This window comes from Corallococcus sp. AB018, assembly GCF_003986945.1.
Taxonomy (GTDB): domain Bacteria; phylum Myxococcota; class Myxococcia; order Myxococcales; family Myxococcaceae; genus Corallococcus; species Corallococcus exiguus.
Window position 1 is genome coordinate 1 of record NZ_RAWR01000070.1, and the last position, 42,854, is coordinate 42,854.

The 42,854-nt window shown below is 69.7% G+C and carries 41 protein-coding genes and 1 pseudogene; 17 read left to right on the forward strand and 25 right to left on the reverse strand.

Going from position 1 to position 42,854, the window contains the following annotated elements:
* Together D7Y11_RS16455 and D7Y11_RS16460 are read left to right on the forward strand one after the other, a co-directional pair.
* A partial coding sequence (locus D7Y11_RS16455) for a DnaJ domain-containing protein (protein WP_233607306.1) occupies window positions 1-658 on the forward strand: 658 nt, incomplete at its 5' end.
* A gap of 21 nt (window positions 659-679) precedes the next feature.
* The gene (locus tag D7Y11_RS16460; protein WP_120577338.1) at window positions 680-1,444 is read left to right on the forward strand and encodes a CvpA family protein; all 765 of its coding nucleotides are present in this window, start codon (window positions 680-682) and stop codon (window positions 1,442-1,444) included.
* Here the strand turns inward: D7Y11_RS16460 and clpX are convergent.
* A complete protein-coding gene (gene clpX / locus D7Y11_RS16465) occupies window positions 1,434-2,510 on the reverse strand; it encodes an ATP-dependent Clp protease ATP-binding subunit ClpX (RefSeq protein ID WP_121780835.1) in 1,077 nt (358 codons plus the stop codon). The two genes, D7Y11_RS16460 and clpX, sit on opposite strands and share 11 nt — an antisense overlap.
* Before the next feature lie 237 nt (window positions 2,511-2,747).
* Between clpX and speA the strand changes: the two genes are divergently transcribed.
* On the forward strand, window positions 2,748-4,754 hold the full coding sequence (gene speA, locus D7Y11_RS16470) for a biosynthetic arginine decarboxylase (RefSeq protein WP_120577340.1): 2,007 nt from the start codon (window positions 2,748-2,750) through the stop codon (window positions 4,752-4,754).
* Between the two features lie 13 nt (window positions 4,755-4,767).
* Here the strand turns inward: speA and D7Y11_RS16475 are convergent, their stop codons facing one another.
* From D7Y11_RS16475 to D7Y11_RS16485, 3 genes are all read right to left on the reverse strand, one after another.
* Window positions 4,768-5,295: a hypothetical protein gene (locus D7Y11_RS16475; protein ID WP_121753316.1), complete on the reverse strand. Its 528-nt coding sequence runs from the start codon at window positions 5,293-5,295 to the stop codon at window positions 4,768-4,770.
* Window positions 5,296-5,410: 115 nt separating this feature from the next.
* Window positions 5,411-5,839, reverse strand: a complete 429-nt coding sequence (locus D7Y11_RS16480; protein WP_120594623.1) for an OsmC family protein — start codon at window positions 5,837-5,839, stop codon at window positions 5,411-5,413.
* A gap of 45 nt (window positions 5,840-5,884) precedes the next feature.
* The gene (locus D7Y11_RS16485) at window positions 5,885-7,111 is read right to left on the reverse strand and encodes a deoxyhypusine synthase family protein (RefSeq protein ID WP_120577343.1); all 1,227 of its coding nucleotides are present in this window, start codon (window positions 7,109-7,111) and stop codon (window positions 5,885-5,887) included.
* A gap of 194 nt (window positions 7,112-7,305) precedes the next feature.
* Here D7Y11_RS16485 and D7Y11_RS16490 point away from each other — a divergent pair, with 194 nt between their 5' ends.
* Window positions 7,306-8,136: a PHP domain-containing protein gene (locus D7Y11_RS16490; protein ID WP_126934167.1), complete on the forward strand. Its 831-nt coding sequence runs from the start codon at window positions 7,306-7,308 to the stop codon at window positions 8,134-8,136.
* On the opposite strand, the gene D7Y11_RS16495 is transcribed toward D7Y11_RS16490, so the two are convergent.
* Window positions 8,137-9,687 carry a methyl-accepting chemotaxis protein gene (locus D7Y11_RS16495; RefSeq protein WP_120577345.1) on the reverse strand — a complete coding sequence of 517 codons (1,551 nt, stop codon included), beginning with the start codon at window positions 9,685-9,687 and terminating at the stop codon, window positions 8,137-8,139. It lies immediately after the preceding gene.
* 258 nt (window positions 9,688-9,945) lie between these two features.
* On the opposite strand from D7Y11_RS16495, the gene D7Y11_RS16500 reads away from it, so the two are divergent.
* A complete protein-coding gene (locus tag D7Y11_RS16500; RefSeq protein WP_120577346.1) occupies window positions 9,946-10,314 on the forward strand; it encodes an NADH-quinone oxidoreductase subunit A in 369 nt (122 codons plus the stop codon).
* Between the two features lie 9 nt (window positions 10,315-10,323).
* A complete protein-coding gene (locus D7Y11_RS16505) occupies window positions 10,324-10,887 on the forward strand; it encodes an NADH-quinone oxidoreductase subunit B (protein WP_120566535.1) in 564 nt (187 codons plus the stop codon).
* An 85-nt stretch (window positions 10,888-10,972) separates the two neighbouring features.
* Here the strand turns inward: D7Y11_RS16505 and D7Y11_RS16510 are convergent, their stop codons facing one another.
* Window positions 10,973-11,449: a PaaI family thioesterase gene (locus D7Y11_RS16510; protein WP_120594628.1), complete on the reverse strand. Its 477-nt coding sequence runs from the start codon at window positions 11,447-11,449 to the stop codon at window positions 10,973-10,975.
* Window positions 11,331-13,514, reverse strand: a complete 2,184-nt coding sequence (locus D7Y11_RS16515) for a sulfatase-like hydrolase/transferase (RefSeq protein WP_126934168.1) — start codon at window positions 13,512-13,514, stop codon at window positions 11,331-11,333. The genes D7Y11_RS16510 and D7Y11_RS16515 overlap by 119 nt, the downstream gene beginning before the upstream one ends.
* Before the next feature lie 158 nt (window positions 13,515-13,672).
* Here D7Y11_RS16515 and D7Y11_RS16520 point away from each other — a divergent pair, with 158 nt between their 5' ends.
* The 8 genes from D7Y11_RS16520 (at window position 13,673) to D7Y11_RS16555 (ending at window position 22,650) form a co-directional block, all read left to right on the forward strand.
* Window positions 13,673-14,947, forward strand: coding sequence for an adenylate/guanylate cyclase domain-containing protein (locus D7Y11_RS16520; RefSeq protein ID WP_126934169.1), 1,275 nt, complete (start codon window positions 13,673-13,675; stop codon window positions 14,945-14,947).
* Between the two features lie 173 nt (window positions 14,948-15,120).
* Complete coding sequence (locus tag D7Y11_RS16525) at window positions 15,121-15,639, forward strand: NADH-quinone oxidoreductase subunit C (protein WP_120566563.1); 519 nt, start codon at window positions 15,121-15,123, stop codon at window positions 15,637-15,639.
* 13 nt (window positions 15,640-15,652) lie between these two features.
* The gene (gene nuoD, locus D7Y11_RS16530) at window positions 15,653-16,912 is read left to right on the forward strand and encodes an NADH dehydrogenase (quinone) subunit D (protein ID WP_120577350.1); all 1,260 of its coding nucleotides are present in this window, start codon (window positions 15,653-15,655) and stop codon (window positions 16,910-16,912) included.
* A complete protein-coding gene (locus D7Y11_RS16535; RefSeq protein ID WP_120577351.1) occupies window positions 16,909-18,801 on the forward strand; it encodes a 2Fe-2S iron-sulfur cluster-binding protein in 1,893 nt (630 codons plus the stop codon). The genes nuoD and D7Y11_RS16535 overlap by 4 nt, the downstream gene beginning before the upstream one ends.
* 2 nt (window positions 18,802-18,803) lie before the next feature.
* Window positions 18,804-20,249 (forward strand): complex I subunit 1 family protein, encoded by a 1,446-nt coding sequence (locus D7Y11_RS16540; RefSeq protein WP_121753321.1) that lies wholly within the window; start codon window positions 18,804-18,806, stop codon window positions 20,247-20,249.
* Window positions 20,250-20,276: 27 nt separating this feature from the next.
* The gene (locus D7Y11_RS16545; protein ID WP_120577353.1) at window positions 20,277-21,029 is read left to right on the forward strand and encodes an NADH-quinone oxidoreductase subunit I; all 753 of its coding nucleotides are present in this window, start codon (window positions 20,277-20,279) and stop codon (window positions 21,027-21,029) included.
* Between the two features lie 173 nt (window positions 21,030-21,202).
* A complete protein-coding gene (locus tag D7Y11_RS16550) occupies window positions 21,203-21,565 on the forward strand; it encodes a ferredoxin (protein WP_120577354.1) in 363 nt (120 codons plus the stop codon).
* Window positions 21,566-21,582: 17 nt separating this feature from the next.
* The gene (locus tag D7Y11_RS16555) at window positions 21,583-22,650 is read left to right on the forward strand and encodes a S9 family peptidase (protein WP_158624416.1); all 1,068 of its coding nucleotides are present in this window, start codon (window positions 21,583-21,585) and stop codon (window positions 22,648-22,650) included.
* 8 nt (window positions 22,651-22,658) lie between these two features.
* Here D7Y11_RS16555 and D7Y11_RS16560 read toward each other — a convergent pair whose 3' ends face one another.
* On the reverse strand, window positions 22,659-25,265 hold the full coding sequence (locus D7Y11_RS16560) for an adenylate/guanylate cyclase domain-containing protein (RefSeq protein ID WP_306770443.1): 2,607 nt from the start codon (window positions 25,263-25,265) through the stop codon (window positions 22,659-22,661).
* 99 nt (window positions 25,266-25,364) lie between these two features.
* On the opposite strand from D7Y11_RS16560, the gene D7Y11_RS16565 reads away from it, so the two are divergent.
* A complete protein-coding gene (locus tag D7Y11_RS16565) occupies window positions 25,365-26,228 on the forward strand; it encodes a hypothetical protein (RefSeq protein ID WP_120577356.1) in 864 nt (287 codons plus the stop codon).
* Between the two features lie 6 nt (window positions 26,229-26,234).
* Here the strand turns inward: D7Y11_RS16565 and D7Y11_RS16570 are convergent, their stop codons facing one another.
* The 8 genes from D7Y11_RS16570 to D7Y11_RS16605 form a co-directional block, all read right to left on the reverse strand.
* Window positions 26,235-27,158, reverse strand: a complete 924-nt coding sequence (locus tag D7Y11_RS16570) for a hypothetical protein (protein ID WP_169820856.1) — start codon at window positions 27,156-27,158, stop codon at window positions 26,235-26,237.
* 225 nt (window positions 27,159-27,383) lie between these two features.
* Complete coding sequence (locus tag D7Y11_RS16575) at window positions 27,384-27,692, reverse strand: YtxH domain-containing protein (RefSeq protein ID WP_126934170.1); 309 nt, start codon at window positions 27,690-27,692, stop codon at window positions 27,384-27,386.
* 53 nt (window positions 27,693-27,745) lie between these two features.
* Window positions 27,746-28,126, reverse strand: a complete 381-nt coding sequence (locus D7Y11_RS16580) for a hypothetical protein (RefSeq protein ID WP_120577358.1) — start codon at window positions 28,124-28,126, stop codon at window positions 27,746-27,748.
* Window positions 28,127-28,152: 26 nt separating this feature from the next.
* Window positions 28,153-28,347, reverse strand: coding sequence for a hypothetical protein (locus tag D7Y11_RS16585; RefSeq protein WP_120594639.1), 195 nt, complete (start codon window positions 28,345-28,347; stop codon window positions 28,153-28,155).
* Between the two features lie 72 nt (window positions 28,348-28,419).
* Window positions 28,420-28,629 carry a DUF3618 domain-containing protein gene (locus D7Y11_RS16590; protein WP_120577360.1) on the reverse strand — a complete coding sequence of 70 codons (210 nt, stop codon included), beginning with the start codon at window positions 28,627-28,629 and terminating at the stop codon, window positions 28,420-28,422.
* Window positions 28,619-29,092, reverse strand: coding sequence for a phage holin family protein (locus D7Y11_RS16595; protein WP_120577361.1), 474 nt, complete (start codon window positions 29,090-29,092; stop codon window positions 28,619-28,621). The genes D7Y11_RS16590 and D7Y11_RS16595 overlap by 11 nt, the downstream gene beginning before the upstream one ends.
* Window positions 29,093-29,261: 169 nt before the next feature.
* Window positions 29,262-30,026: an endonuclease/exonuclease/phosphatase family protein gene (locus D7Y11_RS16600; protein ID WP_120577362.1), complete on the reverse strand. Its 765-nt coding sequence runs from the start codon at window positions 30,024-30,026 to the stop codon at window positions 29,262-29,264.
* A gap of 25 nt (window positions 30,027-30,051) precedes the next feature.
* On the reverse strand, window positions 30,052-30,573 hold the full coding sequence (locus tag D7Y11_RS16605) for a hypothetical protein (RefSeq protein WP_126934171.1): 522 nt from the start codon (window positions 30,571-30,573) through the stop codon (window positions 30,052-30,054).
* A gap of 315 nt (window positions 30,574-30,888) precedes the next feature.
* Here D7Y11_RS16605 and D7Y11_RS16610 point away from each other — a divergent pair, with 315 nt between their 5' ends.
* Window positions 30,889-31,959, forward strand: coding sequence for a M23 family metallopeptidase (locus tag D7Y11_RS16610; protein WP_126934172.1), 1,071 nt, complete (start codon window positions 30,889-30,891; stop codon window positions 31,957-31,959).
* A gap of 19 nt (window positions 31,960-31,978) precedes the next feature.
* On the opposite strand, the gene D7Y11_RS16615 is transcribed toward D7Y11_RS16610, so the two are convergent.
* The 9 genes from D7Y11_RS16615 to D7Y11_RS16655 all read right to left on the reverse strand — a co-directional run bounded on the left by D7Y11_RS16615 (window position 31,979) and on the right by D7Y11_RS16655 (window position 42,589).
* Window positions 31,979-32,740 carry a TetR/AcrR family transcriptional regulator gene (locus tag D7Y11_RS16615; RefSeq protein WP_126934177.1) on the reverse strand — a complete coding sequence of 254 codons (762 nt, stop codon included), beginning with the start codon at window positions 32,738-32,740 and terminating at the stop codon, window positions 31,979-31,981.
* Window positions 32,741-32,893: 153 nt separating this feature from the next.
* Window positions 32,894-33,244 carry a helix-turn-helix domain-containing protein gene (locus D7Y11_RS16620; protein ID WP_014398120.1) on the reverse strand — a complete coding sequence of 117 codons (351 nt, stop codon included), beginning with the start codon at window positions 33,242-33,244 and terminating at the stop codon, window positions 32,894-32,896.
* A 67-nt stretch (window positions 33,245-33,311) separates the two neighbouring features.
* Entirely contained in the window at window positions 33,312-36,011 is a 2,700-nt protein-coding gene (locus tag D7Y11_RS16625) for an LPS-assembly protein LptD (protein ID WP_126934173.1), read from the reverse strand.
* 51 nt (window positions 36,012-36,062) lie between these two features.
* Window positions 36,063-37,550, reverse strand: coding sequence for an AMIN domain-containing protein (locus D7Y11_RS16630; protein ID WP_169822070.1), 1,488 nt, complete (start codon window positions 37,548-37,550; stop codon window positions 36,063-36,065).
* A 98-nt stretch (window positions 37,551-37,648) separates the two neighbouring features.
* Entirely contained in the window at window positions 37,649-38,920 is a 1,272-nt protein-coding gene (locus tag D7Y11_RS16635) for an alpha/beta fold hydrolase (protein WP_126934174.1), read from the reverse strand.
* 9 nt (window positions 38,921-38,929) lie between these two features.
* Complete coding sequence (locus D7Y11_RS16640) at window positions 38,930-40,243, reverse strand: folylpolyglutamate synthase/dihydrofolate synthase family protein (RefSeq protein ID WP_199753741.1); 1,314 nt, start codon at window positions 40,241-40,243, stop codon at window positions 38,930-38,932.
* A gap of 18 nt (window positions 40,244-40,261) precedes the next feature.
* Complete coding sequence (gene accD, locus D7Y11_RS16645) at window positions 40,262-41,113, reverse strand: acetyl-CoA carboxylase, carboxyltransferase subunit beta (protein WP_120580706.1); 852 nt, start codon at window positions 41,111-41,113, stop codon at window positions 40,262-40,264.
* Between the two features lie 68 nt (window positions 41,114-41,181).
* Window positions 41,182-41,937 carry an MBL fold metallo-hydrolase gene (locus tag D7Y11_RS16650; protein ID WP_120580707.1) on the reverse strand — a complete coding sequence of 252 codons (756 nt, stop codon included), beginning with the start codon at window positions 41,935-41,937 and terminating at the stop codon, window positions 41,182-41,184.
* Between the two features lies 1 nt (window position 41,938).
* A complete protein-coding gene (locus D7Y11_RS16655; RefSeq protein ID WP_120549954.1) occupies window positions 41,939-42,589 on the reverse strand; it encodes a Crp/Fnr family transcriptional regulator in 651 nt (216 codons plus the stop codon).
* Window positions 42,590-42,741: 152 nt separating this feature from the next.
* Between D7Y11_RS16655 and D7Y11_RS16660 the strand changes: the two are divergent.
* A pseudogene (locus D7Y11_RS16660) lies at window positions 42,742-42,854 on the forward strand (phosphoribosylformylglycinamidine cyclo-ligase); the annotation flags it as partial.

Sequence of the window (42,854 nt, forward strand, 5' to 3'; positions counted from 1 at the left end):
ACAGCCGCCGACGCCAGCGCCCGTGGCCCCGCCGCGTCCTCCCGCCGCCAGCACGCCTCCGCCGCCGCCCGCCGCCGCGGGGGGCCCGGCCCTCAGCCCGGAGCAGCTCGCGGACCTGGAGTCACGCTGCGCGAAGCTCGACCAGCTGGACTACTTCGAGCTGCTCGGCCTGGAGCGCACCGCCGTCCCCGGCGACATCAAGAAGGCCTTCTACAAAGAGAGCCGCGTCTACCACCCGGACCGCTTCTTCCACCTGGAGTCCAAGGCCCTCAAGGACCAGGTGAACGAGCTCTACAAGCGCGTCACCGAGGCCTATTACGTCCTGCGCGACGACACCAAGCGCAAGAAGTACCTCTCCGACATCGCCGGCCCGGACCGCGCGCAGAAACTGCGCTTCACCGACGCCTCCGAGTCTGAAACGAAGGCCGCCGCGAAGAAGGAGCAGGAAGAGCAGATCGGCACCCACCCCAAGGGCCGTCAGTTCTACACCCAGGCCCAGAAGGACCTGGAGTCCGGCAACCCTTCCGCCGCGGAGCGCAACCTCAAGATGGCGCTCACCTACGAGCCCGCCAACGCCCGCTACAAGGAAGCCCTCGCGGAAGCCCAGAAGCAGACCGCGGACAAGTCCAAGGGCGATTCCTCGTTCAAGATCCGCTAGCGGCCCCCAGGAGCCCACCCCATGGTCATCGACCTCATCCTCCTGGGCATGGTGCTGTTCTTCGGCATCCTCGGCGCCCTCTCCGGCGCCGCCCGACAGGTGGCCAACTCCGTGGGGCTCGCGGCGGGCTACTTCGTCTCGCGCAAGCTCGCGCCCCTCGCCGGCCCCAAGCTCGCCGTAGCGCTGGGCTCACCGCTGCTCATCGGGACGCTCTTCGGCACGGTGCTCCTCTTCGTCGTCACGTGGCTCACCGTGCGCTACGCCCTGGGCGCGCTGCTGCTGCGCTTCCTCTCCGGCAGGGACTCCGACGAGCGCGGCCTGGACCGCACGCTGGGCTTCGTGCTCGGCGGAGGAAAGATGGCGGCCCTGTTCTGGGTCTGCCTGAGCGCGCTGACGTTCATGGAGCAGCACGTCGTCATCGCCGGCAAGCGCTGGGGCGTGGCCCCCAAGGACTCCGTCGCGTTCGACATGTCCCGCCGCTTCAACCTCTTCGAGCTGACCCAGTTCGCCCCGCTGGAGGACCTGGTCCAGGTGGCCCAGGCCGCGCACGACCCCGCCAAGGCGAAGAAGCTCCAGGAGGATCCGGCCTACAAGGCGCTGCGCAAGGACCCGCGCTTCCAGCTCGCGCTGTCGCACCGGGACCTGCAGGACGCGCTGGAGCGCGGCGACACGCGGGCCCTGTTGCGCAACGACGTGGTGCTCCAGCTCATCCAGGATCCGCAGGCGGCGGCACGGCTGGGCGCCGCCGCCCGGGCCTCCGAGAAGCCACCGCCCGCTAAGCGTTGAGCTCCACGTCGTCCAGCGCCGCGAGCCGCGCCTTCACGAACTCCGCGTCCACCGTCACGTGGCGGTGCTTGCGCTCCGGCGCCTCGAACATGATGTCCGACATCACGTGCTCCAGGATGGAGCGCAGGCCGCGAGCTCCCAGCCCGCGCGACATGGAATAGCGCACCACCTCCCGCAGGCCACTCTCCGGGAACTCCAGCTCAATCTCATCCAGCGCCAGCAGCTCCTTGAACTCGCGGGTGATGGCATCCGGAGGCTCGGTGAGCACGCGCAGCAGGTCGGACTCGCCCAGCCGCTCCAGCTGCACCATCACCGGCATGCGGCCCAGGAACTCCGCCATCATCCCGAAGTCCACCAGCTGCTTGGTGGAGATGCGCTTCTCCTTGCGCTTCGCCCCGAGCGCATCCGCGCCAAAGCCCATGGCGCGGCCGCCCTCGTCGCCGAAGTCGTGCAGGTCGCTGAACGTGCCCGCGCAGATGAAGAGGATGTCGCGCGTGTCCACCTGCACGAAGTCACTTTTGTTCCACGCCTGCGTGACATTCATGGGCACGTGCACCTCGCGCCCCTCCAGCAGCTTCAGGAGCGACTGCTGCACGCCCTCGCCGCCGATGTCGCGGCTGCCCGCGCCGTTGCGGGCGCCTTGCGTGCGGCGGGCAATCTTGTCCACCTCGTCGATGAAGATGATGCCCCGCTGGGTGTCCTCCACGGAGTGGTTCGCCTTGAAGAGCAGGTCGGACACCATCACCTCCACGTCCTTCCCGTAGTAGCCCGCCTCCGTGTACTCGGTGGCGTCCACGGTGGTGAACGGAACCTGGAGGATCTCCGCCAGGTTGCGCGCGATGTGCGTCTTGCCGCTGCCCGTGGGTCCAATGAGCAGGATGTTGGACTTCTTGATGAGGGACTGCCGGCGCATCCGCCGCGCCTGGATGCGCTTGAGGTGGTTGTGCGCGGCGATGGCCACCGCTCGCTTCACGACGTCCTGGCCGATGACGTACCTATCCAGCCGCTCGAAGATCTCCCGCGGGGTCAGTGGCGCTGCCTCTTCCCTGCGTGCGGACGACTCCATGTACCCTCCCCTTCTCTCCACTCGACCTCCCTGCGCTGCCCAGGTGGAAGGGTAGGAATTGGATGCTGACCGGCCCACCGGGGCTAGAGCCCGGAATGGGGCCCCTGCCCGCCTGCTTGCCCTGGGAACAGGCGGCTATTGAATGGATGGGGCGTTTCCGATAGTCCGGCCCCCCTCCCGTGTTCATGGGAGTTTCCACACCCCCGCCGCGCGCTCCACCGGAGGCACGAAACAACGATGGCCGCTCCCTCCCCTCAGCACCGCTGGACCCTGGCCGATGCTCATGAGCTGTATGGCATCCGCAACTGGGGCTCGCCCTACTTCGGCATCAACGACAAGGGCCACGTGTGCGTCCACCCGGACGGGCCCGCCGCTCCGAGCATGGACCTCAAGGAGCTGGTGGACGAGGTCCGTCGCCGGGGCATCGGTCTGCCGCTGCTCCTGCGCTTCACGGACGTGCTGCGCCACCGCGTGGTGCACCTGAACAACGCGTTCAAGAAGGCCATCGCGGATCAGGGCTACAAGGGCCTGTACCGGGGCGTGTACCCCATCAAGGTGAACCAGCACCGCTACGTGGTGGAGACCATCATCGAGGCGGGCAAGGAGTACACCTACGGCCTGGAGGCCGGCAGCAAGCCGGAGCTGCTCGCCGTGATGGCGCTGCTGGACAGCGAAGACGCGCTCGTCATCTGCAACGGCTACAAGGACGAGGAGTACATCGAGACGGCGCTCTTCTACTCGCGCCTGGGCCGCAACGTCATCCTGGTGGTGGAGAAGCCCAGCGAGCTGCCCCTCATCGCGGAGGTGGCGCGCCGCACCGGCATCACCCCCCGGCTGGGCATGCGCGTGAAGCTGTCCACGCGCGGCGCCGGCAAGTGGGAGGCGTCCGGCGGTGACCGGTCCAAGTTCGGCCTGTCCTCGTCGGAGCTGATGAACTGCATCAGCTTCATGAAGGACGCGGGCCTGCTGTCCTCCTTCGAGCTGCTTCACTTCCACCTGGGAAGCCAGATCTCCAACATCCGCAACGTGAAGAACGCGCTGCGCGAGGTGGGCTGCTTCTACGTGGAGGTGGCCCGCCAGGGCGCGCCGCTGAAGTACCTGGACGTGGGCGGCGGCCTGGGCGTGGACTACGACGGCTCCCAGACGAACTTCGCCTCCTCCATGAACTACACGACGGAGGAGTACGCCAACGACGTCGTCTTCGGCGTGATGGAGGCCTGCGACCGCGCGGGCGTGCCGCACCCCACGCTCGTCTCCGAGTCCGGCCGCGCCGTCGTGGCGCACCACGCGGTGCTGGTGGTGGACGTGCTGGGCACCAGCGAGTTCGACCCGTCCCAGACGCCCGACAAGGTGGACGACAAGGCGCCCTCCGTGGTGCGCAACCTCTATTCGACGTTCCGCGAGGTCACGAACAAGAACGTCATCGAGGCCTTCCACGACGCGCAGGACGCCAAGGAGGAGAGCCTCCAGCTGTTCTCCCTGGGCCACCTGTCGCTGGAGCAGCGCGTGGCGGCGGAGAACCTCTACTGGGCCATCTGCCACAAGATTCTGCGCGTGGCGCGCGAGGCCGGGGAGATTCCGGAGGAGCTGGAGGCACTGGAGAAGCAGCTGTCGGACACGTACTTCTGCAACTTCTCCGTGTTCCAGTCGCTGCCGGACTCGTGGGCCATTGATCAGCTCTTCCCGATGATGCCCATCCACCGTCTGGCGGAGAAGCCGACCCGGCGCGCGACGCTGGCGGACATCACCTGCGACTCGGACGGGAAGATCGAGCACTTCATCGACAAGCGCGAGGTGAAGGACGCGCTGGAGCTGCACGCGCTCAACAGCGACGACTACTACCTGGGCATCTTCCTGGTGGGCGCGTACCAGGAGATCCTGGGCGACCTGCACAACCTCTTCGGAGACACGCACACGGTGCAGGTGTCGCTGGCTCCGGGCGGCGGCTACCTCATCGACCACGTCGTCGCCGGGGACACCGTGACGGAAGTGCTCAACTACGTGAGCTACAACAAGGACGACCTCGTCGCGAAGCTGCGCAAGTTCACGGAGCTGGCGCTGCGCCAGGGACGCATCACCCTGGACGAGTCCCGCAACCTGCTGCGCGTCTACGAGGACGGCCTGTCCGGCTACACGTACCTGGAGCGCGAGGTGGACGCGACGTTCACCTCCGCCAGCCAGCTGCGCCTGCTGCCCGGCCCCGAGAACGGGGCGCGCACGCCCGTGACGCCCTCGGGGACCTGAAGTCCCTGACGGCTCAAGCCTCCGTCGGGACCGGTGCCTGTTCGCCGGTCTCGACGGATGTGTCGCTGAACGCGGTCTCCGTCGCGCGAAGGCGCAGCGTCTGGAGCGTCTCCAGCTGCCCGTCGGCGCGCTCGGCGAGGAAGGCGAAGTCGAACCGCGCCAGACGCGGCTCCTTCGCGGCCACCTTCGCCAGGCTCCTCCACATGGACACGCGTCCGTGGGAGCCCACGCACAGGCCCTCCAGCTCCACCAACCGGCTCAACGGTGAGTAGCGCAGCCAGGAGCCGTTGAGCTTCAGGCGCGACAGCTTCTCCGTCAGCCACGCGCCGCCCACCTTCAGCGGATCCACGCGCGCCTCCACCGAGGACATCACCGACAGCAGCGTGGCGCGGTCCTGCTCCAGCAGCGGAATCAGCGTGGCCAGGTACTGGCCCACCGCATTGCTGCGGTTCTCGCGCTCGGTCCGCTTCGCGAGATCCAACCCCACGGTGGAGCCCAGCAGGTGGTCGTTGAGATAGATGCCCAGTCGCTTCAGATTCATGCCGAGTGCCCCTCCCCCGAGGCATCAGAGAACTTCTCGAGGGTGGGCACGGCGGCCACTTGCCGCACGCGGGGCTCGGAGGGCGGGCAGCCGACCGAGCCCCCTTACGACTGCTTCAGTCCGGATAGCCGAACGACGCCGTGACCTTCACGTCCGGGTGGAGGCTGCGCGCCACGGGACACTCGTGGGCGATCTTCTCCAGCATGGCGCGGTGCTCCGGCACGAGGCCGGCCGGCATCAGGATGGAAATCACCAGCTCGCCAATCTTGCGCGGCGGCGGGGTCATCCGCTTCTCCACCGTCGCGCGCACCTCGCCCAGGGTGATGCCCTCCTTGCCGGCCACCAGGTGCATGGTCGTCACGACACAGGACGCCAGCGCCGTGGCCACCAGGTCCGTGGGGGAGAAGCTGCCGCCGGTGCCGCCGTTGTCCTTCGGCGCCTCCGTGGGCAACGTCGCGCCGGACGGACCGTGCGTCACCTGCGTCTTCAGCTGGGGAGCACTCACCAGGGACATCACCACACCCGTCGCGGGCTGCTGACTCATCACCGTCTCCTTGGGACTTGAGGCCTGGGTTGGAAGAACTGCGCTCTAACGCACGAAGCTGTCGTGGGCCTTCGCATCCTTCTTGGAGGAGGGCGCGGCTTCCTCGACGCTCCAGTCCAGCGTCTTCATCAGCGACTTGCTGCGCTTCTTGACGTCCGCGTCCAGGAACTTCACCGCGTCGTCCATCTTGTCCATCAGGCGCATGGGCTTGCGCTTGTTCTTGGGCTCGCTGAACAGCGCGTGCGTGAGCCAGGGGAACACCGCCGTCACGTCGCAGTGCACGTACATGGAGCCCGTCTCCACCGCCTCCACGGACACCTTGCCCCAGGTGTGGCCCTCACCGGCCGGGCAGCTGGACAGCGCGCCGTTGTCCACCGGGTCCACGCAGAACTGCACGTCGATGTCGAAGCCCGACGTGGGGACGTTCAGGATCTGGTCGAGCAGCGGCTCGCCCTGGAGCGTGTAGTTCTTGGGCACGCCGCCGCCCAGGATCCAGATGGCCAGCTTCCCGCTGCCGTTGTGGCGGCAGTAGTGCTGCATGGCGGCCATGGAATAGACGTCGTCGTTGATGTCGAGCTCGAACTTGAACTCGTCGCCCAGCAGGCGCTTCAGCTTCACGACGTTGAGGAAGATGGAGCCGTCCTGCACCGCGCCCACCCAGATGGGCACACCGTGCTTGTAGCAGGTGGACAACAGCGACGGCTGCTTCACGCCCAGCTGCTTCTCGATGCCGTAAATGGCCTTGCCCAGGAGGTAGTGGAACTCCGGGGTGGTCATCTTCCGCTGGAACTGCGGCTGCCGGAGGATGGCGGAGAAGAGGCGGTCGGTGTCGAGCAGCGCCTCCTCCCAGAAGCCCAGGTCGTAGATGCGGATGATGCGCGCCAGGCGGTACTGGAGGTCACCCGCGTTGGGGTTCACCTCGCGGATGCCGTGACCGATGATGCGGTGGGCGTCGTGGTAGAGGTTGGCGCCCGTGGTGGTGATGGCGGAGATGATGCCCTTCTCCACCAGCGGGATGAGGCAGGACTGGTGCAGGCCCGCGGGTGTCATGGCACCCGACAGCGTGAGGAAGATGGACGCGTCCTGCTGCACGGACTGCTGCATCAGCTCGAACGCGGTGCGCTCCTGGCGGCCCACGTAGGCGCTGAACGCGTGCGCGAGCAGCTCCGCCGGCTTCTCCTTGCCGGTGATGGGGCGCGGATCCGCCTTGCGCGCGTTCGCGTAGGCGGCGCGAAGGGTGGACTTCTTCGGGGTCGGGGTCGTCTTGGCCATGGCGCGGCGATCTAGCACCGCCGGCCTGCCAAGGGGAGGCCCGGCTCCAGCCCCGCCCTCCCCTGGGGCCGCCACCGGACAGGAACAAACCCCTCGCCGTGCGGATTCACACAGGGCCCGCTCTTCCGGCCCCTTCCCATGGGGACATGGCGTAAGAGTGCCCGCCTCGCCGCCCTCCGGAGGGTTCCACCGCCGTGATCGACCTGCATTCGCACACCACCGCCAGTGACGGCCAGTACCCGCCCTCGGAGCTGGTGGCGAGAGCCGCCGCCGCGGGAGTCACCGTCCTGGCCGTGACGGACCACGACACGGTGGCGGGGCTCCATGAAGCCCGGCAGGCCGCCGCAACGCATGGTGTCGAGCTGGTGCCCGGCATCGAGCTGTCCGCCTTCGTCTACGGCAAGGAGGCCCACATCCTGGGCCACTTCCTGCGCCCGGAGGACCCGGACCTCGCGCGCTTCGCGGACCGGCTGCGAGACGAGCGCACCCACCGCATGGAGGCCATGGTGGCCCGCCTGCGGGAGCTGGGCTTTCCGGTGCGCATGGAGCAGGTGCGCAAGGTGGCCGGGGACGCGCAGCTGGGGCGGCCCCACCTGGCGCGGGTGCTGGTGGATCAGGGCTGGTGCATCGACGTGAAGGCCGCGTTCGACCGCTTCCTGGGCACGGGCCGCGCGGCGTGGGTGGAGCGCTTCAAGCTGGACGGCGCGGAGGCCATCCGGCTCATCCGCAACGCGGGCGGCACCGCGACGCTGGCCCACCCCAGCTCCTCCAAGATGGAGCGCTCGGAGATTCAAGCGCTGGCGAAGGCGGGCCTCTCCGGCCTGGAGATCCTCAGCGCGGACCACAACCCCTCGGTGCGGCAGAAGTACCTGGCGCTCGCGGCGGAGCTCGACCTGGTGCCCACCTTCGGCAGTGACTTCCACGGAGAGGCGGTGGCGCCCGACCACCGCCTGGGCGTCGCGGCCATGTCCCCGGAGCTGTTCCAGAAGCTGCGCGCACGCGCGCCTTCGTCCCGGCCCGTCTGACTACGGCCGGGGCTGGGCCTTGAAGCGGCTCGTCACCGCGGTGAGGCCTTCGGCCACGGCCTGGAGGTCCTGGGCGATGCGGGTGGTGCGGCCGGTGGCGTCCACGCCCTGCTTCACCAGGTCCGCCACGTTGCGCGCGCCCTGCACCGCCTGCTCGCTGGACTGACGCTGCTGGCGGGTGGCGATGGTGATCTGCCGCGCCGCCTCGCTGGTGCCGCGCGCCAGCTCCACGATGCGCAGGAAGACGGCGGAGGCCTGCTCGGCCACCTCCACGCCCCGGTCGCTCGTCGCCATGCCCACGCGGGCCTTGGACGCGGCCTCCTCGCCGGAGTCCTGCACCTTCTCCACGATGCGGGCGATGTCGCGCGCGGACACGGACACGTTCTCCGCCAGCTTGCGCATCTCCGCGGCCACCAGAGAGAAGCCCCGGCCCACGTCGCCCGCCTTGGTGCCCTCCAGCGCCGCGTTGAGCGCCAGCAGGTCGCTTCGCTCCGCCACCTGGTTGATGACCTGGGCGATCTTGGAGACCTGCTGCAAATCCTTGTTCAGCCCCACGATGGCGTCCGCCACGCCCTTGGACTCCGTGCGGATGTCGTTGATGCCGCCCACCACCTGCGCCACCACCGCCATGGCCTCCGCCACCGCGTCATGGGTGCGCCGCGCGCTGGACTCCACCACCTCCGTGGACGAGGAGATCTGCTCGGCGGTGCGGGAAAGCTCCTCGAACGTGGCGGCGATCTGCTGCGCGTACGCGGCCTGCTGGCTGATGACGTGCTCCTGATCCGCGGAGGCCCCCATCAACCCGCGAGACGCGCTGGACAGCTGTTCGGTGCGCGTGACGAGTTCCATCACCGTGGAGCGCAGCGTGCTCAGCATCTCGTTGAAGGAGGTGGCCATCTGCCGCACCTCGCCAGCGGCGGACACGTCCAGCTCGCCCCGGAAGACATCGCCCCGGGCCACTTCACGCGCCACCTGCGTGACGCGCGACACGGGGTCGGCGATGGCGCGGCTGATGATGACGGCCAGCCCCAGGCCCAGCACCGCGGCGCCCAGGTAGCCCATGAGCGAGTAGCCCTCCGTCGCCGCCAGCGCCGCCTTCACCTCGTGGGTGCCGAAGCCCGCGCGGTACACGAGGCCATTGCTCTCACAGCGCACCACGACCTGATCCGAATCCGTCAGCCGAGCCACCGTGCACGCCCCCGGCTTGAGCTCCTTCGGCTGAAGGGACCCTTCCGGCACCTGGCCGCGCACGGCGATCACGGTGCCGTCCGCGCGGGACAGCTCCTGGAACGTCAGCGTGAAGCCGCCGGATTCGACCTGGTTGAAGACCTCGTCGCGGCGCGCGCGGGCGTCCGGCGCCGTTTCAGGCAGCGCGAGCGAGGGGTGCCGCACCACCAGCGTCCCCAGCGTCACCGCCCTGCCGGCGAGCACTTCCAGGCCCGCCGCCTTCTGCCGCGCGGGGAAGTACACCCCGGTGAAGAACACCACCGCGAGGCACGGAAGCAGCACCGCGATCGCCACCTGCATCCGCAAGGTCAGCCGGCCCCACATGTCGACGACTCCCCAGGCGATGAAGGCAGAAAGGACAGCCCGCAGACGCTAGGCGTGGTTTCCCCACAGCGTCAAACGAGCCCCGGTCCAGGTCCGGGAGCCGCGGGGCGGACACGGGCGCCCGCTGATCCACCGCCCGTCCGGGAGCAGGCGTCCGGGCAGCGCGGTTTCGGCCGTCATCTCAAGGGGTTGGCGGGCCCGGCGCGGGGGTGTTTCCCTTTGACACGACGCCAGCGGTGTCGTTAGGGTCCGCGCCCGATGACAACACCCCTCGCCCCGTACCTGCCGATGGCGGTGGTGCTCCTGCTGGCCGGTGTCATGGGGATGATCATCCCCCAGGTCACCACCCGGCTGGGCCCCAAGCGCCCGAGCAGCACCAAGTCGGCCCCCTTCGAAGCAGGCTCCGAGTCGAGCGGTCCCGCTCGCCAGCGCTTCGCCGTGAAGTTCTACGTCATCGCACTGCTCTTCATCGTGTTCGACGTGGAAGCGGTGTTCCTGTACCCCTGGGCAGTGAACTTCCAGGCGCTCGGCTGGTTCGGCTACGTGGAGATGCTGGTTTTCGCGTCGACCCTGCTCGTGGGCCTTATCTACGTCTGGAAGAAGGGCGCTCTCGACTGGGAGAGCTGAGACATCACCATGGCTGACACCGACATCGCGCCGATCATGACCACCCGCCGGGACGAAGCCATGGGCTTCTTCCAGAAGCTGGTGTCCAAGGGCCTGGGCTGGGCCCGCAAGTACTCGCTGTTCACCTACCCGTACGCCACCGCGTGCTGCGGCATGGAGTACATGTCCGTGGCCGCCAGCCGCCACGACATCTCGCGCTTCGGCGCGGAGTTCCCGCGCTTCTCGCCGCGCCAGGCGGACCTGCTGATGGTGGTGGGCACCATCAACCTGAAGCAGGCCCCCATCCTCAAGCGCGTCTACGAGCAGATGACCGAGCCCAAGTGGGTCGTGTCCTTCGGCGTGTGCGCGTCCTCCGGCGGCTTCTACGACAACTACGCGGTGCTCCAGGGCATCGACCGCATCATCCCGGTGGACGTCTACATCCCCGGCTGCCCGCCGCGCCCGGAGCAGGTGCTGGACGGTCTGATGCTGCTGCAGGACAAGATCGGCAACCAGGTGCACCGGCTGCGCGACCCCGGCGAGCCCAACGAGACCGCGGCGCACCACGCCCGCATGCTCGCCGCCGGCAAGTAGTCACACCGCTTTCGCTTCACCCCACGGGCCCCGCGCCGCCTCTCACGAAGAGGCCGGTGACGGGGCCCGAGGCGTTTTTTGGGGCCTACCAGCGGTGGTACGCGGGGTGGCCTTCCTTCACGGCGACGAAGGTGCCCCGGCAGGTGGCCGTCACCTTGCCATTCTCCCCGGTGAGGGTGCCCTCCACGACGACGCGGTCACCCTCGATGGACACAGGCTTCGCGGACAGGTGCACGGGGCCCATGGGCGTGGGGCGCTTGAGCACGATGGCGTAGTCGGCGGTGACGGTGCACGGCGGAGTGGTCGCGCCCTGCGCCTTCATCAGGTGGTACGCCGCCGTCCAGTTGCAGTGGCAGTCCAGCAGCGCGCCGATGATGCCGCCGTTGAGCACGCCCGGGAACGCCTGGTGGTGCTCCTCAGGAGTCCAGTCCGCGACGACGAGGTCACCCTCCACGCGGCTGCGGATGCGCAGCCCCTTGGGGTTGGCCGGGCCACACCCGAAGCAGGCGTTGTGGGGGGCGTACGTTTCCTGGAGGCCGCGAGTCGTTTCGGTCGTCGACATGGCCGGCGACTCTACGTGAGGCGGACTCCGGTGCGCGCTCCGTCGCGTCGTCCAGCCAGTCCGCCAGCGCTCGCGCGTCCGCCCCTTCACAGTCACCCATGCAGGTGCGGCGCACGCTGCCATCCGCCTGCGGCCGGTCCACCACCCAGCGCTGGCCATCGAAGGCGCCGGTGTCCTTCTCACGCAGCACCGCCGTGCCCGCGTCGTCACCCATCTCCACCACGCCGTCCGGGCGCAGGCGGTACGCGTCGAAGGTGCGCGGCGCGCCCGGCCAGTGGCCCGGGTCGAACACCTCCGGACTCACGTGCGTGTAGCCCGTCTCCGCGTACAGCGGGGTGAGCGGACGCCCCTCGCCACGCAACAGCGGCCCGAGCGACGCCCCGTCAGACTCCGGCAGCGCGGACAGACCGGACAGCTCCAGCAGCGTGGGGCCCACGTCCACCAGCCGCGCCAGCGCGTCCACCTGCGCCGGGCCCGCGCCACGGCCGCCAGGCATCTTCACCGCGAGCAGGATGCGGTTCTCCTCGTCACCCAGCCGGGCCCCGTGCACGGACGTCGCGCCCGCCAGGTCCGGCCGGTCCGCGTGGAAGCTCTCGCCGTGGTCGGACATCAGCACGATGAGCGCGTCGTCGTAGCGCCCGGAGGCCCGCAGCGCGTCCAGCAGCGTCCCCACCTGCGCGTCCGCCTGCGCGATCAGCTCGTCGTAGAGCCCCTCCGCGCCCGCGCGGTTCCACGCCCCCTTCGCTCCCGGGCTCACCGGCGCGAAGTGCATGCGCAGCCGGCGCTCCAGCGGCTCGGAGGAGGACACGTAGCGGCGGTAGAACGGGTACACCGGGTCGCCCGGGAAGTGCGCCGCCGTGGCGTGGAAGGCGAAGAGCAGCGGCCCCTCCCCTGCTTCCGCCACGAGCCCGTCCGACAGCCGCCGGGCATAGCCCATGGGGTCGTGGATGCCGGCCAGCGCGCGGTTGTCGATGAACTCGGGCACCCACGCGGCGCCGGCCGGGTTGTCCGCGAACAGGCCCAGCGCCCGGTAGCGCAGCTTCTCCAGCGCGAAGTTGATCGCGCCGCGCGGAGGCTGCCAGCGCCTGGCGAAACCGGAGGCTGGGCCCTCGAAGTGGAAGCGCGAGCAGTCCGTGGCGAACACCGTGCGCCACCCGGCGTCCGTGAAGCGCTGCGCGAAGGTGGGCGCCAGCACGAGCCGCGCGTCAGGCGTCAGCGGGTAGCGCACGCCCGTGCGGTACGGCCAGCGCGCGGTGAGCAGCGAACGCCACGCGGGCTCCGTCTGCGCCACCGGCGTGTAGGCCTGGGTGAAGAGCGTCGCGTCCTGGAGGAAGCGCTCGACCTGGGGCGCGACGCCATGCCCCGTCGCGCCCAGCCGATCCGGCCGGAACGCGTCGATGCCGATGAGCACAACCAGCGGCTGCCGGACGGAGGGCACCACCCGGCGCACCGTCACCGCCACCGCCAGCACCACGACGACGCCCGCCACCACCGCCCACGCGGCGCGCTCCGCCCGGAGAGGCGCCGGGCCACCAGAGGCCACGAACCGCCGCAACCCCCGGGCGCCGCGCCACGCCAGCACGGCCAGATGGACCGCCACCCACGCCCCGGCCGCCGCGCGCGCCTGCCACGGCTCTCCGTGATCCACCAGCCACGCCAGCACCGGCCGCACCGCCGGCAGGTCGTCAAAGAGGGCGGGCCGCGCGAGCGCCCGGTCCCAGGCCCAGAACAGCAGCAGCCCCACCCAGTGCGGCACCATCAACGCCAGCGCCACCCATCCACCCCGCCGCGTCCAGGCGGAAGTCAGCACCGCCGCGCCAAGCCCCAGCAGGCCGCCCGCCACCATGTACACGGCGACCACGCGCAGGATGACGCCGGGCAGCAACGGCCGGACCGCCGCCGCCAGCGCCGCGTAGGGGCCGTCCAGCGGGATGTCCACGCCCACCACGCCCGCCTTGAGCAGCCAGACGGTCTCGGCGGCGAAGAGCAGCAGCCCCAACAGGGAGCCAAGGGCCAGGCGCCCCGAGGCGGCACGGAAGAAGGAGGCGACGGTCCGCACGGACATGCCTCCAGCCTCTACCCCGTCCGGGCATTTCCATGCCAACTCTGTGTTCTTCCGGGCTTTCAGGGAACACCTGATGTGCATGTCACACACTGTCGGTGCAAGATGGCGTCTTACTGTTCCTGACCGCCGCTTCCCTCGGCCCGGGGGGGCCCACTCCCATGTCATCCAGCGCCACGCCCAGCGACAGCCTGCAGGAGTCCGTCCGGCGCGCGCTCGACATGGAACGGCAGTCCAATGGACGGCACCTGGCATGGGTCCGGCTGGGCGCGGTGGGCGTGCTGTTCTCCATGGCCGTGTACCTGGGCCGGGTGCGCGAGCTGCACGACTGGGACGTCTATCTGGCGCCCTTCGCGCTGTACCTCGTGTGCACCACCCTCGTGGCCGTGGCGGTGACGGCCTCCGCGCGCATCGCCCGCTGGGCGTCACTGTCCGTCGCGTTCGTGGACGTACCCGCCGTGTACTGGCTGCAGCACCTGTCGCTGCCGGTGTCCCCGTCGCCGGGTGGCGTGGCCGGCTTCACGCTGGGCATCTTCGCGGCGCTCGTGCTGCTGTCCGCGCTGAGCCTGAGGCGGCCCGTCACCCTGCTCGTCACGGTCATCGCCATCCTCGCGGAGGTGGAGCTCCAGCGTCAGGCCTCCATCGGCGGAGGCGCGCAGGTGGCCGGCGCGGTGATGCTGGCCATGACGGCCGCGGGTGCCTCCCGACTCCTCCAACGCATCCGATTCCTGTCCGCCGCGGTCACCCAGGAGGAGCTCCAGCGCGCCCGGCTGGGCCGCTACTTCTCCCCCGCCGTCGCCGAGCGGCTCCAGGACCGCGACTCCCCCGTCCCGGAGCTGCGCGAGGTGTCCGTCCTCTTCGCGGACGTCCGCGACTTCACCTCCTTGAGCGAACGGCTGCCACCCGAGCAGGTGGTCACCATCCTCAACGAGTACTACGGCCGCATGGTGGAGGTGGTGTTCCGCCACGGCGGCACGCTCGACAAGTTCATCGGGGACGCACTGATGGTGTACTTCGGCGCCCCGCTGCCGGACGCACACCACGCCCGGAGCGCCACCCGGTGCGCGCTGGACATGGTGCGCGAGCTGGAAGCCGTCAACGCCGAGCGCGCCGCCAGGGGAGAACCCGGCCTGCGCATGGGCGTGGGCGTGCACACGGGGCCGGTGGTGCTGGGCAACATCGGCTCGCCGTTCCGGCGCCTGGAGTACACGGCCATCGGCGACACGGTGAACCTGGCCAACCGCATCGAGCGGCTGACCAAGGGCTTCGGGGTGCCGGTGCTTGTCTCCCAGGCGACCCGCGAGCAAGCGGGTGACGCCTTTCGCTGGGCCCCCGCCCCCACCGCGCTCGTCCCCGGCAAGAGCCAGCCGGTGGTGACATTCATCCCCGAGCCCGCCGAGGGTGCCCCGGTGCTGGGCCCGGACGTGGCCGCCTGAGCCCTTCCGGCCGCCGTGCCCAGGCAGGCAGGGGGTGGATCGCGACGCGGGCTGCTGAACCACCTAAGTGGCCTACACGGTTGAGGGTTTACGTTGACGCCTCACGCGAACGGTCCTTATAAAGCCGCGGTTTCCTCTGTCGTAGATCGAGGCCCCCCTTGAGCATTTTCGCGTTGGACCGGGTCGCCGCCCAGTTCCCCGAAGCGGTCGCGGAGCGCTATGTCGACCGCGCCGGCGGAGCCTGGGCCGTCATTCATGCGGAGTGGCTTCCGAAGGTCGCCACCTTCCTGAAGATGGACCCCGAGCTGGACTTCAAGCTGTTCGGCTCCGCGGACGCCGTGGATCGCCTGCACCTGGCGGAGAGTGATCCGCGCTTCGAGGTCGTCTACTTCCTCTATTCGCTCAAGCGGAAGGAGCACGTGCGCCTGAAGGTGCGCGTGACCGAGACCCGCCCGGAGCTGCCCTCCCTCACGCCGCTGTACCGCGGCGCCAACTGGTGGGAGCGGCTGGTGTTCGACTTCTACGGCATCCGCTTCACGGACCACCCGGACCTGCGCCGCATCCTCCTGTACGACGAGTTCCAGGGTCACCCCCTGCGCAAGGACTACGCGCTGCGCGACCGCCAGCCGCTGATCCCCGAGCGCCCCATCAAGGACATCTTCCGCGGCCCCGGCACCAGCGGCATCGCCTGATCGAGACCTCACCATGGCCGACAGCCACAACACCGACGCGCAGAAGCCCCACAACCCCGACACCGATGGGCTCGCCCACGAGGAGTCGGAGCTGGAGTCGCACTTCCAGACGAAGAACATGGTCATCAACATGGGCCCCTCCCACCCGGCCACGCACGGCACCGTGCGGCTGAAGGTGGAGCTCGAGGGTGAGACCATCGTCAAGATCGACCCGGAGATCGGCTTCCTCCACCGCGGCTTCCAGAAGAGCTGCGAGAACGTCACCTGGACGCAGTGCCTGCCGTACACGGACCGGCTCAACTACCTGTCCGCGATGATGAACAACTTCGGGTTCCTCAACGCCGTGGAGAAGCTCATCGGCCTGGAGATCCCGGAGCGCGCCCAGTACATCCGCGTCATCGGCAGCGAGCTGCACCGGCTCACCGACCACCTGACGTGCGTGGGCGCCACCGGCCTGGAGATGGGCGGCTTCGCGCCGTTCCTCTACGGCATGGAGGCCCGCGAGCTCATCCAGGACCGCGTCACGGAGCTCACCGGCGCGCGCCTCACCACCAGCTTCGGCCGCGTGGGCGGCATGAACCGCGACCTGCCGGAAGGCTGGTCGGAGAAGGTTCGCAAGACGCTGGACCGCACCGAAGAGCTGCTCGTGGAGATGGACGGGCTGCTCACGCGCAACCGCATCTTCGTGGACCGCACCAAGGGCACCGGCGTCATCTCCGCCGAGGACGCCATCGACTACGGGTGGACGGGCCCCGCGCTGCGCGCGTGCGGCGTGGATCACGACCTGCGCAAGGTGCAGCCGTACTGGGTCTACGACCGCTTCGACTTCGAGGTGGTGGTCGGCGAGCACGGCGACAACTACGACCGCTACCTCGTGCGCCTGGAGGAGATGCGGCAGTCCATCAAGATCATCCGCCAGGCCCTCGACACCATCCCCGCGGGTCCCATCATCGTGGACGACTGGCGCATCGCGCTGCCGCCCAAGCCCGAGGTGTACGGCACCATCGAAGGCGTGATGGCGCACTTCAAGCTGGTGATGGAGGGCATCCAGGTGCCCCCCGGTGAAGTCTATGACGCGACGGAAGCGTCCAACGGCGAGCTGGGCTGGTACCTGGTGAGCGACGGTCGCGGCCGGCCGTACAAGGTCCACGTGCGCGCCCCGGGCTTCCCGGTGCTGGCGGCGCTGCCGCACATCATCCAGGGCAAGATGCTCGCGGACCTCGTTCCCACCTTTGACACCATCAACATGATCGGCGGCGAGGTCGAGCAGTGAGCGACAACGACACGAAGAAGCCCACCGGTGACGCGCAGACGCCCCCCAAGGGCGCGCCCACCGACACGCCCGCGGCCAAGATTGGCTCGGAGCCGTCCAACCCGCCCGCCGGCGCGAAGCTGGACAATCCGCCCGCGGCCGCCAGCGGCCCCACCGGCACGCCTCCGCCCAAGCCGGCGGCGCCCCCGGCCGGTGGCCCTCCGCCCAAGCCGCAGCCCAAGAACCCGGGCTTCGTGACGGCGGTCATCGACGGACGCGAAGTCGTGGTGAAGCCGGGGACGAACATGATCGAGGCGGCCAAGTCGGTCGGCTCGGAGATCCCCTACTACTGCTACCACCCGCGCCTCTCCATCGCGGCCAACTGCCGCATCTGCCTCATTGAGGCGTCCAACGCGCCCAAGCTCGTCCCCGCCTGCCAGACGCCCATGGCCGAGGGTCAGGTCATCAAGACCACGACCCCCAAGGTCAAGGAGCAGCAGCGCGCGGTGATGGAGTTCCTGCTGCTGAACCACCCGGTCGACTGCTCCATCTGCGACCAGGCCGGTGAGTGCAAGCTGCAGGACTACTACATGAAGTACAACTACAAGCCCTCGCGCCTGGAGGGCACCAAGGCTCTCAAGCACAAGCGCAAGGTGCTGGGGCCTCACGTGGTGCTGGATCAGGAGCGCTGCATCATCTGCACGCGCTGCGTCCGCTTCATGAACGAGATCCCGAAGGAGCCGCAGCTGGGCGTCTTCGGCCGTGGCAGCCACGAGCGCATCGACGTCTTCCCGGGCAACGAGCTGAACAGCAACTACTCGCTGAACACCGTGGACGTGTGCCCGGTGGGCGCGCTGCTCTCCCGCGACTTCCGCTTCAAGGCGCGCTCCTGGTTCCTGTCCGCCACGCCGTCCGTCTGCACGGGCTGCTCGCGCGGCTGCAGCATCTCCGCGGACTGGATGTCCCAGGACACCTACCGCTACCGCCCGCGTGAGAACGAGGCCATCAACAAGAGCTGGATGTGCGACCAGGGCCGCCTGTCGTACAAGGACCTGAACGTGGGCCGCGTGCTGTCCGCCCGCGTGGGCCGCGGCCTGCAGGCCCCCGGCACGGTGCAGCCGGTGCTCACGCGCAAGGACGCCGCGCTCGGCGCGGTCAAGGCGCTCAAGCCGCTCGCGGGCTCCAAGCAGCTCGCGGTGCTGGCCTCGCCGCTCGCGTCCAACGAGGACCTGCTCGCGGGCCTGACGTTCGCCAAGACGGTGCTGGGCGTCACCAGCGTGTTCGTGGGCGGCCGGCCCCAGGGCAAGGCGGACCACTACCTGATGACGGCGGACAAGAACCCCAACCGCCAGGGCCTGGCGCTCATCGCCAAGAGCCTGGGGCTGTCGCTCAAGGGCTTCGAGGAGCTCACCCCGGCCATCAACGCGGGCCAGGTGAAGGCGCTCTACGCGGTGGGCACGGAAGTCCCCACGGACGCGGCCGCCTTCGCGGAAGTCGCCGCGAAGCTGGAGGTGTTCGTCGCCCAGGCGCAGAACGAGTCTCCGGTGACGGCGCAGGCCACGGTGCTGCTGCCCGCTTCGGCGCACATCGAGGACGAGGGCACGTTCACGCAAGCGGACGGCATCACCCAGCGCTTCCGCAAGGCGTACCCCTCCAAGGGGGACGCGGTGCCGCACTGGAAGTGGGCCACGGAGCTGACGCGCGAGCTGGGCGGCGAGGCCGCCGCGGCTTCCGCGCGCGACGTGTGGCGGGCGCTCTCCGGGCAGGTGTCCGAGTTCGCCGAGTTCAACTGGGACAAGGCCTCTCCGCCGGACCGGGAGAAGCCGGGCATCAATCCGCTGCCGTCGGGAGCCGACGGCCGTCCGCCGGGCTACCGTGAGTTCGGCGCGCCGCGCGTGAGGGGCATCTGACCATGAGCCGTATCCTGACCATGCTGTTCGCCATGGCCTTCATCGTCTTCGCCATCGCTGGCGGAGTGGCCTCGGCGTATCTGGTGGGCTACCTGGCGGAGGAGTACCTCTTCGAGGGTGCCAGCCGCCTGACGAACATCATCTTCCTGATGCTCGTCTTCGTGATGATCACCGCGACGCTGCTCACGCTGGCGGAGCGCAAGTGGTCCGCGTTCATGCAGGACCGCGTGGGCCCCAACCGCGCGCGCCTGTCCGCCATCCCGGGCCTGGGCAACCGCTCCCTGGGCGGCATCCCGCACATCATCACCGACGTGCTGAAGATGCTGACCAAGGAGGACTTCGTCCCCGGCACCGCCAACCGCTTCCTGTTCAACCTGGGCCCCATCCTCGCCTTCGCGCCGGTGTTCGCGCTGTTCGCGGTGGTGCCGGCCGGGCCCACGGTGAACGTGTTCGGCAAGACGGTGGACATGGTCGTCGCCACGCCGGACTTCGGCATGCTGTACCTGCTCGCCATCGCGTCGCTCGCCGTGTACGGCACGTCGCTGGCCGGCTGGTCCTCCAACAACAAGTTCGCGCTGCTGGGCGGCGTGCGCGCCTCCGCGCAGATGATCAGCTACGAGGTGGCGCTGGGCCTGTCGCTGGTGGGCCTGTTCCTGGCCTTCTCCTCCGTGCAGCTGCCCACGCTGGTGGGTGACGTGGGCAACGCGCTCGTGTCCGGCACCGGCCAGGCGAAGTACCTGTGGCGCACGGACGGCGGCTTCGACCTGGGCCTGCCGGCGTGGGGCATCTTCATCCAGCCCCTGGGCTTCATCGCCTTCTTCGTGGCGTCCTTCGCGGAGACCAAGCGCGCCCCGTTCGACGCTCCGGAAGGCGAGTCGGAAATCATCGGCTACTTCGTGGAGTACTCCGGCATGAAGTTCGGCATGTTCATGATCTCCGAGTTCGTGGAGGTCGTGGTGCTGGCCGGCGTGACGGCGTCGCTCTTCTTCGGCGGGCACCACCTGCCCTTCGGCGGCGAGTGGCTGGCGGCGCAGCCCTTCTTCCAGGAGCACGGCTGGGTGTACGGCACGCTCCTGGGCACGGTGTTCTGGATCAAGGTCATCCTGCTCATCTGGGTGCAGCTGGTGATCCGCTGGACCTTCCCGCGCTTCCGTTACGATCAGATCCAGAACCTGGGCTGGAAGATTTTGCTGCCCGTGGGCCTGGCCAACGTGTTCATCAGCGGCGCGCTGGTGCTGTGGGATCCGTCCCTCCAGGCGCTGGGCGTGGTGGGCCTGCTGGAGATCGGCTTCGTGATCGCGCTGACGATGACCTCGGGTTCCAAGGCAGCGGACGCGCACGACGCGGCGCACGGCCATGGGCACGACGCGCACGGCCACGGAAGCGATGCGCACGGCCTGCCGGCGCACGCGGACCCCCACTCCCACTCCCCGGCGGGCGCGCACTAGCGCGGTCCGGAAGCGAGACAAGACACCATGGCGTTCAATGCTTCCCAGGACCCGCGCACGGACCTCCGCGAGCGGATGTACATCCCGGAGCTGCTGCGCGGTCTGGCCATCACGACCAAGCACTTCTTCCGCAACATGTTCGGCACGCGCGACCCCAACCCCCAGGTTGTGGACCGCACGGGCATGAACCTGATGACCACGGTGGAGTACCCGGAAGAGAAGCCCATCTATCCGGAGGGCTACCGCGGTCTGCACCGGCTGGTGCCGCGTGACGACGGCAAGCCGCGCTGCGTGGCCTGCTACATGTGCGCGACCATCTGCCCCGCGCAGTGCATCTACATCGAGGCCGGTGAGTACGAGCACGCGTCCGCGGACTCCGAGTCGGCGGTCATCGAGAAGTACCCCACCCAGTTCGTCATCGACGAGCTGCGCTGCATCGTGTGCGGCCTGTGCGTGGAGGCGTGCCCCAAGGACGCCATCCGCATGGACACGTACATGCACACGCCGTCCGAGTACAACCGGCAGAACTTCGTCTACGACATCCCGAAGCTGCTCAAGGGCCCGCCGGTGTCGCACCCGTCCGACCCGTGGAACAAGCGCGACAGCTCCTCGGAGCCGCACCACGTCCACAAGGAAGCGCACACGCGCGTCGGCGAGGGACACGCGGACCACGGCCACGCCAAGCAGTTGGGCGCGGGCCACGGCCACGCCAAGGCGAGCACCGGGCACGCGGTGGTGACGCAGCAGGGTCCCATCCAGGTGACGAAGTTCATCAAGTAGTCCTTTGTTTCGCACCGCGTGGGGCGGGCCGTCCGCCGCCCCTTCGCACGCATCCCGGCCCGCCTCCTTCCCGCTGGATTGGGAAGGGCGGGCCGAAGCCTTTTCTGGGGGCATGTGGTGATGCTGCACCTCTTCAATGCGCATGGTGCCTGCCTGGCACGGGGAGCCCCGCCGTGAAGCGCTACCGGATGTCGGTGTGCAAGGGCTCCAGCTGCCGCGCGGGCGGCTCGGACGCGGTGCACGTGGCGGCCCGCGAGGCGCTGGCGGAGAAGGGCCTGCAGTCGCGCTGCGAGCTGTACCGGGGCGGCTGCTACGGCTTCTGCCACATGGGGCCCAACGTGGTGGTGCGCGAGGACACGGGCCGCAAGCGAGACCCGCTGTCCCCGGAGGACTACCAGCTCATGGGGTGGCCCGGAGAGGTGTACTACTCCGGGATGACGGCGGAGAAGATGCGCCGCGTGGTGGCCGAGCACATCCAGGACGACGCACCGGTGCGCGAGCTGTTCGGCCAGCCGGACTCCGGCGACGACGACTGATGCTCAGGAGGTGGGCCGTGCTTCGCGCATCCCGTTCTCCCCTCCTCCTGCCGGGTCTCGTGGGCCTGCTGGTGCTGGGTGCGTGTTCGCGGCCCGCGGCCCCGGCGCCCCTGAAGGTGCTCGGCGCGCATGCGGATGCGGACAGCCCCCGCGTCGTGGGCGCGGCGCTCGTCCGGGACGGGGATTCGCGCGAGGAGCTGCTGCGGCGCCATCCCCGTGTGGAGCCCGACGCGGCACTGACGTCCACGCTGAAGGCAATCCTCGCGGACTCCGGGCAGCGTCTGCGATGGAGCGCGGCCCCCGCGGAGGACCTGGAGTGTGACAACGGCGACGTCCGCTTCCGGATCCAGGTGCGGGTACCGCCCGCGTGCCGGGAGCGCGCGTGTCCCGTGCTCGCCTTCTACACAACGGGCTGTCCCCGGCCGGACTACCACTGGCGCCCGGAGTTCTTCCTCCGCGCGGGCTTCATCTTCGCGGAGCCCGCGGTGCGGGGCACCAAATGCTCCGAGGACTGGGCCCGCGCGGACAACGGGCCGCTGCGCGTGGCGGCCGCCACGGACCTGGAGTCCGCCAGCCGCTGCCTGCGCCAGCGCTTCACCCGTGATGGCGTGGCCCCCAGGTTGGGCATCCTCGGGTGGAGCTACGGAGGCAACCAGACGCTGGTGGGCATGACGCGCTTCGCGGGCAGCTACGATGCGGGCTTCGCCTTCGCGGCCAAGACGGACCTGGCCTCATTCCTCTCCCAGACGACGCCAGAGCTGCGCGGTGCCAGGGCCTCCGAATACGGCGATCCGGAGCGGGACGCGGAGCGGCTTCGCGTCATCTCCCCCGTGACCTGGGTGGACCGCGTGGAGGCCCCCATCACCCTGATGCTGGGCGCGAGGGACCCCAAGGTGTCGCTGTCGGACGCGGACGTCTTCGTGCGCAAGCTCCGGGCAAGGGGCCAGGACGCGACCCTGATGATCATCCCCGAGCACGCGCACCTCACGGAACGCCCGGAGGAGATCGCCTTCGAGCACGCCCACCTCCTCCAGTTCTTCACCACGCGCTTCGGCGTGCCCCTGAGGGTGGACACGCAGCCCTGACGGTCTGCCTAGCGCGCGTCCGTGCTGCGCCGGCCCCAGCGGATGACGCCGTCCCAGTCCTCGGGCGGCGGGGCCTGGATGAGGCGCTGGCAGCGCTGGACGTAGACGCGGGCCACCGGGTCGCCATGCTCCACGGTGCAGCGGCGGAACAGCTCCTGGGCCATGATGAAGTCGCGCCCGTAGTAGGCGGTGAGGGCCTTCTCGTAGAGGGCGATGCCGGCCTGCTTCTCGGGAGAGAATTCGCCCCGGCGGCCCAGGAGTTCGTGCACGCGCACGGGCTGGGGACGGTCTCTCAGGAGCACGCGGTCCACCTCTCGGAAGACGTAGGCGTCGCTGGCGAGCTGCGCGGTGGCATGCCCCACCAGCACCTGGGTGCCGTACTCCTTGTTGGCCGCCTCCAGCCGGCCGGCCATGCTCACCGCTTCGCCCATCACGGTGTAGTGGGACTTGAGCTCGCTGCCCATGTCGCCCACCAGCAGGTCGCCCGTGTCGATGCCGGCGCGCACCGACAGCCGGTGGCCGAACTGCTTCTCCCAGAGGGGCTGCTTCTGCGCGAGCGCCGCATGGAGCTTCAGCGCCGCCTCGCAGGCCAGGTGCGCGTGGCGGTCCGTGCGCACGGGCGCTCCCCAGAAGGCCATCACCGAGTCGCCGATGTACTTGTCCACCTGCCCCGCCGTGGCGCGCACCACGGCGGTCATCTCCGTGAGGAAGGTGTTGAGCAGCGGCACCAGCTGCTCCGGCGGCATCGCTTCCGACAGGCGCGTGAAGCCCTCGATGTCGCAGAGGTACACGGTCATCTGCCGGCGCTCCGGCTTCATCAGGCTCACGTCGCGCGCCACCAGCCGCGCCACGTCCGGGCTGACGTAGCGGCCCAGCGCGCTGTGCACGAACTCGCGCACGTCCTGTTCGGTGCGGAAGGCGTAGAGGGTCGTCACCAGGAACGCGAGCCCGCCGGACCACAGCGGCCCCGCGACGGCGATCCACACCTGGTCATGGACGAAGACGTAGCCCGCCGCGCCCACGTAGCCCGCCCCGGCCGCCACCGCCACGCAGACGAAGAGGAAGGCGCCGCCCACGGAGCGCAGGAGCCAGCTGCACGACAGCGCCAGGAACGCGCCGATGAACGCGAGCCCCATGGTGGCGAGCATGTCCACCTTCGGCGGCGCGCGGGTGATGCCGTCCGACGCGAGGATGTTGGCGAGCGCTTGGCCCAGCACGGCGCCGTTGGCGATGCCCGGCCCGATGGGCGTCACCCGGCGCTCGGGCGCGTAGCTGCTGGTGTTGGTGAGGATGACGGCGCGGCCATCCAGGTCGTGGTCGAAGCGGACGGGCCGCGCCTCCTGCGAGTCGAAGAGGTTGAGCAGCACGTTCCACGCGCGGATGGAGCGGGCGAGCGGGCCACGCGCGCCGCGGGTGGCGGCCGGGGCCTCCCAGCGAAGCAGGCTGTAGCCGGCCGCGTCCATGGGCACGGAGTACTTGTCCCCGATGTAGAGGCGCCCCTCCGCGTACCGCAGCTTCTGCGTGCCCGCGAGCCGCATGGCGGCGGCCAGGGGCAGCGAGGGCAGGACGTAGCGCTCACCCCCGCGCGGGCTGTACGCGACGAGGTGGGGCACACCGCGCACCACGCCGTCGGAGTCCGAGGGCAGCGTGGTGGCGCCGTAGCCGCTGGCCTGGCTGAGCAGCGGCGTCACCGGGTGCTGGAGCTGGCGCACCTCCAGGAGCTTCTCCGGATCCAGCCCCTGCACCTGCACGGAGGCCAGGGCGAGGAACAGGTCCGACGGGGCCACGCGGAAGGCGTCGTCCGCGGCGCGGCGCTCCTGGATGGACGCGGCGGCGGTGCCCAGCTGCTCGCCCAGGCTGCGGCCCTCGCCCTCGTCCGCGACGCCGGCCCAGACCTCCAGGGACTTGCCGGCGGGGATGAGGAACGCGGGGCGCTGGAGGGCGAGGACGGACTGGGCGCGGGTGCGGGCCTCGGTGACGCTGGGGTAGCTGCCCAGGCGGACGCGGTAGGGCCACAGGCGGCCGGTGGGAGGCAGCGTGCGGGTGCCCTCGGCGCCCCAGCGGAAGGCGAGCACGGAGTGGCCGGGGTCCTGGTCCAGGAGGGCACGGAGCGCGTCGTCGTCCTGGGACAGGGCGCCCCGGCCCGAGCGCGTGGGGGTGACGCAGGCGCGGGGGCTGAGCTCCGGGTAGGCGAAGTCCAGCATCACCACGGAGGCGCCCTCTTCCACCAGCCGGTGCACCATGCCGCCCATGACCTGGCGAGGCCACGGGTACGCGGCGATGTCCGCGCGGGGACCCTGCTGGGCTTCGGCGAGGGTGTCGTCGTCGATGGAGACGAGCACGACGCGGTCGGAGCGCTCGGACACCTCTCCCAGCTGGCGGATGCGCCAGTCGTAGAAGACGCGCTCGCCGCCGTCTATCCAGCGCGAGAGCCCGTCGATGAAGCCGGAGGGCGACAGCCAGGGCGCGGGCGTGTCCTCCGGCCGGACGGGGCCCGTGTCGCGCTGGGAGACGAGCAGGCCCAGCAGGCAGCCGAACAGGGCCGCCATGGCGAGCGAGAAGCCGAGCCGGTGGAGGAAGCGGCGGCCAGAGGAGTGGATGCGGAGGCGTTGCACGAGCGGCGCACAGGATACTCCGCCTGAGCCCCGCGCCCATGGGCAACACGCGCGGTATGGTTGGCCGCCGTCACCCGTGCCCCGTTCAAGAGAGTGCCCATGAAACGCCTGTTGCTGTCCGCCCTGGCCACCGTGTCCCTGCTGTCGCCGCTCGCCTGTGACCTGGAGAAGACGACCAACCAGCTCAAGGCGGACCACGTCATCGTGGGCACCCTGCTCTCGACGCCGCAGGTGGACGTGTCCGCGTCCGCCATGGCGGGCTACGACGCGGGGACCTTCGGGCCGGACGGAGGGGACGTGGTGAGCTTCCCCGGGCAGACGGCGGCGTTCGTGTTCTTCGGGACGAAGTCTGGGGAGAACTCGCAGCCTCAGGGCCTGAGCGGGGCCACCGTGACGCTGAACGCCGGGAGCTCGGCGGGCGTGCCGCTCAATGGCCAGGGCGGCGGCAGCTATGGCGTGACGAGCGACTCCACGGACGACCTGAAGTACGCGTCCGGAGCCACCTATTCGTTCTTCGCGGAGCAGGGCGGGACGAAGTACGAGGCGCGGGTGGAGGACGCGCCCACGAAGGAGGCCATCCCGGCGTTCCACCCGGCGGAGGGCTTCGTGCGCATCAACGCCAACACGGCGTTCGCGTTCGACCGGCCGGCGCCTCCGCCGAACCAGGACCGGACGCTGGGCTTCGTAACGGTGGTGCCGCTGGGTTCAAACGGAGAGAAGGGCCAGTCCACCTATTCGAACGTGCCCACGTCGCCGGTGGAGTTCCTCCAGCTGGCGGCGACCCCGGCGCTGTTCCGCGAGGCGCGCGTGACCATTCCCGCCACCGCGTTCCCGAACCCGAAGCAGACCTACCTGGTCATCTTCCAGGCCGTGCGCATGGGCGGCCCTGAGTCCGACAACCTCTTCCTGGGCAGCGTCGTCCTGGCGGGCACCGCGGAAGTGGGCATCGTGCGGACGAACTGAGCGCGTCTATCCGGCCTCGATGTCCAGGCCGATGCGCTCCTCCAGCTTGAGGCGCAGCAGGTGGCCCGCGAAGCGCTCCGACTCTTCGCGGGTGAGGATGCTGCGGAAGTCCGGGCCGTCCGCGATCTCCACCTCCATCACGGCGCCGCGCTGGAGGAGCCGGAAGAAGTCCTCCCCTCCCCCGGGCCTGGGCACGCGCAGGGGGATGAAGCCCTTGAGCGGCACGACGTCCGTGCTCGCGTCGATGACGCGCAGCAGGCCCGGCGCGTCCGGGCGCACGACGTCGGAGACGACGGACTCCTCCGCGTAGAGCGGCGCGGGCGGAAGCGACAGGTCCTCGGTGGAGTCGTCGAAGAGGAAGCCGTAGCGGGATGGCACCCGCTGCGTGAGCAGATAGCAGAGCAGGACGGCCTCATCCGGCTGCACGCGCGCGACGTGGAGGATGGAGCGCTCCGCGCCCACGCGGCGCAGGAGCAGCGTGAGGTGCGGCTGGCTGCGCTGGAGGTAGCGCTGGACGCGGTCCAGCAGCGTGGTGCGGACCTCCGTGAACGCGGCCTGGTAGCGGGCTTCGCTCTCCGCTTCGCGCTGGGAGACGGCGTCGCGCGCCTTGGTGAGTTTGGCTTCCGCGTCGCGGAGGAAGTCACTGGCGGAGCCCTGGGGCTGGAGGCCCGGAGTCGTCGAACCCGAGTCCATGCCCGCGGCACGCACCGCGCCCAGCAGGAATGAACCTTGTTGCGTGAGCCGGGCCTGCTCCTCGCGGAACTGGATGACGGAGGCCGCGTGCTCGCGCTTCAGCTCCGCCCAGGCGTCGTAGGTGGACTCCAGCGTTTCCAGCGCACGCAACTGACCCAGCGCACCATCGGGTCCGGAGGCCCACGGCGTGTCCGTGTTTCGCGCGGGGAGCGCCGAGGACTCGTCCACGGCGGGCATGTCCACGGGCGTGTCATGTCTCGGTGGCGGTGTCGCCCCGGGCGGTTTCGTACCGGATGTCCGTCGATTCTTCGCCGCGCTCACCGGGTCTGCTCCTGATGCGAAGGCTCGCCCATCGCCTCGCATCCTAGGCCATTCGCCCTCCCCCTCCGCCGGAAACACGAAGGCCCCTCCCCGCCATGAGCGGGAAGAGGCCCGTGTGCGACTCCAAGGCACGCCCTGGAATCAGGTCGTCCGCTGACCCGGCGGCACCGTGGAGCCGGCGCCCTGCTGGGTCTCCGAGCCACGCGCGGTGTTGATGGCCGTGGCCAGCTTGTCCTGGCCGCCCTGGATGCGCTGGCGCAGGTCACCGCGCAGCTGCTGGCCCGGCTTGTCCGCGAGCAGCAGGCCCACGCCCACGCCCACGAGCACGCCCGCCGCGAAGATGCCCAGCGCCGGCAGCGCCGTCTCCGCCGTCGTGCGGCGCGTCTCCAGGCCGATGAGGTCCAGCACGTCGTCCCTGTCCAGCTTCTTCAAGTCCTTCAGGCTCAGCATGTCCGACTCCGGGGAAATGACTTCGGGGAAAGACGCGGGTTGCTTCGGAAATCCTAGACGCTGCCCGAGGGCGGCGTTCCACGGCCCGTCTGGTAGCCCTGGAAGGCGGACTCCGCCATGCCCATCAGCTCATCCTTCACGAAGGGCAGCGCGGCCAGCCGCACGCCCAGCTTGAGGATGCGCCCGGTCAGCGGCGTGAAGAGGCCACCGCCCAGCACGTAGCCCACGCCCACGGCGATGGCCAACGTGCCATAGGGGTTGCGCTCCACGCGCCCCTTCAGGTCCAGGGTCTGCCCCAGGTCCGCCACCGCGCTGCGCGCGTTGTCGATGAACTGCTGCGCGTCCGAGCCCAGCTGATCCACGCGCTGGCCGAAGCCCGCGTCGTCGCCGTGTCCCGCCGTTCCGTTGCCCGTCGTGCCCGAGTAGTTCGTCATGTCCGTGCTCGCTTTCAGGCAACCGGTTAGCGGGACGCGATGCGGCCCACGATGAAGCCCACCGCGATGGCGCCCAGGAGGCACGTGCCCGGGTTGGCCTTGATGAACCCGACGACCTGGTTGTTCAGGTCCACCAGGTTCTGCCGCGCCTCGTCCATGTCCGGCAGCTGATCCTGAATCTGCCGCGCCCGGTCTGCCATCTGCTGCGGATTGATTTCCATGGAAGCCCTCTGCTGTGCGTTCGTTTTCCGATTGCGTCTAGAAGCTTCTGCATCCAGGCCCGCTCGCGCCGTTCAGCGCCGCGAGCCCACCAGGTAACCAACGAGGAAGGCGGTCCCCACGCAGGTGTAGGGATGCTTGCGCACCCACTGGCGCCAGTCGGTGACTTCCGCCACCTCCACCCGGAGCGCGCTCACCGACGTGGCCAGGTCGGCCCGGGTGCGCTCGATTTCCTCGCGAAGCGCCGCGCTCGTGCGCGGCAGGTGTCCGTTGCTAGCGCCCATCCCGCGGCTCCTTGAAAGCCATTCCCGTTGCGTCCTTCAGCGTGTTCACCCCGGGCGCCGCTGCCACTCGCGGCTGCGCATTGGTGAGCGCCGCCATGCTGCGCGACAGCTCGCTCACGCTGTCATCCATCATCTGGCGTGACTTCATCCGCTTCACCGCGCGCAGGATGCCCAGGCCGCCGCCCACCAGGTTCACCGCGCCCACCAGGGCCAGCGCACCCGCCCACCCCGTCCACGGAGCGAGCACGGCCGCCAGCGCCCCGCAGACGAAGGCGTACCCCACGAGCAGGAAGGGCACGAACACGGCGATGCTCGCCACGTCCAGGCCCATGGCCTTCGCGTCCTCCGCCAGCTCCACGCGCGCCAACTGGAGGTGCTGCGTCACCAACCGACTGAAGCCGTCCGCCATGCGCCCGACGAGCGCGGCGACGCCGCGATCCGTCTGTTCACTGCCCACGTGCATGCGCTCTCCGGCCGACGCTCACGTCCCTGTGCGCGTGGGCGCCAACCTAGGCACCCCACCTCCCCGCGACAACCACGGCGCGAGGAATTTGTCCGGCGTTCGCCAGCGTCGGCCACTCAACGCGAGAAACCACCGGACTCCGGTGCGAGCCTACCCCAAGCCCATACTCCTAGCCGATCAGCTGCACCGGCGGTGCGACGGGCGGCTGCACCGCGATGGGCGCCTCGAAGCGCATCACCAGCGGCAGGTGGTCCGACGCCACGCGGCTCAGCGGCGAGCGGTGCGGCGTCACCGACACGGGCCGCACCCCCGAGTCCACGTAGATGCGGTCCAACCGGAACAGGGGCAGCCGCGTGGGGTACGTGCGCGCGGCGGCGCCCAGCTCGAACGCGGCGTCGTGGATGGCCTCGCGCACGAGCGACGACACCGGCCCGTTGCCCCAGGAGTTGAAGTCCCCGCACACCACCATGGGGTCCTTGCGGGCCGCGTCGCGGAGCAGGTCGGCGGACAGCAGGAGCGCTTCCTGCCGCCGCCGCTCGCTCACGGACAGGCCCAGGTGGAGGCAGAAGACGTGCAGCTGCTGCCCTCCTCCCAGGTCCAGATCGCACCTCAACGCGCCCCGGGGCTCGCGGCGCGGCACGCTCAAGTCATAGTTCTTCGACTTGAGCACCGGCAGCCGGCTGAGGATGGCGTTGCCGTACCTTCGGCCGTTGCGGACCACGTTGGGTCCGAAGGCCATGTGCATCCCGAGCATCGCGGCCAGGTGCTCGGGCTGGTCCTCCCGGGACGTCTTGCCCCGGAAGTCCCCCACCTCCTGCAGGGCGATGATGTCCGCGTTCACCTCGCGGAGCACCAGGCCCACGCGCTCCAGGTCGAAAGCTCCGTCCACGCCGATGCCGGAGTGGATGTTGTAGGAGACCAGGGTCAGCTCCACGCGTCGTTCACCCTCCCCTTCTTGCTCAGGCCGGAATGATGCGGCGGGCCGCCAGGCGCACCGCATCCAGGGGCAGCAACGCCAGCCGCCGCATCGCCGACGCCACGTCACCCACTCCAGACTGGATGGCCTTGAGCTGCCGGCGCGCCTCGTCGATGAGGTCCGGCAGCCGGCGCTGCTGCAGCGGCCGCTCCTGCGTGGGCGGCAGGGCGCCGATGGGCGCCGTCGTCCCGATGATGGGCGACGCGGCCGCCGCCTTGCGCTGCTTCTTCTTCGACGCCCCGCTCACGCGCGACACCGGCCCGTGGGAGAACTTGGCGTCCGCCTCCGGACGGGCCAGCTCCTCCAACTGGAGTTCCATCTTGCGCGCGTTGAGGATCTCCTCCGTCTGCGCGTGGCTCTTGCCGTAGTGGATGCCCTCGTGTTCGTCCACCGACACCCGCGACGACTGGGCCAGGTGCTCCTTGTCGCGCTGACGAAGGCCGCGCTTCTGCGGCGGGAGCGTCTTGGGAACCTGGAAGTGGTCGAAGCTGTAGGAGCGAGGCATGCGCGCTCTCCCTTTCGAAATTGATGTGCTGCGTTGATGTCGGAAAGCTAGGGAGCCCCTCGCCGTCCGTAACGCCTTGACACGGGGAGAACTGGCACGGCTGCCTGCCGCACGTCCGGCCAGGAACACCCTTTCGCCTCCGAGGGCACCCAAGTACCGGCAATGGCACATCTCTGGAGCCTGCCGTCAGGACGTGCGGCCAGGCGTCCACCGGGAGTCAGCCAGCCGAGCCCTTCCGGGCAGAGAAGCAGCCAGCCAACACGCCCGACGCCGGTCCGGGAAGGTTCCGCGCGTGCGTGGTGTAAAGAACGGCCCATGCCCGCCCGGACCCCTTCCGCCGCCCGCTTCTTCGTCCTCTCCCTGCTCGCCTCCGGGTCTCCGGCGCTCGCCGCGGCCACGCCCACCGCCCCCAACGCGGTGGTGACGGGCAGCGTGCCGGGCTCCTCGGCCACGCCCACCGCGTCGGGCCTCCGCGCCCCGGGCGCGCCCACGACGGGCGCCGTGCTCCAGGGCGAGCTGGCACCGATGAAGGTGGCGCCCCTGGACGGGCCGCGCCTGTCGCTCCAGCCCTCCAACCCCAAGCCGGGCGACCCGGTGCTGGTGATGGTGAGCGGCGCGTCCTCGCTGCCCACGGGCTCCATCGCGGGCCGGCCCCTGCGCTTCTTCGCGTGGAACAACGGCTACGCGGCCCTCTCCAGCCTGCCGGTGGAGCAGACGGAAGGCACCGTGGCGGTGGACGTCACGGCCCCCGGGCGCGGCCTGCCGGTGCTGCTGTCCGGCGTGCTCAAGGTTGGCGCGCCGGGTTTCCGCGAGCGCGAGCTGCGCGTGGCCAACAAGTACGTGAAGCCGCCCAAGGCGGTGAAGGCGCGCATGGAGGCGGACCGCAAGGCGTTCGCCGCGGCGTTCGCGCAGCCCTTCCACACGCCGCTGTTCGGCCAGAACTTCGCCTGGCCGCGCGAGGCCACGGTGACGGCGCCCTTCGGCGACCGCCGCTCGTTCAACGGCAAGCTGCAGACGCAGCACTTCGGCGTGGACCTGGACGGCGCCACGGGCTCGCCGGTGGTCGCCGCCAACGACGGCACGGTGGTGATGACGCGTGAGAACTACGCGTCCGGCAACACCGTGCTCGTGCACCACGGCGCGGGGCTCTACACGGCGTACTTCCACCTGTCGCGCATCGACGTGAAGGACGGCGCGCAGGTGAAGCAGGGAGACCCGCTGGGCCTGGTGGGCAGCACCGGCCGCGTCACCGGTCCACACCTCCACTGGGGCGTGAAGGCCGATGACCGCTGGGTGGATGGCCAGACGCTGCTCAAGCTGGACTTCACCGGCGCCCCGGAAGCGCCGGGCGTGGCCACCAACGCACCCGGATTGAGCAACCCGTAGCGCGCCGCGCGGCCTCTTCTCAGCCGCGCTTGGGCGTCCGGGATTTGGGCGCGGCCTTCTCCCGCTTCGGCGGGGCCGCGTCCTGGGGCTCCTCACCCCGCGGAAGCTCGTGCTTCGCGGGCTCGTGCTTCGCGGGCTCCGACTTGGAGGACGCGCTGCTCAGCAGCACGCCGTGGAGGAACGAGTCGGCGATCTGCGCCTTCGCGCGCTCGAGCATCGCCGTGTCGCGCGCGTCCGCCAGCCCCACGACGAAGGCCGTGAGCCCCATTTCAATGGAGCCGAAGAGCAGCGCGGACGCGAGCAGCGGATCCACGTCCGGGCGCAGCTCCCCTGATTCCTTCGCGCGGGTGAACATCTGCGCGCTCAGGCGGATGACGTCCACGAAGGCAGTCTGCCGGTTGATGCGGGCTCCGGCCGGTGAACGGGCAATCTCCAGGATGAGCACCTTCACCGCGCGGGGGTCCACGCGGTAGGCATCGAAGGCCACGTCCGCGATGCGGCGGACCTTCTCCACCAGCGGCCCCTCGCTCTCCGCGACGGCGCGCGCACGCGCAATGAAGCCGCTCCAGCCCGTCTCGAAGACGGTCTCCAGCAGCTCATCCTTGTTCTTGAAGTAGTGGTAGACGAGCCCGTACGCGACGCCCGCCTCCTTGGCGACGTCCGCGATACGGCAGCCGTGGTAGCCCTTGCGGGCGAACACGTCGATGGCGGCCCGCAGGATGGTGCGGCGACGCTCGCTCTCCCGCGTCCCGTTCTCCGGCGCCGTCTTCTGCTGGCCCACGCGTCCTCCCATGACTGGTTGATTCAAGAATCAGCCAGCCACGCTATGGACGCGGGGCCCCGGGGTCAATCCTTACGTGGGGCCCTCCGCCTCGCCGGGGGGGAGGCGGGCGGAAGGGAGACGCACGGGGAAGAGCCCTCCCCGGGAGGGGATTCAGGCCGCCGAGCCGTTGAACATCACGCGGGCCACGCCGAGCAGGCGGTCCACGTCGCGCGCGTTGAGGCCGCGTGCACGGGCGAAATCCGAAAGGGGACGCAGCAGGTCCTCCGTCTGGGCAGGCGTCTGCTCGGTGCCCGTGAAGAGCTCACCGAGACTGACGCTGAGGGCATTGGAAAGGGCCGCCAGGGTTTCCACGTGGGGCACGCGCTCGCCGCGTTCGATCATCGACAGGAAGGACACACTGATCTGCGCTCGCTCCGCGAGCTCTTCCTGCGTCCATCGCTCCGGGCGCTGCGTGCGAAGCTCGCGAATGCGCTGGCCAATTCTTTTTCCGAGATCCGACACGAAGTACTTCTCCTCTAGGGGGGATGTTTCCGAGGTGTGTGCAACGCTCGCGTACGGCGGGTGATTCCTAACCTCCCGACCCGAAGGATCCGAATCCGGCCACACTCAGATTCACGCCGGCGAATTCCGGCGTCTGGTTGCGCCGCAGGATCACAACCCCTTCGATACGCCAGCAGTCACAGGCGGGTCCATACGACACGCCAAAGGTCTGCTGCGCAAGGGGCTGACTTTCCTGGGTAATCAGATCCTTATAAAGCGGCTGCACAAGTGCTTCGTATCGCAACCCGAGCCCGAATCCGAGCTTGATTCGCGTACCAACAGTGAGGGCCTGTGCCCGTTCGGTCGGAGAGGGGTCGACTTGATCGTTGTGGGACGGCAGGGGACGAGGTGCGTCTCCCACCAGCATGTCCACGCCCCGGCGCACGAAATCGGGGCCTTGTGCCAAAGGATCCAACCCACGATCAATTGACAATTGTTTCACGGCCAGCAGGTCGTCGTACCGCGCGTACAGGGCGTTGCCCTTGCCGTTGTCGATGGTGAAGTCAGCGGACAGCTGGGTGATGTCGAGCGTCGTCGGGTCCATGCGCACGAGCCCGCCCGCGGTGAGCACGCCGGCGCTGGCGGACAGCCGCGCGAAGGTGTCGCGCACCACGCTGCCCTGCACGGTGTCCCGGCCCGCGACGGGCGCGATGCGCGACAGGTCGAACCCCTGGCCGATGCGCAGGCGCAGCGGCTCCCGCGTGGTGGGCCCCTTGCGAACGCGCAACGACTGATCCACGGCGACCACGGCGTGGAGGAAGCCGCGCACGCTGCCGTTGGGCTGGAGTGGCACCGCGGAGTCCCACTCGTCGTAGATGCGCGGCACGGTGCCGGTGCCGCTGCCGTTGAGGGCGGTGAGCCCGTGGCCCCAGCCGCCGGGCACGTAGCGCAGGTTCACCGACGGGGACATCGTGTGACGGTAGAGCGTGTCCCGGTCCGCGAAGGTGCGCGCCAGCTGCGAGTCCAGCATCAGGTCCGCCAGCGCGTAGCCGCGCGCGGCGGTGCGACCGGAGACCTCGCCCACGGACACGTCCTGGCGCAGCGCCACGGAAGGCGTCAGCCGGCCCCAGTTGCCCAGCCCGTAGGACGTGGACAGGCGCGGGGCCAACGACACGCGGTCGCGGCCCTCGCGCTCGGTGGGGTCCAGGCGGCCGTTGCCCTCCAGTTCATCGACCACCGGCGCGGCCTCGAGAGGCGTGCCCTCGGGGCGCCAGATGCCGTTGAGCGAGAAGAGCCCGTCGGAGCCGTCGTCCGCGAAACCGCCGCTGCGCAGGGGCGCCAGCCGGCTGTACTCCACCTGCATTCCGCCCATCACCCGTCCGCCGAAGAGGGGCCGCTGGGGCAGAGCCAGGGTGATGCCCGGCAGGCGCTGGAACGTCGTGGGGCCGTGGGGGTTGAAGGCGTCGCCACTCAGCGAAGCCACCGCGGGGACGGGGTTCGGCTGGAAGAAGCGGTAGGCGTAGCGCAGGTCCTGGCGCAGCGACACGTCCAGCCCCAGGTAGCGTTCGTCGCGGCGCTGGTACACGACGGCGGTGCTGCGCAGGTAGTTGGTGTTCTGCACCAGCAGGTCGGCGGTGAGGTCGCGCGTGTAGAAGCCGTCCGACACGAAGTACGCGTCCACGCGGTCGTGCCAGCCGTCGCCCAGGTCCTGCGTGTGCTGCCAGGACGCCTCGCCGCGCAGGCCCCGCTTCTCGTCGATGATCTGCGATGTGTAGAAGGGCTTCTTCGAGTTGGTCCGGTCCACGACGCGGAGGAAGTCGGAGGTCGTGGGATCCAACCGGGGCCGCAAGTCATAGAGGAAGCCCAGCGTGGCCCGGCCTCGCGTGCGGTCGCTGGGGACGTAGCGGAACTCGGTCAGCAGCCGGGGGCCCTTCACGCCAGTGGGGCGGAGCTCGCGGATGGGCGTCGAGTTGCCGTCCTCGTCCACCTCGACGAACCGGGGGTTCGAGATGTCCCCGCCGCCCGTGTAGATGCCCGGCGTGAACGTCAGGTCGTAGCTCTCCCCCAGCGTGACGAAGACGGGGACGTCCAGCCCGAAGCCGTTGAGGCCTGAGTTGGACGGACGGGGGATGAGCAGGCCGGAGCGGCGCTCGGCCAGGGGCAGGTACAGCCACGGCAGCGCGAACACCGGCACCGAGCGCACGTACACCACGGGCCAGGTGAGGATGGCGCGCTCGCCCATCTTCACGTTGGCCTCCTTCGCCTCCACGCGCCAGCCAGGCTCTCCCGGACCGCACTGGCACGGGGTGAAGGCCAGGCCGTCCACGGAGAAGGCCGTCTCTCCGGTGCGGCGGATGCGCGTGCCGCTCATCAGGACGGGCGTCTCCCCCAGCTTGCGCAATTCGTCCGGCGTCTTGGCGGCCTGGAGCGCTTCGGGGGTGACGCCCTTCTTCTGCATGAAGAGGCCGCCCTTCACGTTGGCCTCGTTGGAGCGCAGGTCCACGCGCACGTCGTCCGCGATGGCGGCCATCAGGCCGCTGACGAACATCACGTTGCCGGTGGCGGTGGCCACCTGCGTGGCCTCGCTGTACGTCACTTCATCCGCGCGCAGCACGTTGGGGCCGCTGCGCAGCTCGCAGTGGCCCCGGGCGGTGAGGACGTCGTTCTCGAAGACGACGTAGTCGGCCGCGAGCTCCACCACCTCGCCGGTGGGCAGCTCCACCTGCGTGGCCAGCGGAATCTGGGCCGACACCCAGAGCGTCAGGACGACCGGGGCAAGGAAGGTCATGCGGGAGGCGTGGGCGGTGGGCGCCGTGCCGGCAACGGCGCCCGCCCCGTCCTACCGGCCCGGGCGCGGGAAGTCGAGGGTGATGAGGCCGCCTTCCTGGCGTGTCTCATAGCGAACCCCCTGCTTCAGCTGGATGACGACGCGCACCGTCTGGCCCGCGCCGGAGAACGCCTCCACCCGCGACACGGCCGACGGGAAGAAGTGCGTGTCCAGGGGCAGCGTGTTGTTGGACTCCACCACGCGCGTGTTCTCCAGCTCCAGGACCACCTGATTGCCGGAGGTGCCCACCGTGTAGCGCACCGGCTCGTTGGTGCGCACGAAGACGCGCGAGCTGTCCGACTGCTGCTGGAAGCCAATCTGCGTCATCGTCTTGCGGCGCGACGACACCGCGCCCCCGCCGCTCTCGCGCGACTCGGCCGCGGCGCTGCCCTGGCTGGGGCGGGCGCGCGACTCACGGGCCGCCACGGCCTGCTCGCGGCGCTCACGGGCCTCCGCCGCACGCTGGCGCTTCTGGTCGGCGGCGGCCTCGCGGGCCGACTGCTGCTCCTCGCGGCGGGCCTGCGCGGCGGCCTGGCGCTCCTCATCCTTCAGGCGCTTCGCCTCGGAGGCGGTCTGCGCGGCGGCGCGCTTCTGCTCCGCGGCCGTCTTCGCGGCGGCCTGGCGCTCCTCGGCGGCGGCCTGCGCGGCGGCGCGCTTCTCTTCGGCGGCGGTCTTCGCGTCCGCTTCCTGCTGGCGCTTCTGGTCGGCGGCGGCCTGCGCGGTGGCGCGGCGTTCATCCTCGGCGCGCTTCGCGGCGGCCTGGGCCTCCTCCTCCTGGCGCTTCTTCTCCGCGGCGGCGGCCTGCTCCGACGCGCGGCGCTCCTCGTCCTGGCGCTTCGCGGCGGCCTGGGCCTCCTCCTGGCGCTTCTTCTCCGCGTCCGCATCCGCCTTGGCGCGGGCGGTGGCCTCGGCGGCGGCCTTCTCCTGGGCCTCGCGCTCCGCCCGGGCGGCGTCGGCGGCGGCCTTCACGGCCTTCTCCTGCGCCTCCCGGTCCGACGCGGCGGCGCGGGCCGCGTCCTGCGCGTTGGAGCCGGCCTGGGTGTTGGCCGCGGTGGCCCCCTGCGCGGGGGTGCCCTGCCCTTCCGAGGGGGTTACCTGAGCGACGACCGCGCCGCCCCCGCTGCCCAGGACCTTCACCACCAGCTTGTTGCCGGAGGTCTGGATGTCCGTCTCCACCTCGCGCTCATAGCCGATGAGGATGCGCGCGATGGACGAGGACTCCGTGCCATAGGCCTGCGTGCGGATGCCCGTCACGGTGCCATTGCCGACCGGCAGCTCCTCGGGCACGTCCTTGAAGACGGCGCCGGACACGTCGATGACGAGCCGCGGAGGGTCCGTCATGGTGAAGCTGTTGAAGTCCGGCTTCTTGCTGCCGGAGATCTCCACCGTCCCGCCGCTGACGTTGACGGAGGTGATGGTGTTGTAATCCGCCGGCTGCTGCGCCAGCGCCACCAGCGGCACGAGCCACAATCCCAGCAGAGACACCGCCAAGCCCCTCATCGACCACTCCCGTGACATGCGTCAGAAGACAGACGCGCGCGAAATTATCACGCACCCGGGAGGCACCAACTTTTCAGTCTGGCCGGAACGTCCGCGCTTCAACGCAAGCGCGGCAGGGCCGGCGAGCGCGTGCGGTGCGTGCGGGTGTACTCGATGAGGTTCTTGATGTCGTAGCAGATCTGCCGGATGTCGTGCCCCATGGTGAGCTCGACGTGGCTGTTGCCCTTCACCGGCCGCCACAGCAGGTACTCGCTCTTCGCGGCGCGGTAGACGCTGCGGGTGGATTCCACGGATGCCAGCGGATCCAGGTCCCCGAAGATGATGGCCATGGGGATTTCAATCTTCCCGAAGCCGCGCTTGAAGTCGTAATCCGTGCGGTAGCAGACCATCTCGCCCCGGCGGATCCACCGGGCGAACTGTTCAATCACCTTGCGGGGCTCGCGCTCGCCGCCCTCGCGCAGCAGCCACCGGATGTCGTCCCGGCTGACGCGCTCCGTGTTGATGAGCCGGTTCAGCTTGCGCGTGAAGCGCTGATACAGCGCGGACTCGTCCGCTTGCGACAGCTGGCGCTCCACCCACTTGAGCACCACGTCCACCGGCACCGCGTTGAACACGAGCGGCTTGGACGCGTCCGGCTCCAGGCGCTTCTGGAGCGCGGGGCTGAAGGCGCCCGCCCCCTTCGCCAGCAGCGAGCGGCCCAGCGAGGACGCGCGCCGGTTGAGGTTCAGCCCGCCCAGCGTCATGTCCACCGCACCCGCGAGCAGCGGCGAGCCGTGCGCCAGCATGCGCAGCAGCATGAAGCCGCGCCCCAGGTCCGCGGGCGACCCGATGGTGATGAGCCCCTCGAAGTCGTCGTGGATGCCGGCGTAGCCGTAGCCCAGCATGCCGCCCATGGAGTGGCCGCAGTAGAAGACGCGCTCGCGGCGGGTGATGCGTTTGACGCCGGACACGGCCGCCGGCAGGTCGTAGAGGAAGTAGCTGTCCAGGTCCCAGCCGTAGTCCAGGTCCTGCGGCAGCGGGCGCTTGAAGCGCTCGGCGCGCTCCTTCTGGAAGGCGATGGAGCTCTTGCCGTGCCCGCGCAGTTCCAGGATGTGGATGTCCACGCCGAAGAAGAGCAGGTTCTTGACGAACTGGCCGCTCGTCCACGTGTGCCGGTTCTGGGAGAAGCCGTGCACCAGCAGCAGCGGCTCCCCGAACAGCGGCTGCGCGAACGCCTGTTTCACCGGCCGGTAGCGCGTGATGACGAGCGACCAGCCGTCCGCCGTCTCCACCACGTAGTTGGTCTTGGAGTACAGCGCCCGGAAGTCGACCTCATCGACGGTGGGCATCGGAGGTCCCGGAAGCGCTGATCTCCAGTCCGGCAGGCGCATGTCGCAAAGTTACTGCTGATACCGCATCGCGCCAAGGCTTCGGTCAACCCATCGCTTCACGGCGCCTACCAGGAACAGTGAGCCTGTAGCGAGGACCACGCCGTCCGGACGACCCACTGCATCAGCCCTCGCTCCGGCAAGGGCCTCCTCCAGGGAGGAGTGCGCGGCGACCCGTGAACACAAAATCCGTGCTTCAGCGATGTATCGCTCCGGGGCAAGCGAGCGCGGCGTGTCCAGCGGCGTGAGGTGAACAGAGGCCGCCAGCGGAAACAGGGCTCGCATCATCGGCCCCCGGTCCTTGTCCGCCACCACCCCGAAGACGAGGTGCAACGGCCGCCCGGCATAGAGCGAGTCCAGGGCCTCCAGTAGCACCGCCACGCCCGCCGGGTTGTGGGCGCCGTCCACCACCACCGTCGGATCCTGGGACACCTCCTCCAGCCGCCCCGGCCAGCGCGCCGTGGCCAGCCCCTCGCGCGCGGCCTCCGGCGTCACCGCTACGCCCCGGGCATGGAGGGCCTCCAGACAGGCCAGGGCCACCGCCGCGTTCTGGTGCTGATACGGACCGCGCAGCGAAATCGTGAGGCCGTCGAGCGACCAGGCGGGTCCCCGGTAGAAAAGCGTCCCATCGGACCCAAGGTCGATGCCGAAGTCGCGGCGCTCCACCTGGACGGGCACGGCGAGCTGCTCCGCGCGGCGCAGGAGCGCGTCCAGGGCCTCCGGCTCCTGCCGGGACAGGACCACCGGCACGCCGAACTTGAAGATGCCGGCCTTCTCCCCGGCGATCTCCCGGAGCGAGTGCCCCAGGTACTCCATGTGGTCGAAGGACACGGGGGTGACGCACGTGACGACAGGGTTCGCGGCGGTGGTGGCGTCCAGCCGGCCGCCCAGGCCCGTCTCCAGCACGGCCACGTCCACGCGCTCGCGGGAGAAGTGCCAGAGCGCGACCACGGTGCCGAACTCGAAGTACGTCATCGGATCCGACAGCGCGGAGGGGTAGCGCTCCAGGACCTCCAGGATGCGCTGCCCGAAGATCGCGTCCGGGATGTCTTCACCGGAGACGCGGATCCGTTCGTTGACGCGCACCAGGTGCGGAGACGTGTAGAGCCCCACGCGGTGGCCGGCGGCCTCCAGCGCGCGCGCCACGAAGGCGCAGGTGCTGCCCTTGCCGTTGGTGCCGGCGACGTGCAGCGCCGGGTAGTCCCGCTCCGGGTGATCCAGCGCGGCGAGCGCGTCCCTCACCCGCTCCAGCCCCAGCTTGATGCCGGAGGGGTTGAGCGCCTGGAAGAAGCGCAGGGCCGCTTCGGGGGTGCGGGGCGCGTCCATGGGTGGAAGCTCGCTGCACTACCCCAGCATGCCGAGGATCTGCCCCAGCTTCCCGCGCAGGTCCTTGCGGTGGACGATGGCGTCGATCATCCCGTGGTCCAGCAGGAACTCCGAGCGCTGGAAGCCCTCCGGCAGCTTCTGGCGGATGGTCTGCTCGATGACGCGCGGGCCGGCGAAGCCGATGAGGGCCTTGGGCTCCGCGAGGATGATGTCGCCCAGCCAGGAGAAGGACGCGGCCACGCCGCCCGTGGTGGGGTTGAGCATCACGGAGACGTACGGCTTGCCGCTGGTGCGGAAGCGGGCAATGGCCGCGGACGTCTTCGCCATCTGCATCAGGGAGAAGATGCCCTCCTGCATGCGCGCGCCGCCAGAGGCGGAGAACACCACCGCGGGGCACTTGAGCTCGAAGGCGCGCTCGAACACGCGCGTGACCTTCTCACCCACCACGGAGCCCATGGAGCCGCCCATGAACTCGAAGACGAAGGAGCCGATGGAGACGGGGTGTCCCTCGATGCGGCCCACGCCGGAGATGAACGCATCGTTCTCCTCCAGGTTCTTGCGCGTGGACTTGAGCCGGTCCTTGTACTTCTTGGAGTCGGTGAAGCCGAGCGGGTCCTGGGGCTCCAGCTCCTTGTCGAACTCCTCGAAGGAGTCCGGATCCAACGTGGCCGCCAGCCGCGCGCGAGCCGTCCAGGCGTGGTGGTGCTCGCAGTGCATGCACACCATCCAGTTCTTCTCGAGCTCCTGGCGGTAGATGATCTCGTCGCACTGCTCGCACTTGGCCCAGAGTCCCTGCATGCGGGAGGGCTGGGGCTCGGCGGCTTTCTCTGAGTCGACGGCGATGCGGGGCTTCTTGGAGAACCAGGCCATGAGGCCCGGGGGTTAATCCGCCCGCCTCGGGCCGTCAATACCCGCGTACGCCGCGCCGCGGCACGTCCCTAGAACTGGAACGTCTCGCCCAGCTCCAGGACGTTCACGGGCAGCGGGGCCAGCTCCTTCTTGAGCTGGGTCACGAAGGCGGGCTTCAGGTGGTAGAGCATCACCTGGGCGCCGTTGCGGTCGAACTTGCGCAGCTCCGAGCCCACGGTGGCGGGCGTCAGGTGGCCGGAGATGTCCGCCAGGGCCTGGAGGCTGTTGGGGAAGCTGGCTTCCAGCAGCAGCGCCTTCAGGTTCTTCGTGGCGTTGAGCGCCTTCCACAGCTTGTCCGTGGGGCCGGTGTCGCCGCTCATGGCCAGCGACGTCTTGCCGTCGCTGATGATGAAGGCGCACGACTCCACGGGGTGGCTCACCGGCACGCTCTTCACGGTGTAGGGGCCCACCTGGAAGGTGCTGCCGGCGCGGAAGGTCTTGATGGCCAGGACGGGCTTGTTGCGCGTGGGGATGCGCGTGAAGTCCGGCCACAGCGAGTTGTTGAACATGTTCTCGCGCAGCGCTTTCGCGCACTCGCGGGAGGCATGAATGGTGACGGGCTTGTCCCTGCGGCCGATGACCAGGTCGGCGAGCAGCGGCAGGTCCTTCACGTGGTCGAAGTGGCTGTGGCCGACGAGCACGTCGTCCACCTTGCAGAGCTGATCCAACGAGAGCGTGCCGGTGAGTGCGCCCGCGTCGAGCGCGAGCACGTCGTCCACGAGGAAGCAGGTGCTCCTGCACGTGGGAAGCTCGCCGCCGTGGCACCCGAGGACTTGCAGCTTCACGCTAGAGGTCTCCGAACTTCCACTTCATCTCGAGGTAGTTGAGGAAGTCATGCAGCCGGGCCGTGTCGTACACGGTGATCCTGTCGCCGCTCCGCTCGATGAGGCCCGCGCGCTCCAGGCGCTCCAGCATGCTGCGCACGGCGGGCTCGCCCACGCCAATCTGCCGGGGCATCTCCCGGACGGCGAAGTCCACCTCCACGCCCTCCTCCAGCGGCCGGCCGCGCGTCTGGCAGGCCTGGAGGATTTGATGGACGACGCGGCTGGCGGGGTCGCCGTGGAGCAGGTTTTCAATCTGGGCGTCCGCCTCGGAGAGGCGCTCGGCCAGCTTCTTGATCATCCGCACGGCGATCTCCGCGTTGCCGCGGATCATCGCCTCGAAGGTCTTGGGATCGATGACGAGCAGCTTCGCGTCGTCATGCACCACGGCGGAGGCGTTCCGGGGCTTGTTGGAGATGATGGCCATCTCCCCGAAGAATTCGCCCGGCCCCAGGACCGCGAGCACCTTCTCCACGTCGCGTACGCGCTTGGAGATGGCGATCTTCCCGGACTGGATGACGAACATCTCCTTGCCGATCTCTCCCTCGCGGAAGAGCTCGGTGCCCTTGGGGAACTCCTTGCCAAAACGTTGAAAGAGGGTTTCCTCGGCGCCCATCTGGCCCGCGAGTCAATCAGCCCCCACCCCACCGGTCAAATATCCCAGACCGATATCGTGCGGGCGCCCCAGGGCAGCGAGCCGCCGCAAACCCGACACGTCCCATCCGAGGCCCGAGACAGGGGCCCCCGGGAGGGGTACAAGGCCGGCCCGTGGGAACGACCTACAAGCAGTCCGGAGTAGACATCGAGGCCGGCGACGCGTTCGTCGAGAAGATCAAGCCCCATGCCGCGCGCACCACGCGCCCTGAAGTCCTGGGCGGGGT

What these genes read in the sequence shown, in the direction of transcription:
- D7Y11_RS16460 (WP_120577338.1), top strand. Translation starts at nt 680, where the DNA reads ATGGTCATCGACCTCATCCTCCTGGGCATGGTGCTGTTCTTCGGCATC.
- clpX (WP_121780835.1), bottom strand. Translation starts at nt 2,510, where the DNA reads ATGGAGTCGTCCGCACGCAGGGAAGAGGCAGCGCCACTGACCCCGCGG.
- speA (WP_120577340.1), top strand. Translation starts at nt 2,748, where the DNA reads ATGGCCGCTCCCTCCCCTCAGCACCGCTGGACCCTGGCCGATGCTCAT.
- D7Y11_RS16475 (WP_121753316.1), bottom strand. Translation starts at nt 5,295, where the DNA reads ATGAATCTGAAGCGACTGGGCATCTATCTCAACGACCACCTGCTGGGC.
- D7Y11_RS16480 (WP_120594623.1), bottom strand. Translation starts at nt 5,839, where the DNA reads ATGAGTCAGCAGCCCGCGACGGGTGTGGTGATGTCCCTGGTGAGTGCT.
- D7Y11_RS16485 (WP_120577343.1), bottom strand. Translation starts at nt 7,111, where the DNA reads ATGGCCAAGACGACCCCGACCCCGAAGAAGTCCACCCTTCGCGCCGCC.
- D7Y11_RS16495 (WP_120577345.1), bottom strand. Translation starts at nt 9,687, where the DNA reads ATGTGGGGCCGGCTGACCTTGCGGATGCAGGTGGCGATCGCGGTGCTG.
- D7Y11_RS16500 (WP_120577346.1), top strand. Translation starts at nt 9,946, where the DNA reads ATGACAACACCCCTCGCCCCGTACCTGCCGATGGCGGTGGTGCTCCTG.
- D7Y11_RS16505 (WP_120566535.1), top strand. Translation starts at nt 10,324, where the DNA reads ATGGCTGACACCGACATCGCGCCGATCATGACCACCCGCCGGGACGAA.
- D7Y11_RS16510 (WP_120594628.1), bottom strand. Translation starts at nt 11,449, where the DNA reads ATGTCGACGACCGAAACGACTCGCGGCCTCCAGGAAACGTACGCCCCC.
- D7Y11_RS16515 (WP_126934168.1), bottom strand. Translation starts at nt 13,514, where the DNA reads ATGTCCGTGCGGACCGTCGCCTCCTTCTTCCGTGCCGCCTCGGGGCGC.
- D7Y11_RS16520 (WP_126934169.1), top strand. Translation starts at nt 13,673, where the DNA reads ATGTCATCCAGCGCCACGCCCAGCGACAGCCTGCAGGAGTCCGTCCGG.
- nuoD (WP_120577350.1), top strand. Translation starts at nt 15,653, where the DNA reads ATGGCCGACAGCCACAACACCGACGCGCAGAAGCCCCACAACCCCGAC.
- D7Y11_RS16540 (WP_121753321.1), top strand. Translation starts at nt 18,804, where the DNA reads ATGAGCCGTATCCTGACCATGCTGTTCGCCATGGCCTTCATCGTCTTC.
- D7Y11_RS16545 (WP_120577353.1), top strand. Translation starts at nt 20,277, where the DNA reads ATGGCGTTCAATGCTTCCCAGGACCCGCGCACGGACCTCCGCGAGCGG.
- D7Y11_RS16565 (WP_120577356.1), top strand. Translation starts at nt 25,365, where the DNA reads ATGAAACGCCTGTTGCTGTCCGCCCTGGCCACCGTGTCCCTGCTGTCG.
- D7Y11_RS16570 (WP_169820856.1), bottom strand. Translation starts at nt 27,158, where the DNA reads ATGCCCGCCGTGGACGAGTCCTCGGCGCTCCCCGCGCGAAACACGGAC.
- D7Y11_RS16575 (WP_126934170.1), bottom strand. Translation starts at nt 27,692, where the DNA reads ATGCTGAGCCTGAAGGACTTGAAGAAGCTGGACAGGGACGACGTGCTG.
- D7Y11_RS16580 (WP_120577358.1), bottom strand. Translation starts at nt 28,126, where the DNA reads ATGACGAACTACTCGGGCACGACGGGCAACGGAACGGCGGGACACGGC.
- D7Y11_RS16585 (WP_120594639.1), bottom strand. Translation starts at nt 28,347, where the DNA reads ATGGAAATCAATCCGCAGCAGATGGCAGACCGGGCGCGGCAGATTCAG.
- D7Y11_RS16590 (WP_120577360.1), bottom strand. Translation starts at nt 28,629, where the DNA reads ATGGGCGCTAGCAACGGACACCTGCCGCGCACGAGCGCGGCGCTTCGC.
- D7Y11_RS16595 (WP_120577361.1), bottom strand. Translation starts at nt 29,092, where the DNA reads ATGCACGTGGGCAGTGAACAGACGGATCGCGGCGTCGCCGCGCTCGTC.
- D7Y11_RS16605 (WP_126934171.1), bottom strand. Translation starts at nt 30,573, where the DNA reads ATGCCTCGCTCCTACAGCTTCGACCACTTCCAGGTTCCCAAGACGCTC.
- D7Y11_RS16610 (WP_126934172.1), top strand. Translation starts at nt 30,889, where the DNA reads ATGCCCGCCCGGACCCCTTCCGCCGCCCGCTTCTTCGTCCTCTCCCTG.
- D7Y11_RS16625 (WP_126934173.1), bottom strand. Translation starts at nt 36,011, where the DNA reads ATGACCTTCCTTGCCCCGGTCGTCCTGACGCTCTGGGTGTCGGCCCAG.
- D7Y11_RS16630 (WP_169822070.1), bottom strand. Translation starts at nt 37,550, where the DNA reads ATGAGGGGCTTGGCGGTGTCTCTGCTGGGATTGTGGCTCGTGCCGCTG.
- D7Y11_RS16635 (WP_126934174.1), bottom strand. Translation starts at nt 38,920, where the DNA reads ATGCGCCTGCCGGACTGGAGATCAGCGCTTCCGGGACCTCCGATGCCC.
- D7Y11_RS16640 (WP_199753741.1), bottom strand. Translation starts at nt 40,243, where the DNA reads ATGGACGCGCCCCGCACCCCCGAAGCGGCCCTGCGCTTCTTCCAGGCG.
- accD (WP_120580706.1), bottom strand. Translation starts at nt 41,113, where the DNA reads ATGGCCTGGTTCTCCAAGAAGCCCCGCATCGCCGTCGACTCAGAGAAA.
- D7Y11_RS16655 (WP_120549954.1), bottom strand. Translation starts at nt 42,589, where the DNA reads ATGGGCGCCGAGGAAACCCTCTTTCAACGTTTTGGCAAGGAGTTCCCC.